Genomic DNA, 55834 nt, shown 5'->3' on the forward strand with positions numbered 1-55834 from the left:
CCGTGCCCCTGCCCACCCCGGACCGGGTCCCGTCTCTGCGAGCCCGCTGTGGGTGCGTCCCCGGGGCTCATCCGGAAAAGCTTCACAAGGGTGTCACGCTGGGATTAGATGAACACCTGATGGACAGGGCCTTTTCGTTGCTACGCGAAAGGGCGCGGCCGGTGGCGATGCCGGCCCGGCCCGGCCGCGTTCCGGATGCTACCGCATCGACCGGCGCCCCCGCGCGCCGGCCCGTCGCCCTGTTGTTCCCTCCGTCTCTCCCGTCAAGCCGTCGCTCCGCGCGCCGGCTCGTCCTGCATCGGCCCCGGGCCGGTTCGGACGGGCCGGCGGGGCGGCGGCATGGTCCCGCGCGTCTCACGCGCTAGAGCTAGTCCGAAGAGTCGCGCCGATGATGGATCTCCAAACCCTCGTCCTCAACGCGGATTATCGGCCGCTCTCGTACAATCCGCTCTCCCTCTGGTCGTGGAAGGACGCCTTCACGGCCCTGTTCCTCGACCGCGTCACCCTGGTGGCGAGCTACGACGTCGAGGCGCGCTCGCCCTCCCGCGCCCTGCGGGTGCCGAGCGTGGTGGCGCTGAAGAACTACGTGGCGCTGGCCCGCAGCCCGGCCTTCACCCGCTACAACATCTACCTGCGCGACGGTTTCAGCTGCCAGTATTGCGGCCTGCGGCTGCCCTCGGGCGGCCTGACCTTCGACCACGTGGTGCCGCGCTCCCGGGGCGGCCTGTCGAGCTGGGAGAACGTCGTGGCGGCCTGCTCGCCCTGCAACCTGCGCAAGGCCAACCGCACGCCGGACGAGGCGGACATGCCGCTGATGACCGAGCCCCGGCGGCCGACGCGCTACGAGCTGCACCACCGGCAGCCCGAGTTCGACCACCGCCAGTACCATCACACCTGGCTCGACTACTTCTACTGGGACAGCGAGCTGGAGAACTGAGGGCGGCGCGGAGGCGTCACCAGGCCGGCGCGCGGCGGGGCGGCTCGTTGTACATCGGGACGTTGAGATTGCGCGGCAGGTAATCCCGTACCAGGACGGGCGGGGGAACGGCGGGCAGCGGGCGCACCCGCACGGTCCGGCGCATCGGGTGATGCGCCTCGCGGCGCTCCGCGAAGGCCGGTCCGTGGACGAGCACGAGACCGGCGAGCAGCGCGGCGCGCGACGTCAGGGGCCACAGCCTCGAGAGACGGTCAATCATGGTCAGGATCCGGCCGGCGCGGGAGGAAGGGTCAGAACTTGACGGCCGCGCCACCCCGGACGGTGTTCAACTGGGCGTTGTGACCGTTGAAGTCCTGGAACCGCACGTACTGGTACTCGCCGCGCACAAGGATATTGGGCGTGATGGCGTATTCCAGGCCGAAGCCGAGGGCGACGCCGCCGATGGTCTTGGTCCGGGCATTCGCGGTCAGCGGCGTCGGCGCGTACGGGACGGTCTGGGCGCCCTGTCCGGCCGGCGTCGAGTTGTTGAGCGGGAAGTTCGGATTGAAGCTCGCGTAGCCGTGCTGGTAGACCGCCGCGGGCTGCCCGGTGGTCAGGGCCTGGTTCGCCGCGTAGGTGGTGGCGCTGTAGCCGTAATTCTGGACCGATACGGTATCGTTGATCGTGACGCGGCCGATCGCGGCACCGGCGGTGACGTAGGGGAGCAGGTTGCCGAACGCGTAGCCGGCGCGGCCCCGGATGGTGCCGTAATCCTCGATCCGCGTGTTCGACGTGCCGAACAGGTTCACCGACTCGGAGTTGCCGGCGGCGGTCGTCACGATCCGGTTGATGCCGTTGGTCGACCAGCTGTTCTGGTCCGTGTGCGTGTAGTCGGCCTCGATGCCGAGGACGATCCCGTCGAACTGCACATTGAAGCCCGCGAAGGCACCGAAGCTGGCCCCGCGCGTCCGCGTGCCGGGGAGCGACAGGAATTTTGAGACGCTGAACTCGTTCTCGATGTCGCGATAGCTGAAGTAATTCGCCAGCGTGGACTGCATCGCGTTGCGCTGCGACAGGCCGCCGGAGGTGAAGCCGCCGTGGCCGCCGACATACACGCCGCTCCAGTCGACCACCGGGGCCGGGACCGGGTCGTAATCGGCGCCGCGCAGGTAATCGTAGTCCAGATCGGCGGCGCGCGCGGTGTTCACGCCGCAGAGACCGAGAACCGCCAGCAGCGGAAAGGTGACGGTACGCATCGGGATCGTCCTGGGACGGAAAGAGACGGATGGCGGATCGAGCCTCGACACGGTGATATGCCGGTAACCTTAATTCTCCGTTGCTCGACTGCGACAGGTCAGTCCCGATCCGGGGATGCCAGTCCCGGCGCGTATTGGGCTGGCCAAAACCAGCCGAGGACCGGCCGAGAACAGACCCGGTCGCGACGGGGCGCCGAAACGCGAAACGGCGCGGAGACCCTCCGCGCCGTTTCGCCTGTCAGTGGGATCGCGGTCGAGGTGCGATCAGTACTTGCGCACCAGCGGGCCGGGGACCGGCTCCGGCATCAGCGGCGGCAGCGGGGCCGCCACGACGCCGCCGAGGTAGTAGCGCAGGCCGATCTTCACGTCGTGCGCCTCGATGTCCTTGATCTTGATCGCCTGGAGGCTGCCGGTGCAGCACGGGACGAAGCCCGGGCCGGTCTCGGCCTTGCCGAGGTTCAGGTAGCGGTAGGCCAGCTCGATCTTCAGCGCGTCGGTCACGTTGTAGGCGAGACCGGCGTGGAGCGCCCAGGCGAGGCTGCCGCTGGTCTTGTCCTTGTAGAACTTGCTGCCGCTGTTGGTGTTGTAGACCGCGTTGCCGTTCGCGTCGTAGACCGGCGCGTAGTTGTAGGAGGGTTGTCCGCAGCCGCAGCCGTAGATCGGGTTCGCGTAATCGTAGCCGTAGGTCGGGCTGGTGAACTGCTGGTTGGTCGAGTAGCTCGAGACGTGGTTGAACGCGTAGCCGACGCCGCCGCCGATGAACGGCGTGATCCCGTACCACGTGCCGAGGTCGAAATACGCGTTGGCCAGAACCACCGCGGAGTCGAAGTTGCCGCTCGACTTGTTCACGCCGTACGACCCGAGCCCGTTATCGAAATCCGGACCCTTGTAGTACTCGCTGCCGCGCAGGCCGGTGGAGTAGCGGTACTCACCGGTGATGTCGCCGCGCAGGAACGGGGTGAACTGGTAGCCGACGCCGACGCCCGCGAAACCGCCGCCGCCGACCGCGTTGCCGAAGGCGCGGTTGGACTCGGCGTAGCCGGTGTAGTCGTAGGCGTCGCTGTAGCGCGGACGGGTGTAGATGCTGGCGCCCACGTCGCCGCGCAGGTACCAGCCGCCGCCGACCTCGATCGGCGGGGGCGGCGGAGGCGGGGGCGGCGGGAGCATCAGATCCGCGGCCGCGGCGAGGCAGGGCGCGCCGACGCTCGCCGCGAGCGTCAGGCTACGCACCAAAGCGTTCAGCTTGGAGCGGGCCATGGAGATTCCTTCACTGGACTCGTGAGCCGGACGCGCGGCGCGCGGTCCCGGGGTACGAGGGCAGGATGGAAGGAACGTCTTAAATCCGGCTTAACGTTAAATGTTAGCCTTGCGCATCCGTTGCCGAGCTGTCGAAACGGGTAACCGGGCGAGACTTGCTTGTTTCCGCCGCGTCGCGCCGCCAGGTCGGCGCAGTTCATCTGTCGGGGAAGGGCCGCGTGGGCGACCCGATCGGCGTCGCCCGGCCGCCCGGGCCGCGCGGGAGTTGAGCGATCCGCATGGGGCCCGACGACGTGCGCATCCTGGCGCTGATGCTGCCCGAGGCGGTGGCGGGCGCCCACAGCGGCAACCCGGATTTCCGGGTCGGCGGCCGGGTCTTCGCGACCCTCTGGGTCGAGGAGGCGCGGGTGGTGCTGCGCCTCGCGCCCGCCGATCAGGCCGCCCTGTGCGAGGCCGAGCCGGACCTGTTCGCGCCGCTCGACGGCGCCTGGGGGCGGCGGGGCTGGACCAATCTCGACCTCGACCTCTGCCCGGAAGAGACCCTGCGGGCGGCGCTGCTGGGGGCGTGGCGGATGACCGCACCCGCGGAGCTGCGCGCCGCCTACGCCGACCTGGGCTGACCTGGACCGATCCCGCCCCGATGCGGCGCGCCCGGCCCCGGGGGCGGAGCCGGGATTGCGGGCCGCTCTGAGGCTCCGGCCTCAGGCCGCCGCGCGGGTGACGGCGTCGACCACCTCGTCGACCACCGCGTTGACGAGGCCGCGGTCGTCGCCCTCGGCCATGACGCGGATCACCGGCTCGGTGCCCGACGGGCGGATCACGAGGCGGCCGGCATTGCCGAGCCGCTCGCGGGCGTGCTCGATGGCGCTGACCACGCTGTCCTCGCGCAGGGGCTCGCCGCTCCGGTAGCGGACGTTCTTGAGGATCTGCGGCAGCGGGTCGAAGCAGTGGCAGACCTCGCTCACGGGCCGGTTCTGCCGCTGCACCACGCTCAGGAGCTGCAGGGCGGCCACGAGGCCGTCGCCGGTGGTCGTGTAGTCCGACATGATGATGTGGCCGGACTGCTCGCCGCCGAGATTGTAGCCGTGCGCCCGCATGTGCTCCAGGACGTAGCGGTCCCCCACCGCCGTGCGGGCCAGGCTCAGGCCGAGGCCGCCGAGGAAGCGCTCCAGGCCGAGATTCGACATGATCGTCGCCACCACGCCCGGCTGCGTCAGGCGCTCGTCCTCCTTCCAGGAGCGCGCCACGACGGCCATGAGCTGGTCGCCGTCGACCACCTGGCCCTTCTCGTCCACGATCAGCACCCGGTCGGCGTCGCCGTCCAGCGCGATGCCGATATCGGCCCGGCGCTCGCGCACCATGTCGATCAGGGCCGCGGGCGCGGTCGAGCCGACATCCCGGTTGATGTTGAACCCGTCCGGCTCGGTCCCGATGGCGATCACCTCGGCGCCGAGTTCCCACAGGGTCTCGGGGGCGACCCGGTAGGCCGCGCCGTTGGCGCAGTCGACCACGACCCGCAGCCCGTCCAGGGTCACCTGCCGCGGCAGCGTGCGCTTGGCGAACTCGATGTAGCGGGCGTGCACGCTCTCGATGCGCTTGGCCCGGCCGAGGTCGTTCGAGCCGGAGAGACGCTTGTGCATGTCGGCGTCGATCAGCCCCTCGATCTCGTGCTCGATCGCGTCGTTCAGCTTGAAGCCGTCGGGCCCGAACAGCTTGATGCCGTTGTCCTCGAACGGGTTGTGCGAGGCCGAGATCATCACGCCGAGATCGGCCCGCATGGAGCGGGTCAGCATCGCCACGGCCGGCGTCGGCACCGGCCCGAGCAGCAGCACGTCCATGCCGACCGAGGTGAAGCCGGCGACGAGCGCGGTCTCGATCATGTAGCCGGAGAGGCGGGTGTCCTTGCCGATCACCACCCGGTGGCGGTGGTCGCCGCGCTGGAACACGAGGCCGGCGGCCTGACCGACCTTGAGGGCGAGTTCCGGCGTGATCACGCCGTTGGCCCGGCCCCGGATGCCGTCGGTTCCGAAATACTTGCGCACCATCACGTCTCCGGCGCCCGGTCTCGCGGACCGGGCACAGCTTAGCAGGTTATCGCGCCCGCCGGCGGCTCAGCGGCCGGCAGAGTCAACGGGGTGCTCCCCGACAAAGGCGGTCGAAATGGGGCGCCCGGCACGCTGCAGGAGCCGCGGCGCCGAGGCCGAGACCAGCGCGAGGCCCGAGACGGTCAGCAGGCCGAGCACGAGCCGGCGGAAGGCGACCTCGCCGATGCCGAGATAGATCCGGGTGCCGAGCAGCGTCGGGACCAGCATCGCCGGCAGGATCACCGCCAGCATCGGCAGCGTCGCCCGGGTGACGAGCCCCGCGGCGAGGTAGGTCGCCAGGGTCACGCTGAGCATCGCGAGGTTGAAGTTCTGGATCACCGAGCGCTGCACGTCGCGCTCGTAGCGGCGCAGGGTGCACCAGAGGGTCGGCAGCACGCCCGTGAAGCCGCCGAGCCCGCCCATCATCCCGCCGCCGAGACCCACCGCGGCGTCGGCGAGCCGGCCGCCGGCCGTGATCCGCGGCAGGTTCCGGGCGAGGAGCATGGTCGGGCACCAGACCACCAGCAGGAGGCCGAGGAGCATCTTGAACCAGTCGGCGTCGAGCCGCGGCAGCAGGAGGACGCCGAGGGGGATGCCGGCGAGGCCGCCGAGGATGAAGGGCGCGAGGCGCCCGGGCTCGAACCCGCGCCGGACCGAGACCGCGGCGATGACCTGGCCCGTGAAGGCACCGGAGACGGCCAGCACGGCGGCGAGCTGCGGGTCGATCACCCAGGCCCAGATCGACAGGGCCGTGAGCCCGAAGGCGAAGCCCGACAGGCCCTGCACGAAGCCGGCGACGACGGCGCCGAGGGCGACGACGAGATAGGTCGAGACCGGCATCGGGATCTGGCTACGGCCTGTGGAACGGTCCTGTGTTTCCGATTCGGCAGACGCCGCCGAGCCTCCGGCCAAGCTGACGACGTCGATCTGCCGACAGGAGGGCCCGTTTGTCAGGGGCGATGCGAGGATGGTCACGCGTCGCGGTCGAACGCCGACGCGGAGGAGAGGCCCGACGCGCCCCCTGTCCCGTTCGGGCGAGGGTTGGGGTGAGGGATACGACGGCCCCGGATCGGGCGGACCGTTGCCGCGCGCCCGCGTCGAGCCACCCTCGGGCCGGCCTGATCCCTCACGCCGTCCCTCCCCCGCACGGGAGAGGAAACCGGCGCCCGATCCAGGTGAAATCCCGGTCCGGCACGAAAAAGGGCGCCTCGCGGCGCCCTCCTCGCTCATCCGACCGCGCGGTCTCAGGCCTGCGGCTGCGGCTCCAGGCCGCCGTCGCTCTCCTTCGGCCGGCCGCGGCCCGCCGAGGGGACCGAGGAGCCCCGGGCCGGGGTCGGCGGCACGTCGCCGCCGTCGCGGATCGGGGGCTGGCCCTTGAGCAGGTTGCGGATCTCCTCGCCCGAGAGGGTCTCGTACTCGAGGAGCCCCTGCGCGAGGGCCTCCAGGTCGTCCTTGTGCTCGGCCAGGATACGGCGCGCCTCTTCCAGGCCGGTCTCCACGAGGCGGCGGACCTCGGCGTCGATCTTCTGGGCGGTCGACTCGGAGACCGACTGCTGCCGGCCCATCGACATGCCGAGGAAGACCTCGTCGTTGTTGTCGCCGTACGCGACGGTGCCGAGCTCGGGGCTGAAGCCCCAGCGTGTCACCATCATCTTGGCGAGACGCGTCGCCTGCTCGATGTCCGACTGCGCGCCCGAGGTCACCTTCTCGCGCCCGAAGATCATCTCCTCGGCGATGCGGCCGCCCATCATGATCGCCAGCCGCGAGGTCATCTGCTCGAAGCTCATGGAGAGCTTGTCGCGCTCGGGCAGCTGCATGACCATGCCGAGCGCCCGGCCGCGGGGGATGATCGTCGCCTTGTGCACCGGGTCGGTGGCCGGGACGTTCAGCGCCACGATGGCGTGACCGCCCTCGTGGTAGGCGGTGAGCCGCTTCTCGTCCTCGGTCATCACCAGGGTGCGCCGCTCGGCGCCCATCATCACCTTGTCCTTGGCGTCCTCGAACTCGTGCATCGTCACGATGCGCTTGCCGCGGCGGGCGGCCAGCAGCGCGGACTCGTTCACGAGGTTCATCAGGTCGGCGCCCGAGAAGCCCGGGGTGCCGCGCGCGATGGTCTTCAGGTCGACGTCGGGGGCCAGCGGCACCTTGCGGACGTGGACCCGCAGGATGCGCTCGCGGCCGGTGACGTCCGGGTTCGGCACCATGATCTGGCGGTCGAAGCGGCCGGGACGCAGCAGGGCCGGGTCGAGCACGTCGGGGCGGTTGGTCGCCGCGATGATGATCACGCCCTCGTTGGCCTCGAAGCCGTCCATCTCCACGAGGAGCTGGTTGAGGGTCTGCTCGCGCTCGTCGTTGCCGCCGCCGAGGCCGGCGCCGCGGTGGCGGCCGACCGCGTCGATCTCGTCGATGAAGATGATGCAGGGCGCGTTCTTCTTGGCCTGCTCGAACATGTCGCGCACGCGGCTCGCGCCGACGCCCACGAACATCTCGACGAAGTCCGAGCCCGAGATCGTGAAGAACGGCACGTTGGCCTCGCCCGCGACCGCCCGGGCGATCAGGGTCTTACCGGTGCCGGGCGGGCCGACGAGCAGCACGCCGCGCGGGATCCGGCCGCCGAGCCGCTGGAACTTCTGCGGGTCGCGCAGGAACTCGACGATCTCCTGGAGATCTTCCTTCGCCTCTTCCACGCCGGCGACGTCGTCGAAGCTGACGCGGCCGTGGGCCTCGTTCAGGAGCTTCGCCTTCGACTTGCCGAAGCCCATGGCGCGGCCGGCGCCGGACTGCATCTGGCGCGAGAGGAAGATCCAGGCGCCGATGAAGACGAGGATCGGCAGCCAGCTCACGAGCAGCTGGATGAACCAGGGGGTGTTGTCGGACGGCGGGCGGGCCGTGATCTGCACGCCCTTGCCCTGGAGCTTGGAGACCAGGCTCGGGTCGTTGGGCGCGTAGCTCGTGAAGTTGCCGCCGCCGACGTAGGTGCCGGACACGTCCTGCCCGGAGATCACCACCGACTGGATCTTGCCGGCATCGGCGTCGTTCAGGAGCTGGCTGTAGGCGATCTCGCTGCCGCCGCCCCGGTGCCCCGGGTTCTGGAACAGGGTGACGAGAGCCAGCACCAGCAGGAAGATGACGACCCACAAGGCAAAGTTGCGAAAATTCGGGTTCATCGATCAATCCCTGGCGTGTGCGACCCCCAGGACGGACCTGCCACGCGGCTATTCCGGTCCATCCGTGCACACCTCGCCAATGTAGGCGGGGGGCTCCCCCTTGCCAAGTAAGTCGGGGGACCCTGCGGCGAGGGCAGCACCTGCGGGCCCGTGCCGGCGCGGCGGCGCCGGGGCGAGGCTCACGGTCCCGCCCGCGTCGGCGGAGACGAGGAACCCCGCCAGGGTGCGGCGGACCGGCTCCCCGCGGCGCAGGGCCGGCAGGAGCGATTCGAGGACGAGGGTCTCGAGGCGCTCGAGGCGGCGCGGCGCCGCGCCGGCCCGGGCCAGGGCGAGATCGAGGCAGCGCAGGGCCACGGCGTCCGGCAGGACCGCCAGGGCGCGCCCGTCGAGGCGCAGCTCCGCGCCCGTCTCCGGCCCGGATCGCCGCGCCCCGTCGAGGGCCTGCTCGGCCGCGCTCCGGAGCGCGGCCTCGTCGCGGGCGGCCCGCTCGGCGAGCCGGGCGAGGCGCGCCCGGGTCAGGCCCTCGCGCTCCAGGGCCGGCCAGGCCGCCCGCAGGCGGCCGCGGGCGAAGCGCGGATCGCCGTTGGCGGGGTCGCGCGCGTAGGCGATGCCGCGCGCCGCGCACCACGCCACCAGGCTCGCCTTCGGCAGGTGCAGGAACGGGCGCCCGAGGGCGAGGCCGGGGCCGAGGTCGCGCTCGGCGCGCATGCCGGCGAGCCCCGCGGGGCCGCTGCCGGCCGCGAGCCGGATCAGCACCGTCTCGGCCTGGTCGTCCCGCGTGTGGCCCGTCAGCACGAGACCGGCGCCGACCGCCTCGGCATGGGCGGCGAGCAGGGCGTAGCGGGCCCTGCGGGCCGCGTCCTGCAGGCCGGTGCCGGGCTTCGTGCCCGCCCAGGTCAGGATCGCGTGGGGCAGGCCCAGCGCCCGGGCGGCGCGGCCGACGGCCTCGGCCTCCGCGCCCGATTCCGGCCGCAGGCCGTGATCCACGGTGGCGACCCGCAGGGACGCGCCGGTCGCGTCGCGCAGGCGCGCGGCGGCGTGCATCAGGGCGCTCGAGTCGGGACCGCCCGAGACGGCGAGGAGCACGCCCCGCCCGCCGCGCGCGGCCGGGTCGAGCCAGGGGCGGAGGGCGCCGAGGACCGGGTCGCCCGCGTCGCTCAGATCGCCCGAGGCGTTCAGGCGCCGCAGCGGGCGCGCTTCTGCTCGCGGGCGACGCCCTGGCGGACGCCGCTGCCGGCATTCGGGAACTTCCGGTCCAGCTCGGCCAGGGTCGCGCAGGCCTGCTCGCGGGCGCCGAGCGCGTTGAGCGTGACGCCGAGCTTCAGCATGGCGTCGGGGGCCTGGGAGGAGCGGGCGTAGTCGGTCGAGACCTTCAGGAACTGCTCGGCGGCCTCGCGGTTGCGGCCGCGGGCGAGGTAGCTCTCGCCGAGCCAGTAGGTCGCGCCGGCGACGCGGTTGTCGCGGGGATGGGACTGGATGAACTGGCGCAGGCCCATCTCGGCCTGCTCGTACTGCTTGGCGCGGTACAGCTCGACCGCGGCGTCGTAATCGGCGGCCGGATCGCCCGTCCGGGTCGCCGCCACGCTCTCGGAGGGCCGCGCCGGGATCGCCCCGGTCCGGGCCGGCGGCCGCAGGTCCACCGGCTCGTCGTAGCCGGAGGTCCCGGCCTCCGCGTCCTCCTCGTTCGGCTCGCCGATCGCGCCCTGCGGCAGGCGCTGCGGCCGCGGCGCCGCCTCGGCGGCCTCCTCGGCCTCGCGGCGGGGCAGCGGCGCGGAGGGCTGCGTGCTGCCGAGCTGCATCGGGGCGCCGGGGGCGCCGGGGGCCTGCGACGGGTCGAAGGCGTCGCCGCGCTTGCCGGGGCGGCCGGCGCCCGGGTTGCCGCCGTTGACGGGGCCCGACGGCGCGGGGGCGGCCGAGGGCTTGCCGCCCTTGCCCTCGTTCAGGCGGTACTCGACGTCCTCCTGGAACTTGCGCAGCTGCTCCTTGAGCTGGCGGTTCTCGTACTGGAGGGTCTCGATCTGTCCCGCCATCATCCGGGACTGGTTCTCGATGCGGCCGAGGCGCACCACCAGTTCCGAAGCGTCCTGCGCGGCGGCCGGGTGGCCGAGGAGCGCGGCACCGAGGGCGGTGGCGAGGGCGAGGCGGGTGCGAAGGCGGGCGGGCATGGTTCGGCTGCGGTCCGGTGTCGGCGCGAGGCCCTAACAGATGCGCCGCACCGCGGCAAAACTGCGGCGCGGCCGAAGGTGTGATCGAGAGCATCGATCGGAGGCGGCGGCCCGAGAGCCGCCGCCGGAGCGCGGCCGCGCGGCGGCTTACGCGCCGGCGCCGCGGTCGAGGACGATCACCGCGCGGCGGTTCTGCGACCAGCAGGAGATGTCGTTGCACACCGCCACCGGCCGCTCCTTGCCGTACGACACGGTCCGCATCCGGCTCGCCGCGATGCCGCGGGTGGCGAGGTAGTCGTTCACCGCCTGGGCCCGGCGGGCGCCGAGGGAGAAGTTGTACTCGCGGGTGCCGCGCTCGTCGGCGTGGCCCTCGATGATGAAGGTGTAGCGCGGGTAGCGCTGCAGCCACGCGGCCTGCTTGTCGAGGGTCGCGGTCGCGGTGGGCGTCAGGTCGGTGGAATCCGACTCGAAGAAGACCCGGTCGCCGATATTGACGACGAAGTCCTGGGCGCTGCCGGGGGTCGCGGCACCCGCCCCGAAGGCGGAGGCGTCGGCGAGGTCCTTGTCGTTGCTGCAGGCGCCCAGGCCGAGGGCGGCGACGAGCGCGAGGCCGAGGGCGGCGGCGCGGAAACGCTGGGGCATGGTCTGAAAAACTCCTCGAGCGGTGCCGAAGGCCGGCTGCTGGTCTTCGAGGCGGGTCCGCGTATTCCTGGCGCCGTTGGTAGGCGGGGTTGGTTAAGCGACGGTTCCGCCGCGCGGCGCGGGGGCGTGGTGACGGTCCGCACCGGTCGACGGCGTGCGCTGACACACCCGGGACGCGCCCGGAATGCGGCGGCGGCGGGGCGGCGGGCCGCGACGCGGCATTTCGGCCGCCCCGGTTGCGGCGCTGCAACAGGCGCCGGGCCTCCGCCCGGTGACGGGTCCGCGCCGGGCTTTAAGAGATCCTCAACCCTATCGCTCCCTTATCGGCGGGCCGAACACCGGACCTCCCGCATGCGCCCCGCCCAGAGCGTCCTCATCGTCGAGGACAGCTACCTGCTCCTCGAGATCGTCGCGAGCCTGTGCGAGACGCACGGCATCCGGGTGATCGAGGCCTCCACGGGCGAGGCCGCGCTGACCGTCCTGCGCGAGCGGGGCGGCGCGATCGACTGGCTGTTCACCGACATCCACCTGCCCGGGCTGATCGACGGCTGGACGGTGGCCCACGCCTTCCGGGCGATCCATCCGGACCGGCCGGTGGTCTACACCTCGACGGACACGCACGGCCGCAGCGGCGTGCCGGGCAGCCTGTTCCTGCGCAAGCCCTTCCAGATGCAGGAGGTCAACCGCCTGGTCCGGATGATGGTCGAGGGCCTCGGCGAGGCCGGCGCCGACAGCCGGCTCTGCGCGGCGGGCTGAGTCACGGATCCTTCCGACCCGGACCGTCGTCGCGCGCGGCGAAGCCACCCCGGGCGGCGCGCGCTCGGCCGGCTGGACGCCCCGGCTGGACACCTCGGCTCCGGGGGGGCGGCCTCAGCCGCCCCGGAACAGCGCGACGATCTCCGGCGCGGCGAGCCACGCCTCGACCCGCGGGCAGGCGAGATCCCCGGGGGGCATCGCGTCGTAGAGGGCGAAGCTCGCCGCGATGAAGCCCGTGAGGTCGTAGAGCACCGGGAAGTCGTCGCCCCGCGGCTTGGTCTTGAACAGGTACGAGCCGGTCAGGCCGAAATGCTCGGCGATGGGCGGGTAGATCGGCCAGACCACGTCCTGGGCCAGCTCGTCGCCGAGGTAATCCTCGATCTCCACGGGCTCGGGCGTGAGCCCGTTCTCCCGCAGCAGCCGCCGGGCGATGTCGCCGAGGACGTGGACCTTGGGATGGTTCATCAGGTGCATGAAGGCGCCGCGGCGCGCCCAGCGGGTCACCTCGCGCTCCAGCCCGAAACCCAGGGCGTCGGCCGCGCCGACGAGCTCGCGCACGGCCGGGTCCCAGTGGTCGAGGTAGCCCAGGCGGGCGAACACGTCCTCGCGGAACAGGGTCGCGGTGCGGCCAGCGTCGAGGCCGAGCCGGTGGGCGGTGAGGACGATCGCCGAGTGGTACTGGCCGAGCGGCGACGGCGTCAGCTTGAGGGCGGCGAGGTCCGAGGCCTGCCCGACATAGACCATGTCCGGGTGGAAGGCCGAGAACACGATCGACGGGAACAGCTTGAGCCGCGGGTCGGCCGCCCGCACAGTGGCGGCGTCGCCGCCCGGGATCAGCCCGGCCGGGAAGGCCTGCGAGAAGACGTGGTCGTGGGCGCGCAGGGTCCGGATCAGGCCGTCGACGTGGCCGTGGTCGCGCTTCAGCGAGCCCATGGGCAGGTAGCGGACCGGGCTCTTCGGCGCGAGCAGGCGCATGGCCCGGGCGATGCCCCGCGCCTGGCAATTGCCCAGCACCGCGATGCTCGGCCCGTCGCGGGTCGTGGCGGCGCGGGCGCGGTTCCGCCATGGTGTCGCCCAGGTGGGGGCCCAACTGGGTGTCGAGCGGGTGAACGCGCTGCGGGCGCGCCGGGGCAGGTCGTTCAGGGCCACGTCGCGTGCCGGTGTCAGCGGACGGAACAGCGCCCCCGAGGGCCTGTCGCCGTCGTGAAGAAGAGGGTTCGAAGATGGCGTTGAATCCGTATACGGGTCTACCGGCCGAGCGATTCTGGCGCAAGGTCGTCACCAACGTGCCGCCCTTCGCGGTCAATCCGCACCCGAAGGACACGTTCGTGATCGGGCCGACCGACAAGGTCGCCACCGGCGGCTCCTGCTTCGCGCAGCGGGTGGCCGAGGCGGTGCGCGGCGCCGGGTTCAACTACTACCTGACCGAGCCGCCGACCCCCGGCATGAGCGCCGAGGAGGCCAATGCCCGCCAGTTCGGCACGTTCTCGGCGCGCTACGGCAACCTCTACTACACGCGCCAGTTCGTGCAGCTGTTCGACCGGGCCTACGGCAAGTTCGAGCCGGAGCTGAAGGCGTGGCTGCGCGACGACGGCCGCTACGTCGACCCGTTCCGCCCCACGGTCGAGCCGGCGGGCTTCGCCAGCGAGGCCGAGGTGGTCGCGGCGCGCGACGCGCACCTCGCCGAGGTGCGCCGCCTGTTCGAGACGCTGGACGTGTTCGTGCTGACCCTCGGCCTCACGGAAGGCTGGCGCTGGCGGGCCGACGGCGCGGCGCTGCCGCTCGCCCCCGGGGTCGCGGGCGGCACCTTCGATCCGGACCTCTACGAGTGCGTCAACGCCGGCGCGGCCGAGGTTCTGGGCGACCTCAACGGCTTCCTCGACCGGCTCTGGAGCGTGAACCCGAAGGCGCGGGTGATCTTCACGGTCTCGCCGGTGCCGATGATCGCCACCTACATGGACCGGCACGTGATGGAGTCGAACAGCTACTCCAAGTCGGTGCTGCGGGTGGCGGCCGGCGAGGTGGTCGGCCGGGGCGACCCGCGGGCGGTCTACTTTCCCGCCTACGACATCGTCACGAGCAACGTGAATGCCGGGCGCTACTACAACGAGGACCAGCGCACCATCAACGACGCGGGCGTGCGCCACGTGATGCGCCTGTTCCTGGCGACCTTCGCGCGCGACCGGGTGTCCCCCGCCCCGACCCACGCACCGGTGGACCTCGCCGCGGAGTTCGAGGGCAATGCCGGCGTGATCTGCGACGAGGAGGAGATCGAGCGCAGCGTGGCCTGACAGGGCCTAGCGTGGCGTGGGGTTTGCCTCCGGCCGGGCGTTTCGGGCAGTCTCGGCCGCCCGGGCGCCCGCGCCCTTCCGGAGACGAGTCCCTTGAGCCTGCCCCCGCCCCGCCGCGCCGACCACGACATCGATCCGGTCTTCGTGAAGCGGCACTCGCCCCGCGCCTTCACGGGCGAGGCCGTGCCCGAATCCGAGCTGATGCGGATGATCGAGGCGGCGCGCTGGTCGCCCTCCGCCTACAACTCGCAGCCCTGGCGCTTCCTCTACGCGCTCCGGGGCGACGCCCACTGGGACACGTTCTTCGACCTCCTGGTGCCGGGCAATCAGAAATGGGTGTCCGGCACCGGCGCGATCCTGTTCCTGGTCTCGAACGGGCTCATGAAGGTCGGCGACGAGCTCAAGCCCTCCTACAGCCACTCCTTCGACGCCGGCACCGCCTCGCTGGCCTTCCAGCTCCAGGCGATCCACCAGGGCTGGCACGCCCACGGCATGGTCGGGTTCGACCATGTCCGCGCCCCCGCGGTGCTGCGCCTGCCCGAGAACCACCGGATCGAGGCCGCCTTCGCGGTCGGCCGCAAGATCCCGGAGGCGGACCTCACCGAGGAGCAGCGGCCCCGCGAGACCCCGAACGGCCGCCGGCCGATCACCGACTTCACCATCGCGGGACCGTTCCCGCCGGCCGCCGGCTGAGACGGCCGGAACCCGCTTGCACGACCGGCGATTGGCTCCGCATCGCGACGCCGTCGCAGGCCCGGGGGCGCCCGCCCTCGGGCCCGGGCCGGGGGCCGGCGCCGCGCGCCTCCTGTCCACCCTCCGACGCTTCGGGAGCTGGCTCATGGATCCGTCCGACACCGCCGCGTCCGATCCCTTCCGGGACGACGGGCCGTTCGACTCCGTCTCCGGGCTGCAGGCCGTCGCCGACCGCCACGGGGTCGGCCTGGACGCGGTGCGCCACCTGATCCGGGCCCTGGAGCGCGGCCACGGCACGATGGCGCAGTTCGACCATCCCGATCTCGGCGGGATGGGGCAGTGGTTTTCCGGCGGGATGGTGATGGTCGGCCGGATGTTCGACGACGCGCTGAAGGCGCGGGTCGACGCGCTCTGCACCGAATTGGCCGGGGCGCTCCCGGCGGGCGGCTTCTCGGAGGCCGCGCCCGCGGCGCGCCGGGGCGGCGGCGAGTGGTGGCCGGCCGGCCTCGGGGATCCGGCGAGCACCGGCGCGCAGAACGGGCTGCGCTACGCCTATTTCCCCGACAGACGGCGGCTCGCCGTCGACGCGGGGTCCGGGATCGCGCTCTACGACACCGGCGAGCACCGCATCACCGGCGTCTCTCAGGCGAACGGCAGCCTCGGCTTCACGGGACCGGCCGGGGCCGTCGCCCTCGACCGCCTGCGCCGGATCGAGGCGGAGGTCGCCGCGCCGCGCCAAGCGGACCCGGCCGGGATCCCGGCGAGCGCCGCGTCGCCTATCTCTTCGCCTGCCCCGTCGCCCGCCCCTTCGGCCGCGCCGGACCGGTCATCCGCGGACGACGTTCTCGCGACCATCGAGCGGCTGGCCGACCTGCACGCGCGCGGCGTGCTCACCGAGGCGGAATTCGCGACCAAGAAGGCGGAGCTGCTGGCGCGGCTGTGACCGGCGCCCGCTCGTCCGACCCTCCGTCCCCGTCCCGGCGCGCCCGGGACCGCCAAGGGCGAGGGTCGGGCCTGCCGGTTCCGGACGGCCTCAGACGATGCCGACGCGGAGCAGGTCGTGGACGTGCACGATGCCCACGGGCCGTCCGTCCGTGACGGCGAAGACCGCCGTGATCAGCCGGCGGTTCATCAGCTCCAGCGCGGCCTGGGCGAGCTTGTGGGGCTCCACCGTCACCGGGTCCCGGGTCATGACCGTCGAGACCGGCGTGTCGAGGAGCGCCGGACCCATGTGGCGGCGCAGGTCGCCGTCCGTGACGATGCCGACGAGGCGGCCGGCCGCGTCCGTGACGCCGACGCAGCCGTAGCGCCGCGCCGCGATCTCGATCAGCACCTCGGACATGAGCGCGGTCTCGTGGACCAGCGGCATGTCCTGGGGGCCGTGCATCACCTGCTGCACGGTCCTGAGGCGGGCCGCGAGGGTGCCGCCCGGATGCAGGGTGTGGAAGCGCGCCGAGGTGAAGCCGCGCCGCTCCAGCAGCGCCACCGCCAGGGCGTCGCCCAGCGCCAGCTGGATCAGGCTGGAGGAGGTCGGCGCGAGGTCGTGGGGGCAGGATTCCCGCACGCGGGGCAGCTCCAGCAGCACGTCGGCGGCCTTGCCGAGGGTGCTCTCGCCGTTGCGGGTGATCGCCACCAGGGGGATCGAGAACCGGCGGCTGAAGCCGACGAGGTCGGACAGTTCCGCGGTCTCCCCCGACCACGACAGCGCGATGATGACGTCGTCCCGGGCGATCATCCCGAGGTCGCCGTGGCTCGCCTCGGTCGGGTGGACGAAGAAGGCGTGGGTGCCGGTGGAGGCCAGCGTCGCGGCGATCTTGCGGCCCACATGGCCGCTCTTGCCGATGCCGCTCACGATGACGCGGCCCTTGCTCTGCAGGATCGTCTGCACCGCCTCCTCGAAGGCCGCGCCGAGCCGGCCCTGGAAGGCCACGCTCGCCTCCTGCAAGGCCGCGATGCCGAGCTGGAGGCTGCGGATCCCGAGGTCGCGGGTGGTGGCGAGATGCGCCGACGGCGCGTCGTAGCGGTCGTCGCGCAGGGCGCTGGAGGCGGGAGCGTTCATCGGTTCCGTTCTTGACCCGTCGTCCGGATCCGGCAGCGGGGGCCGGTATCGGGGAGCGGCGCAGCGAGGCGTCTCCGGCGACGCTAGGCAGCCGTCGTGGTTGAAATGTGACGCGGGGACGACGCAGCGCCGCACTCTGGTTGAAGGCGCGGCCGCCGAGGTCCATGCTGCCCGCACACCGTCCCGCGCCGCGGGCCCCAGGAGGGCACGAGCCCTATGACCATCCGCTTCCCCGATCCCGATCCCGCGATCCTCGCCCGCCGCGAGGCGATCCTGGCCGGCCTCGCGCCCCTGGTGGCACCGGAGGCGCTGGTGGTGAGCGAGGACGAGCGCCGGGCCTTCGAGACCGACGGGCTGACCGCGTACCGGCAGATGCCGCTGGCCGTGGTCCTGCCCTCCACCACCGCGGAGGTCTCCGCCGTGATGGCCTATTGCCACGCCAACGGCGTGCGGGTCGTGCCCCGGGGCGCCGGCACGTCGCTCGCGGGCGGCGCCATCGCGCAGGCCGACGCGATCATCCTGGGCGTCGGCAAGATGACCAAGGTCCTCGACATGGACTTCGCCAACCGCACCGCCCGGGTGCAGAGCGGCATCACCAACCTCGCCATCTCCGGGGCGGTCAGCCACGAGGGCTTCTTCTACGCCCCCGACCCGTCGAGCCAGCTCGCCTGCACGATCGCCGGCAACATCGCGATGAATTCCGGCGGCGCGCACTGTCTGAAATACGGCGTGACCACCAACAACCTGCTCGGCGTCACCCTGGTGCTCAACGACGGCACCGTCGTGGAGATCGGCGGCCAGCACCTCGACAGCGGCGGCTACGACCTGCTCGGCCTCGTCTGCGGCTCGGAGGGTCAGCTCGGCATCGTCACCGAGGCGACCGTGCGGATCCTGCGCGCCGCCGAGGGCGCGCGCCCGGTGCTGGTCGGCTTCTCGAGGGTCGAGGACGCGGGCGACTGCGTCGCGGCGATCATCGCGGCCGGGATCATCCCGGTGGCGATCGAGTACATGGACCGCGAGGCGATCCTCATCACCGAGGACTTCGCCCAGGCCGGCTATCCCCGCGACGCCGAGGCGATGCTGATCATCGAGGTCGAGGGCTCGGACGCCGAGTGCGACGCCATGCTGGCGCGGATCGAGACGATCGCCCGGGATTTCCGCCCGACCAGCGTGCGCGTCTCGCGCTCGGAGGCGGAGTCGGCCGCGATCTGGAAGGGGCGCAAGTCGGCCTTCGGGGCCACCGGCCGGATCTCCGACTACATCTGCATGGACGGCACGATCCCCACCGGCCAGCTCGGGCCGGTGCTGGAGCGGATCGGGGCGATCTGCGCCGAGAAGGGCCTGCGGGTCGCCAACGTGTTCCACGCGGGCGACGGCAACCTGCACCCGCTGATCCTGTTCGACATCAACCGGCCCGGCGAGCTGCAGAAGGCCGAGGCCGCGGGCGACGAGATCCTGAAGCTCTGCGTCGAGGTCGGCGGCTGCCTGACCGGCGAGCACGGCGTCGGGATCGAGAAGCGCGAGCTGATGCGCTTCCAGTACGACCAGGTCGATCTCGAGCAGCAGATGCGGGTCAAGGCGGTGTTCGATCCGGACTGGATGCTGAACCCCGCCAAGGTGTTCCCGCTGGACGGGCGGCTCGCGGCCTGAACCGGGCCGCGCGGCGGGGTCCGGCCGAGGTGCAGGCCAGGACGCACGGCCAGGACGCACGGCCGAGGCGTCCGGAGCGGTGCGGGCGCGGCCGTCTCCGACCGCGCATCCGCCCCCGTCCGGCCCTCGCGGCCGCGCTCAGGCGGCTTCGACCTTGCGGCTCGCCCGGGCCTTGGTCGCGGCGGTCGCGGCCTTGCGGCGGCCGGACGCGGGGGCGGCGGGCGCCTCCTCGGCGGGGGCGGCGGGCTTGTCGCTGGACGGGGACCGGCCCGGCTGGCCGAGGCCGAGGCTCTTGGCGAGCGCCGAGCGCTGTGCCGAGTAGTTCGCCGAAGTGGTCGGGTAATCGGCCGGCAGGCCGTAGCGCTCGCGGTAGGTCTGCGGATCGAGACCGTGCTTGGTCAGGTGGCGCTTCAGCGTCTTGTACGACTTGCCGTCGATGAAGCTGACCAGTCCGTCGGGGCGGATCGACTTGCGGATCTGGGCGGGGGTTGGCCGCTCGACGCTCTCGGTCGCCGGAGCGGCGGGGCCGGCCCCGATCGTGTTCAGCGCCTCGTGGATGCTCGCGATCAGGGCCGGCAATTCGGCCGAGGGCAGCGAGTTGTTGGAAACGTAGGCCGCGACGACGTCCACGGTCCGCTCGATGAAGTCCAATTGCGATGTCGGCGCAGCTTCTGACATTCTCTCATTCCTCGGCACAAATGCCTGATGGGATCCCCACTGTTCGCGAGTTAAGTCAGCGTCCGAAAAATGCAAGCCGCGCCATACAATTATCTGTGATGAGACAGAAGTCTAACTCTGCATCGCGCGGCGAGGCTTACAGGGTATGGTTGCATTGGCGGCACTTAAGGGACACTTCTGAGAGGCTTTATCGGTGTCCGCCCGGCGAATTCTAGTCGCTTCCTCGAAGCGGGTTTTCGCAGCCGGCAGAGACCTTTACGCCCAAGTCGGGGCCCGTCTCTAGACGATCGTATACGGTTGCCGTCCGGCCGTGCCGGGACAATGCGCAATCTTCGTACAGTTGTGCGAAGGCCGGGTGGGGCCCTGCGTCATTTTCGCCACCCGGTCGCGGCCTCAGGCGAAAGTCTTGCGCGGGTCGAAGGCGTCCCGCACCGCCTCGCCGGCGAAGACGAGCAGGCTCAACATCACGGCGATGACCAGGAATCCGGTCAATCCGAGCCAGGGCGCGGTCAGATTGTCCTTGCCCTGCGCGAGAAGCTCTCCGAGGGACGGCGAGCCCGGCGGCAGTCCGAAGCCGAGGAAGTCGAGCGAGGTCAGGGTGGTGATCGAGCCGTTCAGGATGAACGGCAGGAAGGTCAGCGTCGCCACCATGGCATTCGGCAGCAGATGGACCGTCATGATGCGGATGTTCGACAGGCCCAGCGCCCGGGCGGCGCGGACATACTCGAAGTTCCGCGCCCGCAGGAACTCGGCCCGCACCACGCTCACCAGCGCGACCCAGGAGAACAGCAGCATGATCCCGAGCAGGACGAAGAAGCCCGGGGCGATGAAGGCCGAGATGATGATGATCAGGTAGAGGGTCGGGATGCCGCCCCAGACCTCGATGAAGCGCTGGAAGGCGAGATCGACCCAGCCGCCGAAATAGCCCTGCACGGCGCCCGCGACGACGCCGATCACCGACGAGACCGCCGCCAGGATCAGCCCGAACAGGACCGAGATGCGGAAGCCGTAGATCACCCGCGCGAGCACGTCCCGCGTGGTGTTGTCGGTGCCGAGCCAGTGCCAGGGAATGTCCGCGCAGGTGCTGCCGCCGAGCTTCTCGGCGACCGGCTTGCACTGCGCGTCCGTGAGCATCCAGGTGGGCGGCGACGGCGACGGCGTCGGCAGGTCCTCGTTGATCGTGTCGTACGAGAACGGGATCGGCGGCCACAGCGCCCAGCCGTTCGCCGCGATCTCCCGGCGAATCTCGGGGGAGCGGTAGTCGGTCGTGGCGAGGAAGCCGCCGAACTTCTCCTCCGGGTAGTCGACCAGGACCGGGACCAGCCACTCGCCCTTGTAGGACATCACGATCGGGCGGTCGTTGGCGATGAACTCCGCGAACAGGCTGAGCACGAACAGGATCGTGAAGATCACGAACGATCCGTAGCCGAGCCGGTTGCGGCGGAAATTGTCGAGGCGCCGCCGGTTGAGCGGCGAGAGCCGGGCGCGCCGGCCGGCGGCCTCGGGCGGGACCGGGGGCGGCGCCCCCTCGTCCGGCCGCAGGACCAGCGGCTGGGCGCCGGGCATCGGCGCGGGCACGACCTCGCTGTCGCCGGGACGCGTGACCTCGTTCATCCGTGCTGCCTCCCGCGCCGCGCCGCGCGCGCGCCCGCCGCCCCGTGATCCGGGCGGCCCCGCGACCGGCCGGCCGCGGGACGGGGACCGGGGACGCTCAGCCGTCGAGCCGGATCGCGGTGCCGTCGATCTCGGTGGGACGCAGGTTGCCGCTGCGCTCCAGCCAGCGGCGCAGCAGCCGGACGTTGCGGCGGTTGGCCTTGAAGGCGGCGTCGAACAGGTCGCCCGCCACCGGCACCGCGCCGATCAGCCCGTCGAAGGCCACGTTCAGCCCCATCCGGGCCAGCAGCCAGCGCGGCGCCCCGAGGCGCTTCGCCTCGTAGACGATGAAGGACGAGATCACCATGCCGGCCAGGTCGCCGATCACCGGCACGAGGCCGATCAGCGCGTCGAACCCGACCCGACGGTTGATGCCCGGGATGACGAAGGCCGTGTCCATCAGGTGGGCCAGCGTCTCCAGGCGGGCGAGGCTCGCCTCCCGGCCGAGATCCGCCGACAGGAAGGGGGGCCGGGTTCCGGCGCCGGTCCCGCCTCCGGGGAAGGTCTCGGCACGGGCGAAACGCCCGGACTGGGCAGCCTGGGTGAAGTCCATGGTCGGGATCCGTCGGGAAGCCATCGTCCCCAACGATGTGGCCCCCCGTCCGGATCCCCGCAAGGACGGCGCCCGCTCGGCGCGCGCCGCCCGTCGTGGCGTCTCCCATGGCGCCTCCCATGGCGCCTCTCACGCCGCCGCCCCGGGGAGCCCGCGCATGCGGTCGAGCGCCGCATCCAGGGTGGCGTCGTCCTTGGCGAAGCAGAGCCGGACGAGGCCGCGCACGGAGGCGTCCGGGTAGAAGGCGCTCACGGGGATCGCCGCGACGCCGTGACGGGTGACGAGGGCCTCGCAGAAGGCCACGTCGTCGGTGTGGCCCAGCGCGGCGACGTCGACGTTGAGGAACCACGTGGCCTGGGCCGGCAGCACGGTGAAGCCGAGCCCGCGCAGGCCGTCCGCGAGCCGGTCGCGGGACCGGGCGTAGCCGGCCCGCATCGCCTCGAACCACGGGGCCGGCTTGCCCAGCCCGTAGGCCACCGCCTCCTGGAGGTTCGGGGGCGTGGTGAAGGTCAGGAACTGGTGCGCCTTGGCGAGCCCGCGCATCAGCCGGGCCTCGGCCATCACGAAGCCGACCTTCCAGCCGGTGAGCGAGAAGATCTTGCCGGCCGAGCCGATCTTGACGGTCCGCTCCCGCATCCCGGGCAGCGCCATCAGCGGCCTGTGGCGCGCGCCGTCGAACACCACGTGCTCCCAGACCTCGTCGCAGAGGGCGGTCACGTCGAAGCGCTGGCAGTAGCGGGCGAGCAGGTCGAGGTCCTCCGGCGCGAACAGCGTGGCGCTCGGGTTGAGGGGATTGTTCAGCACCACGACCCGGGTCCGCGCCCCGAAGGCCTGCGCCAGCGCGGCCTCGTCGAGGCGGAAGGCCGGGGGCCGCAGCGGCACGATCCGCGGAACGCCGCCCGCCCGCCGGACCAGGGGCAGGTAGGCATCGTACATGGGCGCGAACAGCACGACCTCGTCGCCGGGCTCGATCAGCGCCAGGAGCGCGCCGGCCAGGGCCTCGGTCGCCCCGGAGGTGACCATCACCTCGGTCTCCGGGTCGAGGTCGAGCCCCTGGTGCCGCGCGTAGTGCGCGGCGACCGCCTCGCGCAGGGCCGGCAGGCCCATCATCGGCGGGTACTGGTTCCAGCCGTCCAGGAGCGCCCGCGCGCCCCGCTCTCGGACGTCCGCCGGCCCGGGATCGTCCGGGAAACCCTGGCCGAGATTGATCGCGCCGTGGACCCGCGCGAGCCGCGACATGGTCTCGAACACGGTCGTGGGCAGCGCGTCGAAGACGGGGTTGATGAAGGCGGGCGTCATGCGGCGCCGGGGATCGGGGAGGTCGGCATGGCGGGTCTCGGCATCGCCGGCCCTTAGCATGGCCGCGCAGGGCCGTCGCGCGTCGCGGAATGTGCGCCTTCGCACAGACCCGGTCGCCGAAGCGCGACCGACGGCTGACGAATATTGACATTCATCAGCCGTCTCGTAGGTTCGGGTCACGGCCGGAGCGGCGCACTCGCCGACGGGGCTTCGCCCCCTCGCCCCGTCAGCGGGGTGCCGCTCCGGTCCCCAGAAGGGCCATCGACTTGCGGGTCGGTGGCCCTTTCGGCATGTGCGGCGGCGGCCGCACCGCTCGCCGGCCCCCGGAGACGACGATGCCGCCCTCCTCACGCGCGCTCCTCGGCTGCCTGGTCCTGGCGCTGCTGATCGGCGGTCTCGGGCTCGGCCTGCGCCGCGCCGTGGCCGTCACCCCGGTCGATCCCGCGTTCCGGGCGGTGCTGCGCGCTTATGCTGCACCGGACGCGTCCGGCGGAACCCAGCAACACGAGTGAAACGTCGCCGCCCTAGTGACGGCGCATTGGCCGGGCACCGGTGGAGCGTACCGCGAGGTGCGCGCGCGGCCCGGCCGCGGGCGACCATGTCGCCGCGGTAAGGAGCCGTTCGGGACCCGGACAGCTTTATGGGCTTACGCTCCCGCACACGGGATCGGAGCCGCCGGGTCCCGCGGGATCGGGCGGCTTCAGGACGGGCTTCCGGGACGCGGCGTTCCGGAGGCGGCATGGGGGCTTGGACAGCGAGGGATAGGGTGCCGCCGGTCGCGCTGACGACCGTCCTGTGCTCTAGTCAGGCATGAACGAGAGTTCACCGATCCGGACCGACACGGCCCGCGCCTACCAGCCCGGCGAGGCGCCCGCGCGCGAGGTCCGGACGCGGCGCTTCCGGCCGATCCGCTGGCTCGTGATCCTGGTGCTGCTCGCCGGCGCCGGGGCGATCGGGCACCGCTGGTACGAGGCCCGCACCGACAGGGGTGCCGAGCCCGCGACGGCGCACCGGACCGGCGGCCGCGGCGGCCGGCACGGCGGCTCCGACATGCCGCAGGCGGTGGGTATCGCCAGCGTCACGACTGGCGACATGCCGGTGGTGCTGCAGGGCCTCGGCACCGTGACGCCGCTCGCCACCGTGACGGTGAAGTCGCAGATCAGCGGCTACCTCACGCAGGTGCAGTTCCGGGAGGGCCAGACCGTGAAGGCGGGCGACGAGCTCGCCCGGATCGATGCCCGCCCCTACGAGGCGCTGCTCGCCCAGTATCAGGGCCAGCTCGCCCGCGATCAGGCGCTGCTCCAGAACTCGAAGCTCGACCTGCAGCGCTATCAGACGCTGAACCGGCAGGACTCGATCTCGAAGCAGAACGTCGACACGCAGGCCGCGCTGGTGAAGCAGAACGAGGGCACGGTCGCGGCCGACCAGGCGCTCGTCGACCAGCAGAGGCTCAACATCGCCTACACGCACATCACGTCGCCCGTGGACGGCCGGGTCGGCCTGCGCCAGGTCGACCAGGGCAACTACATCTCGGCCGCCTCCACGGCGATCGTGGTGGTGACCCAGCTCCACCCGATCTCGGTGGTCTTCACCCTGCCGGAGGACGACGTGTCGCGGGTGATGCGGCAGGTGCGGGCGGGCGCGAAGCTCACCGTGCGGGCCTACGACCGCGGCGACGCCCACGAGATCGCCACCGGCCGCCTCGACACGGTCGACAACCAGATCGACACGACCACCGGCACAGTGAAGCTGCGCGCGCTGTTCGACAACGCCGACGAGGAGCTGTTCCCGAACCAGTTCGTCAACGCCAAGCTGACCGTCGACACGGTGCGGGGCGCGACGCTGGTGCCGAATTCCAGCCTGCTCCAGGGCACGCCCGGCACCTACGTCTACCTGATGGACGGGGACAGCAAGGTCACGGTCCGGCCGATCAAGACCGGCGAGACCGACGGCACCACCACCGTGGTGGTCTCCGGCCTCAAGCCGGGCGACCGGGTCGTCACGGACGGCACCGACCGGCTGAAGGACGGCGCGCCGGTGCGGATCACCGAGGGCGCACAGGCGGCTGCGGGCGACGGGAAGGCTGCCGAGAAGGCTGATGGCCGCCCCGGTGCACCGACCGAGGCTGCGGCGGCGGATTCGCAGGGGACAGCGGAGGGCGGTCGTCGGCACCGGCGCCGTCAGGCGCAGTGAGGGGATTGGCCGCGCGCGTGTGCGGCTTCCCCCCCTCTCCCCGCACGCGGGGAGAGGGCTCCGGCGACCTCGTCGTCGCCGGAGCGAGGCGGCAGCCGAAGGTGAGGGGGCTTGGCCGTAAGAGCCTCATCCTGCGGCACCCCCTCACCGCCGCTGCGGTTTCGCCTCCGCTTCCCGCAGGCACGACGAGGTGCCTGCGGGCCTCTCCCCGCCCGTGGGGAGAGGGGAAAAAGGCGGCGCGTCCATGAACCCGTCCCGCCTCTTCATCCTCCGCCCGGTCGCCACGACGCTCTTGATGCTGGCGATCCTGATCGTCGGCGGCGTGTCGTACCTGAACCTGCCGGTCTCGGCGCTGCCGGCGGTCGATTACCCGACGATCCAGGTCCAGACCTTCTATCCCGGCGCCAGCCCGGAGGTGATGACCTCCTCGGTGACGGCGCCGCTGGAGCGGCAGTTCGGCCAGCTCGCCAACCTCAACCAGATGACCTCGCAATCCTCCGCGGGGGCGTCGGTCATCACCCTGCAGTTCAGCCTGGACCTGCCGCTCGACATCGCCGAGCAGCAGGTCCAGGCGGCGATCAACGCCGCCGGCAACCTCCTGCCCTCCGACCTGCCGGCGCCGCCGATCTACGCCAAGGTCAACCCGGCCGACGCGCCGGTGCTGACGCTGGCGCTGACCTCGAAGACCCTGCCGCTCACCCAGGTGCGCGACCTCGCCGAGTCGCGGCTGGCCCAGAAGATCAGCCAGGTGGCGGGCGTCGGCCTCGTGAGCATCTCGGGCGGCCAGCGCCCGGCCGTGCGGGTGCGGTTCAACGCGCGGGCGCTCGCCGCCTACGGGCTCAACATCGACGACCTGCGCACCACCATCACCAACCTCAACGTCAACACGCCGAAGGGCACGATCGACGGGCCGAAGCAGTCCTACGCGATCAATGCCAACGACCAGATCCGCGACCCGAAGGCCTACGACGCGGCGATCATCGCCTACCGCAACGGCGCCCCGGTGATGCTCTCGGAGGTGGCCGACGTGGTCGAGGGGCCGGAGAACACCAAGCTCGGCGCCTGGGCCGACGCGACGCCGGCGGTGATCCTCAACATCCAGCGCCAGCCGGGCGCCAACGTCATCGCGACCGTCGACAAGATCAAGGCGCTGCTGCCCCAGCTCCAGGCGAGCCTGCCGGCCGCCGTGGCGGTGGCGCCGCTCACCGACCGGACCACCACGATCCGCGCCTCCGTGGAGGACGTGCAGTTCGAGCTCGGCCTCGCCATCGCCCTCGTGGTGCTGGTGATCTTCCTGTTCCTGCGCAGCCTGTCGGCGACCCTGATCCCGAGCCTGTCGGTGCCCCTGTCGCTGGTCGGCGCCCTGTCGGTGATGGACCTGTACGGCTTCTCCCTCGACAACCTGTCGCTGATGGCGCTCACCATCGCCACCGGCTTCGTGGTCGACGACGCCATCGTGGTGATCGAGAACATCGCCCGCCACGTGGAGGCCGGCGACTCGCCCCTGGAGGCAGCCCTCAAGGGCTCCCGCGAGATCGGCTTCACCATCATCTCGCTCACCGTCTCGCTGATCGCCGTGCTGATCCCGCTCCTGTTCATGGGCGACGTGGTCGGGCGGCTGTTCCACGAATTCGCCATCACGCTGGCGGCCACGATCGTCATCTCGGCGGTGGTCTCGCTGACGCTGGTGCCGATGCTGTGCGCGCGGCTCCTGAAGCACGTCCCGGAAGCCGGTCACCGCCGCCGCGAGGGCGTCCTCTCCCGCCTCGGCCGGCGCGCCGTCGACGGCACGATCGAGTCCTACGGCCGCTCCCTGCGGGTCGTCCTGAACCACCAGGGCCTGACGCTGCTGGTGGCGCTCGGCACGCTCGGGCTCACGATCTACCTGTTCGCGGTGATCCCGAAGGGCTTCTTCCCCGTGCAGGACACGGGCGTGATTCAGGGCATCACCCAGGCCGACCAGTCGGTCTCCTACGCCGCCATGGCCGAGCGCCAGCAGCGGATGGCCGAGATCGTCCTCAAGGACCCGGACGTGGCGAGCCTGTCCTCGTTCATCGGCGTCGACGGCCAGAACGTCACGCTCAATTCCGGCCGGATGCTGATCAACCTCAAGCCCCGGGAGGAGCGCAGCGCGACGGCCAGCGCGATCATCCGGCGGATCTCGGCGGCCGCCGCGAACCAGCCCGGCATGCGGCTCTACATGCAGCCGGTCCAGGACCTGACCATCGACACCGCGGTCTCGGCGACCCAGTACCAGGTGATCCTCGAGAGCCCGAACATCGACGATTTCGAGACCTGGGTGCCGCGCTTCACCGAGGCGCTGGCGAAGTCGCCCGTGGTCACCGACGTGGCGAGCGACCACCAGGGCCAGGGGCTCGCCGCCTACGTGACCATCGACCGGCCCACCGCCGGCCGCTACGGCATCACCCCGGCGACCATCGACAACGCCCTCTACGACGCCTTCGGGCAGCGGATCATCTCGACGATCTTCACCCAGTCCAACCAGTACCGGGTGATCCTGGAAGCCGACCCGAAGCTGCACACGACCCTGCGCAGCCTCGACGCGATCTACCTGCCCTCGTCCACGGCGACCAACGGGCAGGTGCCGCTCTCCGCCGTGGCGCGGATCAGCGAGCGGCGGGCGCCGCTGCTGATCTCGCATCTCGGCCAGTTCCCGGCCACCACCGTGTCGTTCAACCTCGCGCCCGGCGCGGCGCTCGGCCAGGCGGTCGAGGCGATCGACCGGGTCAAGGCCGAGATCGGCCTGCCGCCCTCGTTCCGGGTGGTGCCGCAGGGCTCGGTCTTCGCCTTCCAGTCGGCGCTCGGCAACGAGCTGTTCCTGGTGCTCGCCGCGATCGTCACGGTCTACATCGTGCTGGGCGTGCTCTACGAGAGCTTCATCCACCCGATCACGATCCTCTCGACCCTGCCGTCGGCGGGCATCGGGGCGCTGCTCGGCCTGATGCTGTTCGGGCTGTCGCTCGACATCATCGCGGTGATCGGCATCGTGCTGCTGATCGGCATCGTGAAGAAGAACGCCATCATGATGATCGACTTCGCGCTCCAGGCGGAGCGCGAGGACGGGCTGGAGCCCCGCGAGGCGATCTTCCAGGCCTGCCTCTTACGCTTCCGGCCGATCCTGATGACGACGCTGGCGGCTTTGTTCGCCGCGGTGCCGCTGATCCTGGGCACCGGCGTCGGCTCGGAGCTGCGCCAGCCGCTCGGCATCTGCATCGCGGGCGGCCTGATCGTCAGCCAGGTGCTGACGCTGTTCACGACGCCGGTGATCTACCTGGCGTTCGACCGGCTGGAGCGGCGGATCTCGGGGCGGCGGGATGCTGACCTGACGGGCGGCGAGGCGCTGCCGTGAACATCTCCGAGCCGTTCATCCGGCGGCCGGTGGCGACCACGCTGCTCACGATCGGCGTGCTGCTCGCCGGCCTGTTCGCCTTCCTGAAGCTGCCGGTGGCGCCGCTGCCGCAGATCGACTTCCCGGTCATCCTCGTCCAGGCGCAGATGGCCGGCGCCTCGCCCGACACCATGGCGACCACGGTGGCGGCGCCCTTGGAGCGGCGGCTCGGCGCCATCGCGGACGTCAACGAGATGACGTCCACGAACTCCCTCGGCTCGACCCGGATCGTGCTGCTGTTCGGCCTCAACCGCGACATCGACGGCGCGGCCCGCGACGTCCAGGCCGCCATCAACGCGGCCCGCGCCGACCTGCCCGCCTCGCTCCGGCAGAACCCGACCTACCGGAAATTCAACCCCGCCGACACGCCGATCATCATCCTCGGCATGACCTCGGAGACCCTGACCCGCGGCCAGGTCTACGATTCCGCCGCCACCGTGGTGCAGCAGAAGCTGTCGCAGCTGCCGGGCGTCGGCAACGTCGATATCGGCGGCTCGTCCCTGCCGGCGGTGCGGGTCGAGCTCGATCCCACGGCCCTGTTCAACTACGGCATCGGCCTCGAGGGCATCCGCGCCGCGCTCGCCTCGGCCAACGCCAACTCGCCCAAGGGCGAGATCGACGCGGGCGACCGCCGCTACCAGCTCTACGCCAACGACCAGGGCCGCAAGGCCGCCGATTACCGCGACATCATCGTGGCCTACCGCAACGGCGCCGCGGTGAAGCTCACCGATGTCGGGCAGGTGCTCGACGGGGTCGAGGACAAGCGCAACCTCGGCATCGTCAACGGCAAGCCCGGCGTGCTGCTGTTCGTCTACAAGCAGCCCGGCGCCAACGTGGTCGAGACCATCCGGGCCGTGAAGGAGGCCCTGCCGCAGATCACCGCGTCCCTGCCCGGCGGCATCGACATCAAGCTCACCGGCGACCGCAGCGCCACGATCCGCGCCTCGCTCTCGGCCACCGAGGAGACCCTGCTGGTGGCGGTCGGCCTCGTGATCCTGGTGGTGTACGGCTTCCTGCGCTCCTGGCGGGCCACGCTGATCCCGGCGGTCGCCGTGCCGATCTCGATCGTCGGCACCTTCTCGGCGATGTACCTGCTCGGCTACTCGCTCAACATCCTGTCACTCACCGCGCTGATCATCGGCACCGGCTTCGTGGTCGACGACGCCATCGTGGTGCTGGAGAACGTCCAGCGCCACATCGAGGAGGGCAAGCCCCGGCTCCAGGCGGCGCTGATCGGCGCCCGGGAGGTCGGCTTCACGGTGATCTCGATGAGCCTGTCGCTCATCGCGGTGTTCCTGCCGATCCTGCTGATGGGCGGCCTCGTCGGCCGCATCTTCCAGGAATTTTCGGTGACCCTGTCGCTGTCGATCCTGATTTCCTTGGTGCTCTCGCTCACGACCACGCCGATGATGTGTGCCCGGCTGCTCCGGGCCGAGGGGCATGGTCCCAATGGCGAACCGCCGGCCGGCCGCCGGCCGAACCTGCTGATCCGGATCCTGGAGGGCGGCTTCGCCCGGCTGCTCGGCGCCTACGCGCGGACGCTGGAGGTGGCGCTCGCCCATCCGCGCCTCGTCCTGCTGAGCCTGCTCGCCACGGTCGGGCTCAACGTCTACCTCTACATCATCGTCCCGAAGGGCTTCTTTCCCGAGCAGGATACCGGGCAGATGATGGGCGGCATCCAGGCCGACCAGCGCATCTCGTTCCAGTCGATGGAGAAGAAGCTCACGCAGGCGACCGCGATCGTCGGGGCGGATCCGGCGGTCGAGAGCGTCGTCGGCTTCACGGGCGGCCGCGGCACCAACTCGGCCAACGTCTTCGTCGGCCTGAAGCCGCTCAACGAGCGGGCGCCGATCTCGGCCGTGATGGCGCGGCTGCGGCCGAAGCTCGCGCAGGTCGCGGGCGCGCGCCTCTACGTCTTCCCGCGCCAGGACCTGCAGATGGGCGGCCGCCAGAGCTTCGCCCAGTACCAGTACACCCTCCAGGGGGACACCGCCGAGGAGCTGTTCGCCGCCGCCCCGAAGCTGGTCGCGGCCCTGCAGAAGGACCCGACCTTCGCGGACGTGACCTCGGACCAGCAGGAGGGCGGTCTGGAGAGCCGGGTCGTGATCGACCGGGCGACCGCGTTCCGCTACGGCATCACGCCGAACAAGATCGACAACACCCTCTACGACGCCTTCGGTCAGCGCCAGGTCTCGACGATCTACAACCCGCTGAACCAGTACCACGTCGTGATGGAGATCGCGCCGCGCTACCTGGAGACGCCGGAGACGCTCAAGCAGATCTACGTCTCGACCTCGGGCGGCAACGCGCCGGGCTCGGCCACCACCAACGCGGTCGCCGGCACGGTGGCGGCGGGCGGGACCGTCAACACGAACGCGGCGACCGGCACCAGCAGCCCGGGCAGCGGGTCGTCGGCGAGCGCCGCGACCGGTGTCGCCACGGGCTCCGGAGCGGTGGGCGGCTCCGGGAGTTCCGGCGCCGCCGCGGCGGCGGCCGCCTCCGCCAGCACGGCCGACACCGCCTCGAACGCCGCCGCAATCGCGTCCGACTCGGCCCGCAACGCCTCCGCGAACGCCATCGCGGCGAGCAAGGGCGGCGCCTCGTCGAGCGCGCCGGTCTCGGCCGCCAAGGAGACGATGGTGCCGCTCTCGGCCTTCGCGCGGATCGAGCCCGGCAGCGCCCCCGTGCAGGTGAGCCATCAGGGCCTGTTCGTGGCGACCACGATCTCGTTCAACCTCGCCCCGGGCAAGAGCCTGTCGGACGCGACCGCCGCCATCGACCGGGCCATGGCGTCCCTTCAGCTGCCCGCCACGATCCACGGCGAGTATGCCGGCGCGGCCAAGAACTACGTCGCCTCCGCGTCGCGCCAGCCGCTGCTGATCCTGGCGGCGATCCTGGCGGTCTACGCGGTGCTGGGGATCCTCTACGAGAGCTTCGTGCACCCTCTGACGATCCTCTCGACCCTGCCGTCGGCCGGCGTCGGCGCGGTGCTGGCCCTGCTGGTGACGGGCACCGACTTCACCATCATCGCGCTGATCGCGGTGTTCCTGCTCATCGGCATCGTGAAGAAGAACGCGATCATGATGATCGACGTGGCGATCGACGCCGAGCGGACCCGGGCGGCGAATCCCGTGGACGCGATCCGGGAGGCCTGTCTCCTGCGCTTCCGGCCGATCATGATGACGACGCTGGCCGCCATGCTGGGTGCCGTGCCGCTGATCCTCGCCAACGGCGAGGGCGCGGAGCTGCGCCGCCCGCTGGGCATCGCCATCGTCGGCGGGCTGATTGTGAGCCAGATCCTGACCCTCTACACCACCCCCGTCGTCTACCTCACCCTCGATCGCCTCCGGCACAGGGTGCTCAACCGGCGTCGGCGCGCCGGGCGGGGCGGAGAAGCGGCGCTGCCGGCCGGAGAGTGATGGTTAAGGTTTCACGTGAAACAGCCGCGGGCCCGGGCGTACCCGAGGGTCCGTCCGATCCGCGTCCTCGTCCCGAGGTGCTGCGTCGCGGCCTCGAAGGAGGCCTGCGGGGATCGCGCGGCCTGCCGGGAGGCTCTTTCGAGGCCTCCGCCACGCTTCGGCACCTCCGGACGAGGTTCGGGGCGGGCGGCGCGCTTGCGACCGATCGTCGGCTTCACGCCCTCGCCGCCCTGCTCCTCGCCGCCCCCCTCATGACCGGCTGCGTGGTCGGGCCCGACTACACCCGGCCCTCCGTGGAGACGCCGCTCGCCTACAAGCAGGGCGGCGTCCGGGAGGACAGCCCGGCCTACGTCGCGGCGCGCAGGAAGGGCTGGCGCGAGGCCCGGCCGAGCGACGCCGTCGAGCGCGGCGACTGGTGGCGGGTGTTCAAGGATCCGGCTCTCGACCGCCTGATCCGCCTCGTCGACGTCGACAACCAGTCCCTCCGGCAGGCGGTGGCGAATTACCGGCAGGCCCGGGCGCTCGTCGCCTCCGCGCAGGCCGCCCTGTACCCGACCGTGATCGGCGCGCCGAGCATCACCCGGACCGGCAGCGGCACCGCCACGCGCACCAACGTGTCGCTGCTGGGCCAGGCGAGCTGGGAGCTCGACCTGTTCGGCGGCACCCGCCGCACCATCGAGAGCGAGGCGGCCCTGGCGCAGTCCGACGCCGCCACGATCGCGCTGACCCGGCTGAGTATCCAGGCCGAGATCGCGGCCGATTACCTGACGGTGCGCTACGCCGACTCCCTCCAGAAGGTGCTCGACGAGAATGTCGAGAACTTCAAGAGAACCCTGGCGATCACCGAGAACCAGTACGCCGCCGGCGTGGCGGCGCGCTCCGACGTGATCACCGCGCAGACCCAGGTGCAGACCATCGAGGCCCAGGCCATCGCGGTGCGGCTGACCCGGGTGCAGTACGTCAACGCCATCGCCACGCTGATCGGGCGCCCGCCCTCGGAGGTGTCGATCCCGGTGGCCGGCATCCCGCGCAACCCGCCGGGCGTGCCGGTGGGCATCCCCGGCGACCTGCTGGAGCGGCGCCCCGACGTGGCCCAGGCCGAGCGCCTCGTCCAGGCGCAGAGCGAGCGCATCGGCGTCGCGGTGGCGGCCTTCTTCCCCACCGTGACGATCTCGGCCCAGGGCGGCATCTCGGGAGCGACCCGCAACGGCCTGCTCTCGGCGGCCAACCAAGTCTGGTCGGTGGCGGCCTCCGGCAGCGAGGTGCTGTTCGACGGCGGCGCCCGCACGGCGGCCCTGCGCTCGGCCGAGGCCGGCTACGACTCGGCGGTGGCCAATTACCGGCAGGTGGTGCTGGCCGCCTTCGCGGAGGTCGAGAACCAGATGGCGGCCGTGCGTATCCTCGGCCAGCAGCAGCGGGCCCAGGACACCGCGGTGGACCTGTCGCGCAAGGCCGTGGAGATCACGCTCAACGAGTACCGGGCCGGTACCCAGAACTTCACCACGGTGGTGACCGCCCAGAACCTGCTCGTGAACAACGAGGTCAACGCCCTCCAGGTGCGGCTGAGCCGCTTCACCGCGGCGGTCACGCTGATCCGGGCACTCGGCGGCGGCTGGGACGTGCGCGCCCTGCCGAGCGATTCCGAGCTGAAGGGTCCGAGCCTGCCGATCGACCGCGGCGGCCAGGCCGTCCGCCCCGACGAGTAGCGGCCGGCGGGCCGCGTGATGGTGCGGCCCGGAGCGTCCAACCCGCACCCTCGTCCTGAGCGGTGACCGTGGTCATCGTGCAGCGGCCGGACGCTCGCGAGGTTCGCGGCGAGCCCCGGGACCGCGATCGGGATCGCCTGATCGAAGCCGATCGTCACCGTGTGCCGCAGCCGGTCGAGGCTCTCGGCGCCGATCAGCAGGGCGCTGGCGAAGGCGCCAGGTCGCCGAACCTGCCGATGCCGAAGCGGCGATCGTCCGCGTGGCGCCGGGCGAGGTGGTAGGCGAGCGCCGCGATGCCCAGCACCGGCGCGCGGGTCGACAAGCGCCAGCCGTCGGCCCCAGGGCCATCGAGCCGAGGCACGCGCCGCCGACGATCCCCGCCAATCTCGCGACGGCCGCGCGCGGCGACCGCCCCGGTCCGGCGGCGTGGCAGATCGTGCCGGTCACCCGGGAAGGCGTGGCTGTGCGCCCGGGGCTCGACGGAGAGGGTATGCGTGCGGGGTTCCTTGATCCTAGACTCGGCGCGGCATAGCCCGAGGGGCACCGGAACGGGCCCCGCCGCGGCGGGTTGTCAGGCCGGTTTGCTGCACCGCAGTCACACGGGAGTCAGGGATGGCCGAGCCGACGACAGCCCTCAAGGACACGGCAGCCTGCGGCACGCAGCCGGCGCCGCCCTGCACGCTGGTGATCTTCGGGGCCGGCGGCGACCTGACCAAGCGCCTGCTGATGCCCTCGCTCTACAACCTCGCGGGGGCGGGCCTCCTGTCCGAGGGCTTCTCGATCCTCGGCATCGATCACAATGACGGTACCGACGAGTCGCTCCGCGAGAATCTCACCCAGACCCTGGAGGCGTTCAGCAAGGACCCGACCTCGGAGTTCCACGCCGACCACATCGACCCGAAGAGCTGGGGTTTCATCCGGGACCGGCTCCACTACCTGAAGGGCGATTTCGAGAAGCCCGAGACCTACGCGGCCGTGAAGCAGCGGGTCACCGGCAGCGCGGTGTTCTACTGCGCGGTGGCGGCGCGCTTCTTCGGGACGATCGTGGACGGGCTCGGGCAGGCCGGCCTGCTGAAGCAGGAGGGNAACGTTCCGCCGCGTCGTCATCGAGAAGCCGTTCGGCTCCGATCTGGCCTCGGCCCGGGAGCTGAACGCCCGCATCCTCCGCCAGGGCGACGAGAGCCAGTTCTACCGGATCGACCACTTCCTGGGTAAGGAGACCGTTCAGTCGATCATGGCGTTCCGCTTCGCCAACGGCCTGCTGGAGCCGGTCTGGCGGCGGGAATACATCGACAGCATCCAGATCACGGCGGCCGAGACCGTCGGCGTCGAGGAGCGGGGCGGCTTCTACGAGCCGACCGGGGCGCTGCGCGACATGGTGCCGAACCACATGTTCCAGCTGCTCTGCATGGTCGCCATGGAGCCGCCGAACTCCTTCGACGCGGAGGCCGTGCGTACCGAGAAGGCCAAGCTCGCCGAGGCCGTGAAGCCGATCCCGCCGGAGGACGCGGTGCGCGGCCAGTACACGGCCGGCACCTCGGAGGGGCGCGACGTGCCCGCCTACCGGGACGAGCCGCACGTCGCGAAGGATTCGGTCACCGAGACCTACATCGCGTTGAAGCTCAACATCGAGAACTGGCGCTGGGCCGGGGTGCCGTTCTACGTCCGCACCGGCAAGCGCATGACCGGGCGACGCACCGAGATCGCCGTGCTGTTCAAGCCGGCGCCGTTCAAGATGTTCGAGGACACGCCCACGGCCGACCTCGGGCCCACCGTGATGCGGATCCAGATCGATCCCGATCACGGGGTCAGCACCGAGTTCAACGTCAAGGTGCCGGGGCCGCAGATGAAGATCGGCCGGGTGCGCTCCGGCTTCCGCTACAAGGACTTCTTCGCCGACCGGCCGAATGTCGGCTACGAGACGCTGCTCTACGATTGCATGACCGGCGACGCGACGCTGTTCCAGCGCGCCGACAACATCGAGGCCGGCTGGGCGGCGGTCGATCCCCTGCTCAAGGGCTGGCCGCAGGCGGAGGTGAAATTCTACCCCGCGGGCAGCGCCGGCCCGGCGGAGGCCGACGCGCTGCTCGCCCGCGACGGCCGCCACTGGCTGGGGCTGGACGGCGAGACCGACTGAGCGGCCCGACGACTCGCTCGAACGCGAGGGTCGGCGGTCCCGCGCCTCCCCTTCCCGAAGCGGTGCGGCCGCCTCCTGCGGCCCAGCCGTCAGTGCGCGCGCAGCGAAGCGATGCAGGGCAGCGCCACGGCGACGGGCGTCGCGCGACCCTGCACGACGCTGCGCCCGCGGTGACGGGGTTTAGGCCCTGTCAAACTGGTCGTGGCAGACGGATCGACCCGGTTGTTCGGCGGGTCGCCGGCTCATCCGCGTCTCAGCCGGCCCGCCCGTAATCCCGCGCGTCCCGCGCCTGCCGGTGGAAGGTGAGCCGGCGATCGAATTCCCGCGGGTCCTTCGGCTTCACCAGGGCGCCCGGGGGCACGTTCAGCCAGTCGACCAGCCGGGTGAGCATGAAGCGGAGGGCGGCGCCCCGGCACAGGATCGGCAGGGCCGCGACCTCGGCGGCCTCCAGGGGCCGCACGGCCTCGTAGCCGGCGATCAGCGCGGCGGCCATGTCCCGGTGGAAGGTGCCGTCGGGGTCGAAGCACCACGCGTTCAGGCAGACCGCGAGGTCGTACGCGAAGGCGTCCGTGCAGGCGAAGTAGAAGTCGATCAGGCCCGACAGGGCGTCGCCGATGAAGAAGACGTTGTCGGTGAACAGGTCCGCGTGGATCACGCCGCCCGGCAGGTCCCGGGGCCAGTGCGCCTCCAGGACGGCGAGGTCCGACCGGGTGCGCGCCGCGAGGCCGGGCTCGACCGAATCGGCCTGGGCCTCCGCTTGCGCGAAGAGCGGGCGCCACGCGGACACCGAGAGGTTGTTGTCCCGCACCATCGGGAAGTCCCGGCCGGCGGCGTGCAGCTCCGCGAGCGCCCGGCCGAGTTCCCGGCAATGCTCGGCGCCCGGCGCCTTGACCGAGACGCCCTCCAGGAAGCTCACGATGGCGGCGGGCCGGCCGCAGAGCTGGCCGAGGGCCTGGCCGGCCCGGTCGCGCACGGGTTGCGGGCAGGCGAGGCCGCGGGCCGAGAGGTGCTCCATCAGCCCGATGAAGAACGGCAGGTCCTGTTCCCGGACGCGCTTCTCGTAGAGCGTCAGGATGTAGGCGCCCTCGGTGGTGTGCAGGAAGAAGTTCGAGTTCTCGACACCCTCCGCGATGCCCTTGAAGGAGAGCAGGCTGCCGATCGCGTAGGCGGACAGGAACTCGGCGAGCGCCGCGTCGGATACCTCGGTGTAGACGGCCACGTGTCTGCGCTCTGATGTCGGAAGTTCGATACGGCAAGGGGCGCCGAAGCGCCCCCGCACAAAGCCTGCCGCGCGCCCCGAGACCGAGGCGTCGGTCCCGCGCCGTCGACCGGACCGCCTTACTCGGCGGCCTCGCTGCGCAGCTCCCGCGGCAGCGGGAAGACCATGTCCTCGATCACCGTCGAGACCGTGTCGACCATCACGTCGTAGCGGGCCGCGAAGGCGTCGATGATCTCCTCGACCAGGACCTCGGGGGCCGAGGCGCCTGCCGTGAGGCCGAGCTTGCGGATCCCCTCGAAGGCCGGCCAGTCGATCTCCTCGGCGCGGAGCACGAGGCGGGTGATCGGGCAGCCCACCCGCTCGGCGACCTCGCGCAGGCGCTGCGAGTTCGACGAGTTCGACGAGCCGACCACGATCAGGGCGTCGACCAGCGGCGCCACCTGCTTCACCGCCTCCTGGCGGTTGGTGGTGGCGTAGCAGATGTCGTCCTTATGGGGCCCGGTGATGTTCGGGAACTTCTTCTTCAGGGCGTCGACGATGTGGCGGGTGTCGTCGACCGACAGGGTCGTCTGGGTGACCCAGGCGAGGTTGTCGGGATTGTCCGGGGTCAGGGCGGCGATCTGCTCGAGATCCTCCACCAGGGTGATCGAGCCCTTGGGCAGCTGGCCCATCGTGCCCACGACCTCCGGATGGCCGGAATGGCCGACCAGCAGCACGTGGCGGCCGCGCTTGTGGTGGATCTCGGCCTCGCGATGGACCTTGGTCACCAGCGGGCAGGTGGCGTCGATCGTGGTCAGCCCGCGCGAATCAGCGTTGGCCGGCACGGTCTTGGCCACGCCGTGGGCGGAGAAGATCACCGGGGCGCCGCCGTCCGGCACCTCGTCGAGCTCGCGGACGAACACGGCGCCCTTCCGCTTCAGGCTCTCCACGACGTACTTGTTGTGCACGATCTCGTGGCGGACGTAGACGGGCGGCCCGTAGATGGCGAGCGCCCGCTCCACGACGTCGATGGCCCGCACCACGCCGGCGCAGAAGCCGCGCGGGGCGCAGAGCAGGATCTCCAGCGGCGGCTTGCCGGCGGTGCCCGGGGCGGGCTCGGGGGTCGCGATATCGGCGGTCATGCGGGGGATGTGGCGAGGGCGGGGCTGTCCTGTCAACAGGACTGGCCCAGGAACCGGGCGGGAAGAGGGAAGCGGAGCCGCTCCGTGGCCCGTCTGTAGCACGATTGCCGCGGCAATGGGACCCGCGCCGGCCCCCTCAGAGCCGCCGGATCCCCGTCACAGCGCCGAAGCTGTGCGCCGCGATGCGGGCGACCGCCTCGGCGAGCGGCTCGGCGGCGACCGCCATGTGGTGGCCGTTGGCGTGGATCAGCGTCTCGGGATCGCCCATCAGCCCGACATGGCCGCGCCAGAAGATGAAGTCGCCCCGGCGCAGGCCCGCGAAGTCCGGGCGCGCGGGGTCGAAGGGCAGCGCCTGCCCGAGGGCCCGCTCCTGCATGTCGGCGTCGCGGGGACAGGGCAGCCCCGCCGCGTCGAGGCAGAGCTGCACGAGGCCGGAGCAGTCGAGCCCGAGGCTGGTGCGGCCGCCCCAGAGATAGGGGGTCCCGGCGAGCCGCGCGGCCGTCGCCGCGTAGTCCGGCGCGCGGGCGTCGACGGGCGCGCAGTGGCGGGCGAACACGTAGCCTCCCGGCGTCTCCAGGTAGGCGCCGGCCTCCCCCGTCGCCGCGAGGCGGGCGCCGAGGCTGAGATGGCCGAGGACCGGCCGCTTCAGGTCCGGCTCGGGATACAGGAAGGTGCGCAGGGCGGTGACGCGGTGCGTCGGCTCCGGATCGACCGGACCGAGGCTGTCGGCCGGCAGGTAGCCGACGTAGCCGTCGCGGGCGAGCTGCACGAAGGCGTAGCCGTCCGCCGCGTCGTAGAGATCGACCGCGTCGCCCAGCAGCGCCTCGGTGTCGAGCCCCGCGTCGGCGGCGGGCGCGCGGCGCAGCGGCGCCGACGGGGCGGTCACCCGCCGCGGCGTGCCGGCGACGTAGCGCGCCGCCGCGACGCGGTCCCGCAGGCGAAGATCGGCGACGTGCGGCCGGGCCGGGGTCAGCCGGGGATCGAGGCTCTCGGTCATGGGCGGATCCTACCATGCCGGGCTGAAGCGCGGGTAAGCGCGGGCCCCGCACGCCGCGCCACTATGACGCACACGGGCGCGCCCGGACCGGGACGGCCGGCATCTGCCCGCGGGATCGCCGCGAGGCCCGGTTGAACGGGCACCGAACGCCCGAGGCTGCACAAGGCCGCGGCAGCCGGCCTCGTATCCGCGTCGCCCGGACGCGAGACATGTGCGGGAGGCGCCCATCACACGTTTTTGATGCACTGCACAACCTGCCCGGAAGGCGCTATGTCTGGTGCATGAAGACTGCGAGTCGCCCCGTGAAGAAGACGCAGAAGAGCTTCGCCGACCTGCCGCCGATCCGCGTCCGCCGCGAGCCGCCCACCGTGAGCGAGGCGGTCGCCGCCGCGCAGGACCTCGCGGACGACGTCGAGCAGCAGGTCGAGATCGCCGCCGGCCTGATGGGCCTGCCGGCCGACGAGGTCCGCCCCCACGTCCTGGCGGCCAAGAAGGTCAAGCCGGAGCGCGCCCCCGAGCGGATCCTGACCCAGGCGAGCCCGAGCCGGGCGCCGCGCACCGTGGTGGTGGAGCGCCGCACGCGCCCGACCGTGGTGATCGAGCGCCGCAGCCGGCCCCTCGACCCGCGCCGCTGACGGCCCCGGGGCACCGCCCCGCCTCACCCGCCGGAGGGGGCACCCGGCGGACGGACGGCCCGCTGGCCCTCGACCGCGCTCAGTCGGCGGTCTGCACCGACCACGTGGCGTGGCGGATGCCCGGCATGCGGGCCAGCGCGTTGGTCACGGCGTCGAGCTCCTCGGCCTTCACGGCGCTGGCCGTGAGCGTCGCCACCACGTCGACCGCGCTCTCGCCGCGCTCCTCGATCTCGACGCTGCCGACCGGATAGTTCGCGGCCTCCAGGCGCTCCACCAGCATGTCCTGGGCCGGCCCGGCCTCGCCGGGCGCCGTGGTGACCTGGACCTCGTAGGTCGCCTCGGTGGCGGATTCCCGGATCGGCGCGCGGTTGATGGCGTTCACCAGCGGCCGGAGCGCCGTGTTGCAGGCGAGCACCGTCACCATCACGAACACCGCCTCCAGGGGCAGGTCGGCGCCGCAGAAGGCCCCGACCGCGGCCGAGCACCACAGGGTCGCGGCCGTGTTGAGGCCGCGGACATTCATGCCCTCCTTCATGATCACGCCGGCGCCGAGGAAGCCGATGCCCGAGATCACGTAGGCCACCGTGCGGACGCCCCCGTCCGGGCCGGTCAGGCGCATGCCGAGATCCACGAAGGCGCTGGCCCCGACCGCGACCAGCACCGCCGTGCGCAGGCCCGCGGTGCGCTGCCGGTACTGCCGCTCGGCCCCGATGATCGTGCCCAGCACGAAGGCCACGAGCAGGCCGATCGCGGATTTCAGTTCTTCGGGGAGGGCGGCGTAGCTGGTCATCCACCGTCTCATGAAAGCGGGGAGGTGACGGAACCGTGACACCATGGCCCGGCCGGGACCGGAAAGCGTGTCCGAAGCGGGATTGACGGCCGCACCGGGCAGCGGGCACACCGGCAAGAGCCTGAGGATCCCTTAAGAATCCGGGACCCGGCCGAGGAGACGTGCAGGATGCAGCACACGGCCCAGGATAAGGCCCGACGGGCGGATTCGGTCCGCACCGGAACGTTCTCCGCATGAGCGGCGCCACCAGCGGCGCCCTCGCCGAACGCCGGCCCGACAGCGCGCCAGACCATGCGCCCACCGGCGCTCCCGACGCCGCCCTGCACGGCCGCGTCATGGCGCTGCGCGAGGGGCTGGAGCGCGGCCTGATCGGCAGCGCCGGCCTCGTGGAGCGCCTGCTGATCGGGCTCCTGACCGGCGGCCACCTGCTGATCGAGGGCGCGCCGGGGCTCGCCAAGACCCGGGCGGTCAAGCGGCTCGCCGACGGCCTCGACGGCTCCTTCGCGCGCATCCAGTGCACGCCGGACCTGATGCCGGCCGACCTCACCGGCACCACGGTGTGGCGCCAGGACAGCGGCACCTTCGAGTTCCTGCCAGGCCCCCTGTTCCACGCCCTCGTGCTGGTGGACGAGGTCAACCGCGCGCCCCCGAAGGTGCAGTCGGCGCTGCTCGAATCCATGGCCGAGGGGCAGGTGACGGTCTCGGGCGCGACGCACCGCCTCTCCGACCCGTTCATGGTCGTGGCGACCCAGAACCCGATCGAGCATGCCGGCACCTTCCCGCTGCCGGAGGCGCAGCTCGACCGCTTCCTCCTCCACGTCGTGGTCGACATGCCCGACGAGACCACCGAGCGGGCGATCCTCGACTTGGTGGAGGGCGAGATCACCCACCACGTCGACGCGATGACCGTGCGGCTGTCGCTCGCGGACGTGCGCGCCGCCCGGGAGGCGGCGCTCGCCACCTACGTGTCGCCGGCCCTCAAGGACTACCTCGTCCGGCTGGTCGCGGCGACCCGCACCGACGCGGCCGCCCCGGACCTGCGCGCCATGATCGAGCACCCGGCCTCGCCGCGGGGCACCCTGGCGCTGATGATGGCCGGCAAGGCCCGGGCCTGGCTGCGGGGACGCGACCACGTCACGCCCGAGGACGTCGCGGAGCTGGCCCGCGACGCCCTCTCCCACCGCATCGGCCTGACCTGGCGGGCGGCCGCCGAGGGCCGGACGGCGCGCGGCCTCGTCGGCGAGCTGGTGCAGCGGGTGCGGGCGCTCTGACGGTGTTCGGGTTCGGGCAGGCGCGCCGCAGATCCCCTCCCGCCGCCGCGGGGGAGCTTGGCCCGACCGCCGGGGCCGCCCTCCCCGCCCAGGGGACCGGGCGGGATCGCGCCGGGCACGGCATCCACCTCTCGGGCGAGGCCCTGATGGGCCTGCGCCACCTCGCCCGGCGGGGCTCCGCGCCCGCCACCCGGACGCTGGCGGGCCTGCCCGGCGGCATCGTCACCCGGCGCCGCGGGCGCGGCTCGGAGCCGGAGGACGTCCGGCTCTGGTCCGAGGGCGACGACCGCCGGTTCATCGACCGCAACGCCACGGCCCGGACCGGGCAGCTGCACGTCCGCACCCACCACGACGAGCGCGACCGCGCCGTGGTGCTGCTCGCCGATTTCCGGCCCGCGATGCTGTTCGGCACCCGGAGGGCCCTGCGCTCGGTGGCGGCCGCCGAGGCCCTGGCGCTGCTCGGCTGGCGGGTCGCCGCCGACGGCGGCCGGGTCGGCCTCGCGGTCGCCTCGGCCGGCGCGCCGACCGTGCTGCGGCCGGCCGGCGGCGAGCGCGCCATGATCGCGGTGACCGGCGCCCTCGCCCAGGCCCACGCCGACGCGCTGGCGGCCGAGACCGGCGCGCCGACCCGCGCGGAGCCGCCCCTGGAGGCGACGCTCGCCCTCGCCCGCGGCCTGCTGCCGGCCGGCGGCCACCTCGTCATCGCCAGCGCCCTGGACGATCCCGGCCCGGGCTTCGACGAGCTCCTGACCCTGCTCGCCGAGCGGATCGCGATCCGGCTGATCCTGGTCAGCGACGCCTTCGAGCGCGCCCGGCCGCCGGGCTACTACCCCTTCGCCCTCTCGGATGGCCGCCGCGGGACCGCGCTGCCGACCGTGCCGCCGACCGGGGCCGGGACGGCGGGGGAATCCGCCGAGGCCCGGCTCGCCGCCTACGCCCGCCGCGGCATCGCGGGCGTGCGCCTCGACGTCGAGACCGGCCCGGAGGCCTACGCGCCGCTCATGGAGCGCCTCGATGCGGTGCTGTGAGGCCGGACCCGGCGACCCGATCGGCGGCGCAATCCGATGAATCCGGTCGTGCCCGCCGAGATCCCCCTGTCCCTCGACCAGCTCCGGGGCCTGCACCTGCCCGGCGGCGCCGCGGGCGCCGTGCAGGGCGAGGTCGTGGCGGCGGCCGCCCTGGGCTTCCTCGCCGCCCTGCTGGTGGGGCTCGTGCGCTACGGGCGCGGCCGGGCGCGCGACACCCTGCGCCGGGCGGCGCTCGCCGAGCTCGCCCGGAGCCGCGGCCTCGGCCCGGAGGCGCGCCTCCTCGCCCAGGCCCGGCTGCTGCGCCGCCTCGACCGGTCCCTCGACCGGTCCGGCGGGGCCGGGACCGGGGCGACCGGCGCGGCGTGGGCGACGCGGCTCGACGGGCTGTTCCGGACCGACTTCTTCACCCGGGGCGCCGGCCGGGTGCTCGCCGACGGGCTGTACCGGCGGCAGGATCCCGACCTCGACGCCCTCGACGCCGCGCTCGCCCGCCTGATCGGGCGGCTGCGGGCATGAGCGGCGTCCTGCCCGCGTGGCTCAGCGCGCTCCTGTCGGCCTTCGACTTCGCCGCGCCCTGGGCGCTGCTGGCGCTGCCCCTGCCGCTGCTGGCCGCGCGCCTGATCCCCGCGGAGCCGGAGGGCGGCAGCGGCGCCCTGCGCGTGCCCGCCACCCTGGTGGCCGGGGCGCGCTCGGGCGCCGACCGCGCGGCCCGGGGCCGGCGGCGGGCCCTGCTCACCTGGACGCTCTGGATCGCCCTGGTGGCGGCCCTGTCGGGCCCGCGCCTCGTCATGCCGGCGGCCGCGCTCCCGGCCTCGGGCCGCGAGATCATGATCGCCATGGACCTGTCGGGCTCGATGGAGCGGCGCGACTTCGCCCTCGACGGCGAGACCGTGAACCGGCTCACCGCGGTCAAGCGCGTCGGCACCGACTTCATCCGGCGCCGGGCCGGGGACCGGATCGGCCTCGTGATCTTCGCCGACCAGGCCTACGTGGCGGCGGCGCCGAGCTTCGACACCGCGGCGGTCGCCCGGGCGCTGGACGAGGCGACGATCGGCATCAGCGGCCGCTCCACCGGCATCGGCGACGGCCTCGGGCTCGCCCTGCGCCGGCTGGACCCGCGGGACGCGGGGGGCGAGGCCGCGTCCGGGAGCAAGCCCGGCGAGAAGCCCGCGAAGGCCGTGATCCTGCTCTCGGACGGCGCCAACAATGCCGGCCAGACCGCCCCCAAGGACGTGGCGGAGCTCGCCCGGGAGCTGGGCATCAAGGTCTACACCATCGCGCTGGGCCCCCGCGACATGGCCGACGCCGACGGCGAGCAGGACGTGGTCGACACCGAGACCCTGCGCGACATGGCCCGGGCCAGCGGCGGCGAGGCGTTCCGGGTGCGCACCACCGAGGACCTCGTCCGGGTCGCCGACGCCATCGACCGGCTGGAGGGCGGCCGCGCCCTGGCGCCGCCCCTGCCGCTCCGCCGGGACCTGTGGCCCTGGCCGGCCGCCCTGGCGCTGCTGGCCGCCGCGGCGCTGCTCGCCAGCCGGAGGGGGGCGTGATGGTTCGTTACCGCGCCTGTCCGACCGCCCCCTTGATCCCGAGGTGCGAGTGCGGCGAGCCTCGAAGGAGGGCTCCGGACGTCGCGCGTCTGGCTGGAGGGCTCCTTCGAGGCCTCCGCCGCGCTCCGGCATCTCAGGATGCGGTGGTCTGGTCGGGAGGATCCGCCCGATGAGCGCCTTCGACGCCGTCGCCCTCCTGCGCCCCTGGTGGTTCCTGGCGATCCCGGTCGTCGCCCTGCTGGCGCTCCGCGCCGCGTGGCGCTCGGCGCCGCTCGGCGACTGGGCCCGGGCGGTCGACCCGGCGCTGATGGCCCACCTCGCCCGGACCGGCGCGGTGCTCGGCGGACGGCGGCAGGCGAACCGCGCCGCGGCGCTCGCGGCCGGGCTGATCGCCCTCGCGCTCACCGGCCCGGCGGTGGAGCGCGCCGACGGGCGCACCTTCCGCAACCTCGACGAGACCGTGCTCGTCGTCGACCTGTCGCGCTCGGTCACCGAGGGCGGCAACCTCCAGGGCGTCCGGCAGGCCGCCGCCGCCGTGGCGGAGGCCGCCGGCACCCGTCCGGTCGCCCTCGTGGTCTACGCGGGCGACGCCTACCTCGCCGCCTCCCCGACCACGGACCGCGACAGCCTCGGCACCACGCTGTTCGCCCTCGACGCCGACACGGTGCCGGACCGCGGCTCTCACCCCGAGCGCGGGCTGGCGCTGGCCCGCCGCACCCTCGCGGAGGCCAACGTGGTGGCGGCCGACGTGGTGCTGATCAGCGACGGCGACGGCGTCGGCGAGGCCGCCACCCGCGAGGCCCGCGCCATCGCCGAGCACGGCTGGCGGCTCCAGGCCCTGTTCGTCCCGACCGACAAGCCGCTGCCGCCCGGCGCCCCGAAGCCCGACCGGACCGCCCTCGACGCCCTGGCCCGGGCCGGCGGCGGCACGACCGCCGACATCGCGACCCCGGGCCCGGTGCTCGACGCGGTCGGGGCCGGCCTCGCCCAGCACCTCGCGGCGGGCGGCTACGGCGTCCTGGCCTACGCGGATCTCGGGCGCTGGCTGCTGCTGCTGGCGGCCCTGCCGGCCCTGCTGCTGTTCCGCAGGAGCGCGTGATGCGGAGCGCCCGATGCGGCTGACCCTCCCCGAGACCGGCCTCGCCGCCCCGCTCCGGGCCGGCCTGCCGCCGCGCTGGCGGCGTCTCGCCCGCGTCGCCGGCCTCGCCCTCGCCGGGATCGGCCTCCTGGCGCTGCTCGCGGTCTCGCAGCCCCGCACCGGCTTCGGCCGGCTGCTGATGGGCCTCGGCCTGCCGGGCCTCGCCGCGGACGTGTTCGTCGATCCGGCCTGGCGCGCCGCCGCGCTCTACGAGGCCGGCCGCTACGGGGACGCGATCGCGCTGTTCCGCGCCGGCGGCCGTCGGGCGAGCTACAATCTCGGCAACGCGCTGGCCAAGGCCGGCGACCTCGACGGGGCGCTCGCGGCCTACGACGAGGCCCTGCGCTTCAACCCCCGCGACGCCGACGCCCAGGCCAACCGCTCGCTGATCGCGCGGATGCGCGCCGAGGTGATCGACCGCGGGCCCGGCGGCGGCATCGCCAACGGCACCGCCCAGTACGGCGCCCGCTACAACAACACCGCCAATCAGGACCAGAACAACGACATCAACGCCGCCTCCAGCGGCGAGGGCCTCGCCGGCAACAAGGAGTCTAACGCCAGCGCGTCGCTGCCCGGCAACAGCAAGGTCGCGCGCCGCGGCAAGGCCGAGCAGCAGTCGATCGACGCCGGCAAGGGCCAGGCCCGGGGCTCGGCCGGCGACGCGGCCGGACGCGGCCGGACCGGCGGCGGCGCCGCCATGGTGGCCGAGGCGCCCGAGCGCGAGGTCCGCCGGGTGACCAAGAGCTTCGAGGCGCACGAGATCCGCCCGGACCGGCTCTGGCTCCAGACCCTGCCGGACGATCCCGGCCGCTATCTCAAGCTGCGCCTGCGCGCCGAGCAGACCCGCCGGGTCGAGGCCGGCACCGCGATTCCCGCCGGGAGCAACCCGTGGTGAGTTTTCTCGGGGTTTCCGGGAGGCGCGTCCGCGCCCTCCTCCTCCTCGCCCCCCTCCTCGCCCCCCTCCCCGCCCCCCTGCCCGCCCGGGCCGAGATCGAGCCGGGCGACCTCACCCTGACGGTGACCGCGGAGCTCAACGGCAACAGCGCCCCCTTCCCCCGCGAGATGGTGCTGCTGAAGATCCACGGGGTCTACAAGCAGCCGATCCTGCTCGAGGAGGTGGTGCAGCCCTCCCTCGCCAACTTCTCCTGGACGCAGCTCGGCCGCGACCACTGGAGCCGGACCAAGCTCGCCGACGGCCAGAGCGCCATCGCGTTCGACCGCACCGTGGCGGTCTTCCCGCACCATGCCGGCCAGTTCACCATCGAGCCGTTCGTCCACAAACTCACCGTCAACGATGTCGGCGAGCGGCGGGTGGTCGAGGTCCGCTCGAAGCCGATCCCCTTCCCGGTCGCGTCGTGGACCGAGCCCACCGGCGGCCCCGACGCCAAGGAGCCCTGGTGGCTGCCCGCCAAGGACGTGGCGATCACCGACTCCTGGAGCCCGGACCCCGAGACCATCAAGGTCGGCGAGACCACCCGCCGGATCGTCACCCTGGAGGCGCAGGGCATGGTCGCCGAGGGCCTGCCGCCCCGGCCGGTCATGCGCACCCGCGGCATCATCACCTTCGCGGGGCCCGTCACCCGCGAGACCCTGCTGACGCCCTCGGGCCCCGTGGCCCGGGCCACCTACCAGTGGGACGTGAAGCCCGGCGTGCCGGAGATCATCCCCCTCGACGCGATCGCGATCCCGTGGTTCGACACCAACACCCGCACGATGCGCGAGACCGAGATCCCGGCCCGGCAGATCGGCGGCGGCCTGCCCGACCGCGACACCGAGCGGGCGCCCCCCGCGATCCCCTCGCCCCTCGTGGTCGCCGCCGCGGCGCTCGCCGCCTTCGGGCTGGGCCTCGCGCTGATCGGCTTCGGCCTCGGACGGCCGCGCCTGCGCCTCTCCGGTGCGGCGCGGCGCTCCTTACGCGCGGCGGCCCGCGCCGGCGACCCCGCCCGGTTCCGCGCGGCCCTCGACGCGGCCCTGCGGGAATCCCCCGACCTCGCCCGGACCTGGCGGGCACGGCCCGACCTCGCGGCCGCCTTCGCGGCCCTCGACCGGGCGGTCTTCGGCGCGGCGGGCGCTCCGGTCCCCGATCTCCGGGCCCTCTCCCGGACCCTGTCGCGCGCCGAGCCGGGCGAAGCCGCCGCTCCGGCGCCGGAGCGGCTCGCACCGCTCGACGGCCCGGTCCGCTGAGCGCGGCGCGGCTCCGCAGCTCGTGAAGGCGCGGGCGGGAACGCCCGCCGGGATCGTGATTTGGGCTGCCGGCACCGACCGCCACCGGAGATCCCCATGCCCGCGACCCCGCACAGATCCGCCCGCGCCGCGACCGTCGCCCTCGGAACCGTCCTCGTCACCGCCCTCGTCCTGCCGGCCGCGCTGCCGTCGGCGGCCCTCGCCCGGTCCTCCGGCACCGAGCGCGCGCTGAAGATGGTCGACACCGACCACGACGGCACGATCGACCTCGCCGAGGCCCAGGCCGCCGCCGGCAAGGTCTTCGACGCCGCCGAGACCGACAAGGACGGCACCGTCGACGCCCACGAATTGAAGGGCCGGCTCAGCAAGAAGGACCTGAAGGCCGCCGACACCGATTCCGACGGCACGCTCGACCGCAAGGAGTACCTCGCCCTGGTCGATCAGCGCTTCAAGGCGGCCGATCCCGACAACGACGGCACCCTCGACGCCAGGGAGCTCAAGTCCCCGGCGGGGCGCAGCCTGCTGCAGCTCCTGAAGTAAGCCCGCTTCCCGGACCCGTCGCCGTTGCACAGTTCATGAGCAAGTATTATTCCTGTGCAACGGCTCACGTTCTGAGCAGGCATCAATATTTTGCACTATCTTGCGTCATCTGAATTGGCCTCGTAGGTTTCGGTTATCCGAGCGGCAAAGCATCGGGTGAACCACCAGGGAGGAGCGCGATGGCACGCGCCAACGAGGTCAAGGACAGGTTCCGCGCGCGGCTGCAGGCGGCCGACGAGCGCAGCAACGACTTCCGGCGGAAGCTGCTCGAGGACGGGTCCCGGGCGCTTCAGCCCGTCATGGGCGTGCTGAACCTGATGGCCGAGGTCCTCAACGAGGAGGACAACGTGCACGGCAGCATCACCGGCCTCGAGGCGAAGATCGATCAGGACAACTTCATCAGCCTGTGCGCGCAGCTGCGCGGCACCGAGTCCGAGCAGAAGATCAAGATCAAGTACGGTCCGGAACTCGGCGGCAGCAACTACATCTCGGTCTCGGGCCTGAACCAGCGCTACAACGAGCGCCTCGTGCCGGGAGCGGCGAGCTGCTCCATCGGCCGGACGGTCGGCAGCGACATCCAGCTCGACGAGCACCGGGGCGACGAGCTGGCCGAGGTGGTGCGCGAGGTCGTCGAGGACTTCTACGCCGCCCAGATCGAGCAGCGCAGCCACTTCGCCTTCGCGCGCTGAGGCCCGCGGCTCCGCGAACCGACCCGCGGACCGCCCCGGACCCCGCCGAAGGGCTGAGCCCTTCGGAGACCCCGTCTCAGTCCGCGATGAACTTCAGCCGGTGGTCGCGGTAGAGGTCGACGATCGCGGCCGCGGTCTCCTCGATGGAGCGGCGGGTCACGTCGATCGTCGGCCAGCGGTTCTTGGTGAACAGCCGGCGGGACATCGTGATCTCGTCCGCCACCGCCGACCGGTCGACGTAGAGGGACGACTCGTCGGCGTTCAGGCTCGACAGCCGGTTCTGCCGGATCTGCACGATGCGCTCCGGCGAGGCGAACAGGCCGACCACGAGGGGCTTGCGGGCCCGCTCGATCGCCGGCGGCAGCGGCATGCCCGGCACCAGCGGCAGGTTGGTGGTCTTGAGGCCGCGATTGGCGAGGTAGATCGAGGTCGGCGTCTTCGACGTCCGGCTGACGCCGAGCAGGATCACGTCGGCCTCCTCCAGATCGTCCGGCAGGTTGCCGTCGTCGTGGGCCAGCGTGAAGTTCATCGCGTCGATGCGCTTGAAGTACTCGGCGTTCAGCATGTGCTGGGCGCCGGGCCGCGCCGTGGTCTCGGCGCCCAGATAGGCGCGCAGCAGGTCGTGGACCGGCCGCAGGACCGACAGGCAGGGCGAGCCGGTCTCGCGGGCCACCTCCTCCAGCCGCTCGCCGAGATCGCCCCCCACCAGCGTGTAGAGGACGAGGCCCGGCGCGGCCCGGATCTCCGAGATCACCCGGTCGAGCTGCGCGGCCGAGCGCACCAGCGGGTAGACGTGCTCGATCGCCGACACGCCCTCGTACTGGGCGGCGGCCGCGCGCCCGACATTGATCAGCGTCTCGCCGGTGGAGTCGGAGACGAGGTGGAGGTGGAAGTAGCTGCGGCCCATTCCGATCGCCTCTGCGGTCGACCTCTCGGCCGACTGTGCGGCCGCCTCGCGCGGCGCCCACGTTGTCCACCGCCGGCCGCCAGGGGAGTCGATGAGTGTGGATAGGATGCCCCGCCGGGCCGGTCCAGGGCGATCCCGGTGCGCGCTGTCGACTCCGCCGTTCACAGGCAGACGATCGGGACGCGCCGAATCCGGCTCTCTGGACGAATCGGTCGCGAATCCGGCGCCCGTACACGACTCGGCGTTGCCAAGGCGCTGTCGGACCATCCGGTTCTCGCAAGTTGGCGGAAATCCTTTAAAGCCCCGTTAACGGCGCGGCGGCGGGGACCGCCTGTGGACGCTTTTGTGCCCCCGAGATTCGGCCCCCCAAGAGAAAAAACAGACTCCAAGATTCTCTCTTATCTTTTCGAAGGGGCCTGTGTGGGGATCGGCGCGCCTCGACTCGACAGGACGCCCGCCGACGGGCATGCGGGGTGAGGGATACGGGATGGGAGCGACCATGACGGGGACGGAGCGCGAGCCCGAGCGGGAGACGTCCGGGACGACGTCCGAGCGCAAGGTGCTGCGCGTCCTCGAGGGCGAGGCGATCGGGCCGCCCCCCGCCTGGATGATGCGCCAGGCCGGGCGCTACCTGCCGGAATACCGGGCGACGCGCGCCGAGGCCGGCTCGTTCCTCGACCTCTGCTACAGCCCGGACTTCGCCGTCGAGGTGACGCTCCAGCCGATCCGCCGCTTCGGCTTCGACGCGGCGATCCTGTTCTCCGACATCCTGGTCGTCCCCCACGCGCTCGGCCAGGACGTGCGCTTCGTGGAGGGCGAGGGCCCCCGGCTCGATCCCCTCGACGGACGGGCGGCGTTCGCGCGCCTGCGCGAGGCCGGCGACCCGGCGGTGATGAGCCACCTCGCGCCGGTCTTCGAGACCGTGACGCGGCTGCGCGCCGAGCTGCCGGGCGAGACCACGCTGCTCGGCTTCTGCGGCGCCCCCTGGACGGTGGCGAGCTACATGATCGGCGGCCGCGGCACGCCGGACCTCGCCCCCGCGCGGGCGCTGGCCGAGGGCGACACCGCCCTGGTCGACACCCTGATCGACCGCCTCGTCGCCGTGCAGACCGAGTACCTCGTGCGCCAGCTCGAGGCCGGCGCCGACGCGGTGCAGATCTTCGAGTCCCACGCCGGCACCCTGCCGCTTGCCGTTCCGGCTCCCGGCGGCACGGTCGAGCCCGTCGGCGACGTCGCCGAGAGCGCCCTGCCGGGTGCGGCCGCGGCGGACGCCCTCACCCGCTGGTCGCTGCGGCCGATCGCCCGGATGGTGGCGGGCGTCCGCGCCCGGGTGCCGGGGGCCAAGATCATCGTGTTCGCCCGCGGCTCGGGCCTCGACGGCCACGCCCGGGTGGTGCCGGAGACCGCCGCCGACGCCGTCGGCGTCGACTGGGGCGTGGATCTGAAGGCCCTGCGGCAGACGGTGCCGGCCGCGACGGTGACGCAGGGCAACCTGCATCCCGAAACGCTGATCGCGGGCGGCGCGGCCCTCGACGCGGCGGTGGACGCGGTGCTCGAGGCGACCGCCGGCCTGCCGCACATCTTCAACCTCGGCCACGGCATCACGCCGCAGACGCCGGTGGCCCATGTCGAGCGGATGCTCGCGCGGCTGCGCGGCCAGGGCTGAGGTCGGGCGCGTGCTGTACGACTGGATCAAGGCCCTCCACGTCATCAGCCTGATCGCCTGGATGGCCGGGATGCTCTACCTGCCCCGGCTGTTCGTCTACCACGCGAGCCTGCCGCCCGGCGCGGAGGCGCAGTCGGCGACCTTCAAGGTCATGGAGCGCCGCCTGCTCAAGGCGATCATGAACCCCGCGATGATCGCCACCTGGGCGTTCGGGCTGGCGCTCGCCTGGATGAGCGGCTTCTACGCGAGCGTCTGGCTGCAGGCGAAGTTCGTGCTGGTGCTGGCGATGTCGGGCATCCACGGCTGGCTCGCCCGGATGGTCAAGGATTTCGCCGCCGACCGGAACACCCGCGGCCACAAGTTCTACCGGGTGCTCAACGAGGTGCCGACGCTGCTGATGATCGGCATCGTCATCCTGGCGATCGTCAAGCCGGGCTTCTGATCCCGGGATCCCGTGATCCCAGGCGTCTGCCCCGGCGGCCGGAGCCTTTTCGCCGCCGGTCCGTTGGGAGGCCATGTCGAAGCCCCTCGTCCTCGCCCTCGCCGCCCTCGCGGGTCCGGTCGCCGCCGCGATCACCGCGCCGCCCGCCCGGGCGGCGAGCTTCCCGTGCGACAGGGCCGAGGCCCCCGACGAGAGGGCGATCTGCGCGCATCTCCCCCTCAACGACCGGGACGTCGAGATGGCGACCCGGTTCGAGATCCTGAAGAGCGTGCTGCCGATGGGCGGCCAAGCCAAGCTGCGCGACGACCAGGAGGCGTGGCTCAAGGAGCGGCAGGCCTGCGGCGGCGACGTCGGCTGCCTGACGGCCGCCTACGACGCCCGGCTCAAGGTGCTGCGCGGGGTCCTGGCGGAGTTCGCCAAGCAGGGCCCGTGAGGGCGCCCGATCGGGACCGCGCGTGAGCGCGCTCAGGCCGCGCGCGGCAGCGCCGCGGTCTGCGCGCCGCACGCCGGCCGCTGATCCGGCCGGCACGCCGCCACGCAGGCGCGCGCCAGCGCCTCGGTGGCGTCCACCAGCCGGCCCGACGGGTCGCTCCCGGCGAGCGCGATCGGGATCTCCGTGCAGGCCATCACCACCCGGTCGCAGCCTGCCTCCGCCAGCGCCCGGACCTGCGCTTCCAGGAGCGGCCGCGCCTCGGCCACCCGGTGCGCCTTCACCAGGCGGATCGCCGCCGCCACGGCGGCCTGACCCTCCGGATCGGGCCCGAGGCAGGTGAGGCCGTGCCGCGCCAGCCGGTCCGGATAGAGCCCGGCCCGCAGGGTGCCGTCGGTCGCGAGCAGGCCGATCCGGCCGCCGGTTCCGGCTCCCGCCAGGGTCTCGGCCACGGCGTCGACGATGTGGAGGATCGGCAGGGCCGTCCCCGCCTGCAGCGCCGCGTGCCAGTGATGGGCCGTGTTGCAGGGGATCGCGATCCGGGTGGCGCCGCCGGCCTCGAGCCGCGCCAGGGCGGCGCGCATCGCCGGCAGCGGGTCCGGGCCGGCGCCCAGGATCGCGTCGGCGCGGTCGGGGATGTCGACGGCCGAGCAGACCAGGGTCGGGATGTGGTCCTGGTCGCGCCCCGCGGGCGTCGCCCGCACGAGCTTGGCCAGGAAGTCCACCGTGGCCATCGGGCCCATCCCGCCGAGTACACCGAGCATCGCCGCCTCCGACCGTCGCGACGCCCTGATGGGCCGCGGCGGGGCGGGAATCCAATGCCGTGTCGGCACCGGCCATGCCGATCCGGCACCGGGGCGTGCGGCGGTTCCTAGGGTTCGGCCGCGAGGGCGGCCGCCGCGGCCCAGACCGCCTCGACCGCGCCGCCGCGGCCGGCCCGGCGGTAGAGCCGGATCTCCAGCGCCGTGCCCGGCCCGGCCGCCACGAGGCTGCCGTCGGCGAGCTCGCGGGCGACGAGGCTCTCGGGCAGCCAGGCGCGGCCGTGGCCTTCAAGAACCATGAATTTCAGGGCCTCCGCCATGGCGTTCTCGTTGACGTGGGCGGCCGCCACCCCGTCGCCGGCCAGCGCCGCGACCCGGCCCAGGAACGAGTCCCGGGGATAGCCGAGCCCGGGCCGGTCCGCGGCCGGCCCCGGCCGGTGCACGGGCACGAGGCTGTCCCGGCCGATGGCGAGGTGCGGGAAGGCGGCCGGGTCGAGGGGGATCGGCACCAGCGGATGGTGGTAGGTCAGCAGCAGGTCGTAGCCGCCCTCGGCCAGGGCCTGCACGCAGGCGTGGAAATCATCGGGCAGCAGCCGGCTGCCGAGCGGCCCGGTGCGGGCCTCGACGTCCCGGAACCAGCGCGGGAAGACGGTCAGCGCCAGGGTGTGGAGCGCCGCCACCGACACGGTCCGGGGCGGCGGCCGGATCCGGGCCCGGAGCGCGTCGCGGCTGGCGTGGAGCCGCCGCACGGTCTCCTCGGCGGTCTCCAGGAACAGCCGGCCCTCCGGCGTCAGCGCGGTCGGGTAGGTGCTGCGGTCGACCAGCGCGACGCCGAGCCAGCCCTCCAGCGCCCGGATGCGGCGGCCGAAGGCCGGCTGGGTGACGTGGCGCTCGACCGCCGAGCGCGAGAAGCTGCCGGTGCGCGCGAGGCTCAGGAAGTCCTCGAGCCATTTCAGCTCCATCGCGCGACGGTCTCAGAGCCGCGCCAGCAGCCGCTCCGCCAGCGGGTTCTCGGCCGCGAAGGCGTAGTCGACCCGCCGCACCGTCACGGCCCGCGCGCCGGCCTCGACCAGGGCGCCGGCCAGCTCGAACACCGCGGCCTCGGGACAGCGCAGGACGATCTCGCCGTCCGGGGCGCGCGGAGCGCCGTAGGGCAGCTCGGCCTCGTGCAGGCCGGCCAGGGTGGCGAGGTCGATCGTGCCGCTCTCCGGCAGGGCGGCGCGCACCTCCCGGGTGGTCCGGGCGCGCTCCTCGGCGGCGATGCGGCCGAGCACGGTGCGGAGCGCGGCTCGCTGGCCCTCGCCCCAGGGCGCCTTGAGCGAGGCGACGAGGTTCGCCTCCGAGCGCAGGATGATGCCGTCGTCCAGCACCTTGAGGGCGTTCGCCGAGAGCGTCGCCCCCGTGGTGGTGATGTCGACCACGATCTCGGCCGAGCCCGCGGCCGGCGCCCCCTCGGTGGCGCCCAGGCTCTCGACGATCCGGTAATCGGCGACGCCCTTCTCGGCGAAGAACCGGCGGGTCAGGTTGACGTACTTGGTGGCGACGCGCAGGCGCCGGCCGTGACGGGTCCGCATGCCGGCCGCGACCTCGTCGAGGTCGGACATGTCGCGCACGTCGATCCAGGCCTGGGGCACCGCCACCACCACGGTGGCGTTGCCGAAGCCGAGCGGCGTCAGCAGCTCGACCTGGCCGCGCACGTCCGGCAGGGTCTCGCGGATCAGGTCCTCGCCGGTGACGCCGAGATGGGCGGCGCCGGAGGCGAGCTGCGCGGCGATCTCGGAGGCCGAGAGGTAGCGCACCTCGACGTCGGGGACGCCGATGAGCTTGCCCCGGTAGTCGCGGGCGCCGGCGCCCTGCGCGAGCTTGAGGCCCGCGCGGCCGAAGAACGCGCTGGCATTCTCCTGCAGGCGACCCTTGGACGGGACGGCGAGGATCAGCGGCATGGCGGCCGCGTCCGAGGCACTCATCGGCCGGCTCCCGCCACGCGCTCGATCCAGAAGGTGCAGCCGACCGCGGGCAGCGGCGCCGGGCTGCCGAGATGGCCGAGCAGGCCGTCGTAGCGGCCGCCGCCGACCAGGGTCGGGCCGTCCCGCTCGGTCACCTCGAAGATGAAGCCGGTGTAGTAGTCGAGGTTGCGGGCGAAGCCGCCCTGGAAGCGGAAGCGCTCGATCGGCAGGCCGCGGGCCGCGATGAAGCCGGTGCGCTCCTCGAACAGGTCGAGGGCGGCCGCGAGGGCGTCGTGCCGGATGCCCGCGTCGGCGACGAGCGCCCGCAGGTCGCGGGCGGCGGCGTCCGGGTGGCCGGCGATCGCCCGGTAGCGGTCTAGGAGCGCGCGGTTCTCGGCGTTGAGCCCGGCCCCGCCATGGGCCTGCGCGGCGGCCTTGGCGAGGAAGCGCTCGGCGATCTCGCCGGCGCTGCGCCCGCCCACCGCCGAGATCCCGGCGATGGCCAGCACGTCCTCCACGAAGGCGCGCACCCCGCGC

50 protein-coding genes and 1 pseudogene (1 of these 51 cut by a window edge) are annotated in these 55834 nt (G+C 72.7%); 26 read left to right on the plus strand and 25 right to left on the minus strand.

Going from position 1 to position 55834, the window contains the following annotated elements; translation table 11 throughout:
- Positions 1-388: 388 nt before the first annotated feature.
- Complete coding sequence (locus ACTJK8_RS11300) at positions 389-937, plus strand: HNH endonuclease (protein WP_440761941.1); 549 nt, start codon at positions 389-391, stop codon at positions 935-937.
- A gap of 16 nt (positions 938-953) precedes the next feature.
- On the opposite strand, the gene ACTJK8_RS11305 is transcribed toward ACTJK8_RS11300, so the two are convergent.
- The 3 genes from ACTJK8_RS11305 to ACTJK8_RS11315 form a co-directional block, all read right to left on the minus strand.
- Positions 954-1196, minus strand: a complete 243-nt coding sequence (locus ACTJK8_RS11305; protein ID WP_029358663.1) for a hypothetical protein — start codon at positions 1194-1196, stop codon at positions 954-956.
- A gap of 31 nt (positions 1197-1227) precedes the next feature.
- Positions 1228-2172 (minus strand): outer membrane protein, encoded by a 945-nt coding sequence (locus ACTJK8_RS11310; protein ID WP_043074557.1) that lies wholly within the window; start codon positions 2170-2172, stop codon positions 1228-1230.
- Positions 2173-2436: 264 nt separating this feature from the next.
- Complete coding sequence (locus tag ACTJK8_RS11315; RefSeq protein ID WP_012321259.1) at positions 2437-3429, minus strand: outer membrane protein; 993 nt, start codon at positions 3427-3429, stop codon at positions 2437-2439.
- A gap of 278 nt (positions 3430-3707) precedes the next feature.
- Between ACTJK8_RS11315 and ACTJK8_RS11320 the strand changes: the two genes are divergently transcribed.
- Entirely contained in the window at positions 3708-4049 is a 342-nt protein-coding gene (locus ACTJK8_RS11320; RefSeq protein WP_029358665.1) for an MmcQ/YjbR family DNA-binding protein, read from the plus strand.
- 81 nt (positions 4050-4130) lie between these two features.
- Here ACTJK8_RS11320 and glmM read toward each other — a convergent pair whose 3' ends face one another.
- The 6 genes from glmM to pal all read right to left on the minus strand — a co-directional run bounded on the left by glmM (position 4131) and on the right by pal (position 11487).
- Entirely contained in the window at positions 4131-5471 is a 1341-nt protein-coding gene (gene glmM / locus ACTJK8_RS11325; protein WP_024828841.1) for a phosphoglucosamine mutase, read from the minus strand.
- A 69-nt stretch (positions 5472-5540) separates the two neighbouring features.
- On the minus strand, positions 5541-6353 hold the full coding sequence (locus ACTJK8_RS11330) for a sulfite exporter TauE/SafE family protein (protein ID WP_012321256.1): 813 nt from the start codon (positions 6351-6353) through the stop codon (positions 5541-5543).
- A gap of 404 nt (positions 6354-6757) precedes the next feature.
- The gene (gene ftsH / locus ACTJK8_RS11335) at positions 6758-8680 is read right to left on the minus strand and encodes an ATP-dependent zinc metalloprotease FtsH (protein WP_012321255.1); all 1923 of its coding nucleotides are present in this window, start codon (positions 8678-8680) and stop codon (positions 6758-6760) included.
- Positions 8681-8728: 48 nt separating this feature from the next.
- Positions 8729-9766, minus strand: coding sequence for a tRNA lysidine(34) synthetase TilS (gene tilS, locus ACTJK8_RS11340; protein ID WP_440761942.1), 1038 nt, complete (start codon positions 9764-9766; stop codon positions 8729-8731).
- Positions 9767-9855: 89 nt separating this feature from the next.
- Entirely contained in the window at positions 9856-10845 is a 990-nt protein-coding gene (gene ybgF, locus ACTJK8_RS11345) for a tol-pal system protein YbgF (protein WP_012321253.1), read from the minus strand.
- Positions 10846-10992: 147 nt separating this feature from the next.
- Positions 10993-11487 (minus strand): peptidoglycan-associated lipoprotein Pal, encoded by a 495-nt coding sequence (gene pal / locus ACTJK8_RS11350; protein ID WP_012321252.1) that lies wholly within the window; start codon positions 11485-11487, stop codon positions 10993-10995.
- Between the two features lie 351 nt (positions 11488-11838).
- Here pal and ACTJK8_RS11355 point away from each other — a divergent pair, with 351 nt between their 5' ends.
- Complete coding sequence (locus ACTJK8_RS11355) at positions 11839-12243, plus strand: response regulator (protein ID WP_012321251.1); 405 nt, start codon at positions 11839-11841, stop codon at positions 12241-12243.
- 114 nt (positions 12244-12357) lie between these two features.
- Here ACTJK8_RS11355 and ACTJK8_RS11360 read toward each other — a convergent pair whose 3' ends face one another.
- Positions 12358-13392: a WcbI family polysaccharide biosynthesis putative acetyltransferase gene (locus tag ACTJK8_RS11360; RefSeq protein ID WP_012321250.1), complete on the minus strand. Its 1035-nt coding sequence runs from the start codon at positions 13390-13392 to the stop codon at positions 12358-12360.
- 74 nt (positions 13393-13466) lie between these two features.
- Between ACTJK8_RS11360 and ACTJK8_RS11365 the strand changes: the two genes are divergently transcribed.
- The 3 genes from ACTJK8_RS11365 to ACTJK8_RS11375 all read left to right on the plus strand — a co-directional run bounded on the left by ACTJK8_RS11365 (position 13467) and on the right by ACTJK8_RS11375 (position 16170).
- Positions 13467-14534, plus strand: a complete 1068-nt coding sequence (locus tag ACTJK8_RS11365) for a GSCFA domain-containing protein (protein ID WP_059409034.1) — start codon at positions 13467-13469, stop codon at positions 14532-14534.
- 93 nt (positions 14535-14627) lie between these two features.
- Positions 14628-15227 carry a nitroreductase family protein gene (locus tag ACTJK8_RS11370; RefSeq protein ID WP_012321248.1) on the plus strand — a complete coding sequence of 200 codons (600 nt, stop codon included), beginning with the start codon at positions 14628-14630 and terminating at the stop codon, positions 15225-15227.
- Between the two features lie 145 nt (positions 15228-15372).
- Positions 15373-16170, plus strand: coding sequence for an SHOCT domain-containing protein (locus tag ACTJK8_RS11375; protein WP_012321247.1), 798 nt, complete (start codon positions 15373-15375; stop codon positions 16168-16170).
- Between the two features lie 90 nt (positions 16171-16260).
- Here ACTJK8_RS11375 and ACTJK8_RS11380 read toward each other — a convergent pair whose 3' ends face one another.
- Positions 16261-17286 carry a KpsF/GutQ family sugar-phosphate isomerase gene (locus tag ACTJK8_RS11380; RefSeq protein ID WP_012321246.1) on the minus strand — a complete coding sequence of 342 codons (1026 nt, stop codon included), beginning with the start codon at positions 17284-17286 and terminating at the stop codon, positions 16261-16263.
- A gap of 216 nt (positions 17287-17502) precedes the next feature.
- Here ACTJK8_RS11380 and ACTJK8_RS11385 point away from each other — a divergent pair, with 216 nt between their 5' ends.
- Positions 17503-18936 (plus strand): FAD-linked oxidase C-terminal domain-containing protein, encoded by a 1434-nt coding sequence (locus ACTJK8_RS11385; protein ID WP_012321245.1) that lies wholly within the window; start codon positions 17503-17505, stop codon positions 18934-18936.
- A gap of 138 nt (positions 18937-19074) precedes the next feature.
- Here ACTJK8_RS11385 and ACTJK8_RS11390 read toward each other — a convergent pair whose 3' ends face one another.
- From ACTJK8_RS11390 to ACTJK8_RS11405, 4 genes are all read right to left on the minus strand, one after another.
- Positions 19075-19614, minus strand: coding sequence for a MucR family transcriptional regulator (locus ACTJK8_RS11390; protein WP_012321244.1), 540 nt, complete (start codon positions 19612-19614; stop codon positions 19075-19077).
- 393 nt (positions 19615-20007) lie between these two features.
- Positions 20008-21228: an ABC transporter permease gene (locus ACTJK8_RS11395; protein ID WP_024828846.1), complete on the minus strand. Its 1221-nt coding sequence runs from the start codon at positions 21226-21228 to the stop codon at positions 20008-20010.
- Between the two features lie 97 nt (positions 21229-21325).
- Entirely contained in the window at positions 21326-21820 is a 495-nt protein-coding gene (locus ACTJK8_RS11400; protein ID WP_012321242.1) for a DUF4112 domain-containing protein, read from the minus strand.
- Between the two features lie 129 nt (positions 21821-21949).
- Positions 21950-23119: an aminotransferase gene (locus ACTJK8_RS11405; protein WP_174805098.1), complete on the minus strand. Its 1170-nt coding sequence runs from the start codon at positions 23117-23119 to the stop codon at positions 21950-21952.
- A gap of 335 nt (positions 23120-23454) precedes the next feature.
- On the opposite strand from ACTJK8_RS11405, the gene ACTJK8_RS11410 reads away from it, so the two are divergent.
- The 5 genes from ACTJK8_RS11410 to ACTJK8_RS11430 all read left to right on the plus strand — a co-directional run bounded on the left by ACTJK8_RS11410 (position 23455) and on the right by ACTJK8_RS11430 (position 33846).
- On the plus strand, positions 23455-23631 hold the full coding sequence (locus ACTJK8_RS11410) for a hypothetical protein (RefSeq protein ID WP_164891353.1): 177 nt from the start codon (positions 23455-23457) through the stop codon (positions 23629-23631).
- A 298-nt stretch (positions 23632-23929) separates the two neighbouring features.
- Entirely contained in the window at positions 23930-25312 is a 1383-nt protein-coding gene (locus ACTJK8_RS11415; protein WP_012321239.1) for an MdtA/MuxA family multidrug efflux RND transporter periplasmic adaptor subunit, read from the plus strand.
- Between the two features lie 244 nt (positions 25313-25556).
- On the plus strand, positions 25557-28682 hold the full coding sequence (locus ACTJK8_RS11420) for an MdtB/MuxB family multidrug efflux RND transporter permease subunit (RefSeq protein ID WP_024828849.1): 3126 nt from the start codon (positions 25557-25559) through the stop codon (positions 28680-28682).
- Positions 28679-32140, plus strand: a complete 3462-nt coding sequence (locus ACTJK8_RS11425; protein WP_234740897.1) for an efflux RND transporter permease subunit — start codon at positions 28679-28681, stop codon at positions 32138-32140. The genes ACTJK8_RS11420 and ACTJK8_RS11425 overlap by 4 nt, the downstream gene beginning before the upstream one ends.
- A 230-nt stretch (positions 32141-32370) precedes the next feature.
- Positions 32371-33846, plus strand: coding sequence for an efflux transporter outer membrane subunit (locus tag ACTJK8_RS11430; protein WP_280517578.1), 1476 nt, complete (start codon positions 32371-32373; stop codon positions 33844-33846).
- Between the two features lie 193 nt (positions 33847-34039).
- Here ACTJK8_RS11430 and ACTJK8_RS11435 read toward each other — a convergent pair whose 3' ends face one another.
- On the minus strand, positions 34040-34168 hold the full coding sequence (locus tag ACTJK8_RS11435; protein ID WP_268821211.1) for a hypothetical protein: 129 nt from the start codon (positions 34166-34168) through the stop codon (positions 34040-34042).
- Positions 34169-34458: 290 nt separating this feature from the next.
- Between ACTJK8_RS11435 and zwf the strand changes: the two are divergent.
- Positions 34459-35983, plus strand: a pseudogene (zwf, locus tag ACTJK8_RS11440) (glucose-6-phosphate dehydrogenase).
- Between the two features lie 253 nt (positions 35984-36236).
- On the opposite strand, the gene ACTJK8_RS11445 reads toward zwf, so the two are convergent.
- The 3 genes from ACTJK8_RS11445 to ACTJK8_RS11455 form a co-directional block, all read right to left on the minus strand.
- Entirely contained in the window at positions 36237-37202 is a 966-nt protein-coding gene (locus tag ACTJK8_RS11445) for a homoserine kinase (RefSeq protein WP_029361204.1), read from the minus strand.
- 119 nt (positions 37203-37321) lie between these two features.
- The gene (ispH, locus tag ACTJK8_RS11450) at positions 37322-38323 is read right to left on the minus strand and encodes a 4-hydroxy-3-methylbut-2-enyl diphosphate reductase (protein WP_012321233.1); all 1002 of its coding nucleotides are present in this window, start codon (positions 38321-38323) and stop codon (positions 37322-37324) included.
- A gap of 136 nt (positions 38324-38459) precedes the next feature.
- The gene (locus tag ACTJK8_RS11455) at positions 38460-39320 is read right to left on the minus strand and encodes a C40 family peptidase (protein ID WP_024828855.1); all 861 of its coding nucleotides are present in this window, start codon (positions 39318-39320) and stop codon (positions 38460-38462) included.
- 302 nt (positions 39321-39622) lie between these two features.
- On the opposite strand from ACTJK8_RS11455, the gene ACTJK8_RS11460 reads away from it, so the two are divergent.
- Complete coding sequence (locus tag ACTJK8_RS11460; protein WP_024828856.1) at positions 39623-39955, plus strand: hypothetical protein; 333 nt, start codon at positions 39623-39625, stop codon at positions 39953-39955.
- 79 nt (positions 39956-40034) lie between these two features.
- On the opposite strand, the gene ACTJK8_RS11465 is transcribed toward ACTJK8_RS11460, so the two are convergent.
- Positions 40035-40745 (minus strand): MgtC/SapB family protein, encoded by a 711-nt coding sequence (locus ACTJK8_RS11465; RefSeq protein ID WP_053622597.1) that lies wholly within the window; start codon positions 40743-40745, stop codon positions 40035-40037.
- 233 nt (positions 40746-40978) lie between these two features.
- On the opposite strand from ACTJK8_RS11465, the gene ACTJK8_RS11470 reads away from it, so the two are divergent.
- The 9 genes from ACTJK8_RS11470 (at position 40979) to ACTJK8_RS11510 (ending at position 49145) form a co-directional block, all read left to right on the plus strand.
- Positions 40979-42016 (plus strand): AAA family ATPase, encoded by a 1038-nt coding sequence (locus tag ACTJK8_RS11470; protein ID WP_024828857.1) that lies wholly within the window; start codon positions 40979-40981, stop codon positions 42014-42016.
- A 146-nt stretch (positions 42017-42162) separates the two neighbouring features.
- Positions 42163-43044, plus strand: a complete 882-nt coding sequence (locus tag ACTJK8_RS11475) for a DUF58 domain-containing protein (RefSeq protein ID WP_440761943.1) — start codon at positions 42163-42165, stop codon at positions 43042-43044.
- Positions 43045-43080: 36 nt separating this feature from the next.
- Positions 43081-43560: a DUF4381 family protein gene (locus ACTJK8_RS11480; RefSeq protein ID WP_012321227.1), complete on the plus strand. Its 480-nt coding sequence runs from the start codon at positions 43081-43083 to the stop codon at positions 43558-43560.
- The gene (locus ACTJK8_RS11485) at positions 43557-44594 is read left to right on the plus strand and encodes a VWA domain-containing protein (protein ID WP_012321226.1); all 1038 of its coding nucleotides are present in this window, start codon (positions 43557-43559) and stop codon (positions 44592-44594) included. The genes ACTJK8_RS11480 and ACTJK8_RS11485 overlap by 4 nt, the downstream gene beginning before the upstream one ends.
- A 169-nt stretch (positions 44595-44763) precedes the next feature.
- The gene (locus ACTJK8_RS11490) at positions 44764-45693 is read left to right on the plus strand and encodes a VWA domain-containing protein (RefSeq protein WP_024828860.1); all 930 of its coding nucleotides are present in this window, start codon (positions 44764-44766) and stop codon (positions 45691-45693) included.
- 13 nt (positions 45694-45706) lie between these two features.
- A complete protein-coding gene (locus ACTJK8_RS11495) occupies positions 45707-46627 on the plus strand; it encodes a tetratricopeptide repeat protein (protein ID WP_012321224.1) in 921 nt (306 codons plus the stop codon).
- Positions 46621-47916, plus strand: a complete 1296-nt coding sequence (locus ACTJK8_RS11500; RefSeq protein ID WP_041372392.1) for a BatD family protein — start codon at positions 46621-46623, stop codon at positions 47914-47916. Before ACTJK8_RS11495 ends, ACTJK8_RS11500 begins: the two co-directional genes overlap by 7 nt.
- Positions 47917-48012: 96 nt before the next feature.
- Positions 48013-48456, plus strand: coding sequence for an EF-hand domain-containing protein (locus ACTJK8_RS11505; protein ID WP_063110123.1), 444 nt, complete (start codon positions 48013-48015; stop codon positions 48454-48456).
- A 179-nt stretch (positions 48457-48635) separates the two neighbouring features.
- Entirely contained in the window at positions 48636-49145 is a 510-nt protein-coding gene (locus ACTJK8_RS11510) for a hypothetical protein (protein WP_012321221.1), read from the plus strand.
- Positions 49146-49221: 76 nt separating this feature from the next.
- On the opposite strand, the gene ACTJK8_RS11515 is transcribed toward ACTJK8_RS11510, so the two are convergent.
- Positions 49222-50052, minus strand: coding sequence for a pyruvate, water dikinase regulatory protein (locus ACTJK8_RS11515; protein ID WP_012321220.1), 831 nt, complete (start codon positions 50050-50052; stop codon positions 49222-49224).
- 499 nt (positions 50053-50551) lie between these two features.
- Here ACTJK8_RS11515 and ACTJK8_RS11520 point away from each other — a divergent pair, with 499 nt between their 5' ends.
- The 3 genes from ACTJK8_RS11520 to ACTJK8_RS11530 all read left to right on the plus strand — a co-directional run bounded on the left by ACTJK8_RS11520 (position 50552) and on the right by ACTJK8_RS11530 (position 52593).
- Positions 50552-51718, plus strand: coding sequence for a uroporphyrinogen decarboxylase (locus ACTJK8_RS11520; RefSeq protein WP_043374596.1), 1167 nt, complete (start codon positions 50552-50554; stop codon positions 51716-51718).
- Between the two features lie 10 nt (positions 51719-51728).
- On the plus strand, positions 51729-52160 hold the full coding sequence (gene hemJ, locus ACTJK8_RS11525) for a protoporphyrinogen oxidase HemJ (protein ID WP_029361245.1): 432 nt from the start codon (positions 51729-51731) through the stop codon (positions 52158-52160).
- A 73-nt stretch (positions 52161-52233) separates the two neighbouring features.
- Positions 52234-52593: a lysozyme inhibitor LprI family protein gene (locus tag ACTJK8_RS11530; RefSeq protein ID WP_116656152.1), complete on the plus strand. Its 360-nt coding sequence runs from the start codon at positions 52234-52236 to the stop codon at positions 52591-52593.
- A gap of 32 nt (positions 52594-52625) precedes the next feature.
- On the opposite strand, the gene ACTJK8_RS11535 is transcribed toward ACTJK8_RS11530, so the two are convergent.
- From ACTJK8_RS11535 to ACTJK8_RS11550, 4 genes are all read right to left on the minus strand, one after another.
- Positions 52626-53354, minus strand: a complete 729-nt coding sequence (locus ACTJK8_RS11535; protein WP_182178192.1) for an aspartate/glutamate racemase family protein — start codon at positions 53352-53354, stop codon at positions 52626-52628.
- Between the two features lie 107 nt (positions 53355-53461).
- Entirely contained in the window at positions 53462-54313 is an 852-nt protein-coding gene (locus ACTJK8_RS11540) for a LysR family transcriptional regulator (protein ID WP_053622601.1), read from the minus strand.
- A 12-nt stretch (positions 54314-54325) separates the two neighbouring features.
- Positions 54326-55318, minus strand: a complete 993-nt coding sequence (hisG, locus tag ACTJK8_RS11545) for an ATP phosphoribosyltransferase (RefSeq protein WP_012321214.1) — start codon at positions 55316-55318, stop codon at positions 54326-54328.
- Positions 55315-55834 carry the final stretch of an ATP phosphoribosyltransferase regulatory subunit gene (locus ACTJK8_RS11550; protein WP_012321213.1) on the minus strand. Its footprint extends 623 nt past the window's final position, so the window shows 520 of its 1143 coding nt (coding positions 624-1143); the start codon falls outside the window, past its right edge; it ends in the stop codon at positions 55315-55317. Before ACTJK8_RS11550 ends, hisG begins: the two co-directional genes overlap by 4 nt.

Source organism: Methylobacterium sp. 22177, from assembly GCF_052045615.1.
Lineage (GTDB): Bacteria > Pseudomonadota > Alphaproteobacteria > Rhizobiales > Beijerinckiaceae > Methylobacterium > Methylobacterium radiotolerans.

Excerpts from the sequence above, each read along its gene's own strand:
- ACTJK8_RS11300 (WP_440761941.1), top strand. The coding sequence starts at position 389 with ATGATGGATCTCCAAACCCTCGTCCTCAACGCGGATTATCGGCCGCTC.
- ACTJK8_RS11315 (WP_012321259.1), bottom strand. The coding sequence starts at position 3,429 with ATGGCCCGCTCCAAGCTGAACGCTTTGGTGCGTAGCCTGACGCTCGCG.
- ACTJK8_RS11395 (WP_024828846.1), bottom strand. The coding sequence starts at position 21,228 with ATGAACGAGGTCACGCGTCCCGGCGACAGCGAGGTCGTGCCCGCGCCG.
- ACTJK8_RS11465 (WP_053622597.1), bottom strand. The coding sequence starts at position 40,745 with ATGACCAGCTACGCCGCCCTCCCCGAAGAACTGAAATCCGCGATCGGC.
- ACTJK8_RS11540 (WP_053622601.1), bottom strand. The coding sequence starts at position 54,313 with ATGGAGCTGAAATGGCTCGAGGACTTCCTGAGCCTCGCGCGCACCGGC.
- ACTJK8_RS11520 (WP_043374596.1), top strand. The coding sequence starts at position 50,552 with ATGACGGGGACGGAGCGCGAGCCCGAGCGGGAGACGTCCGGGACGACG.
- ACTJK8_RS11355 (WP_012321251.1), top strand. The coding sequence starts at position 11,839 with ATGCGCCCCGCCCAGAGCGTCCTCATCGTCGAGGACAGCTACCTGCTC.
- ACTJK8_RS11510 (WP_012321221.1), top strand. The coding sequence starts at position 48,636 with ATGGCACGCGCCAACGAGGTCAAGGACAGGTTCCGCGCGCGGCTGCAG.
- ybgF (WP_012321253.1), bottom strand. The coding sequence starts at position 10,845 with ATGCCCGCCCGCCTTCGCACCCGCCTCGCCCTCGCCACCGCCCTCGGT.
- ACTJK8_RS11505 (WP_063110123.1), top strand. The coding sequence starts at position 48,013 with ATGCCCGCGACCCCGCACAGATCCGCCCGCGCCGCGACCGTCGCCCTC.
- ACTJK8_RS11415 (WP_012321239.1), top strand. The coding sequence starts at position 23,930 with ATGAACGAGAGTTCACCGATCCGGACCGACACGGCCCGCGCCTACCAG.
- ACTJK8_RS11530 (WP_116656152.1), top strand. The coding sequence starts at position 52,234 with ATGTCGAAGCCCCTCGTCCTCGCCCTCGCCGCCCTCGCGGGTCCGGTC.
- ACTJK8_RS11330 (WP_012321256.1), bottom strand. The coding sequence starts at position 6,353 with ATGCCGGTCTCGACCTATCTCGTCGTCGCCCTCGGCGCCGTCGTCGCC.
- ACTJK8_RS11455 (WP_024828855.1), bottom strand. The coding sequence starts at position 39,320 with ATGACCGAGAGCCTCGATCCCCGGCTGACCCCGGCCCGGCCGCACGTC.
- ispH (WP_012321233.1), bottom strand. The coding sequence starts at position 38,323 with ATGACCGCCGATATCGCGACCCCCGAGCCCGCCCCGGGCACCGCCGGC.
- ACTJK8_RS11385 (WP_012321245.1), top strand. The coding sequence starts at position 17,503 with ATGACCATCCGCTTCCCCGATCCCGATCCCGCGATCCTCGCCCGCCGC.
- ACTJK8_RS11490 (WP_024828860.1), top strand. The coding sequence starts at position 44,764 with ATGAGCGCCTTCGACGCCGTCGCCCTCCTGCGCCCCTGGTGGTTCCTG.
- ACTJK8_RS11515 (WP_012321220.1), bottom strand. The coding sequence starts at position 50,052 with ATGGGCCGCAGCTACTTCCACCTCCACCTCGTCTCCGACTCCACCGGC.
- ftsH (WP_012321255.1), bottom strand. The coding sequence starts at position 8,680 with ATGAACCCGAATTTTCGCAACTTTGCCTTGTGGGTCGTCATCTTCCTG.
- hisG (WP_012321214.1), bottom strand. The coding sequence starts at position 55,318 with ATGAGTGCCTCGGACGCGGCCGCCATGCCGCTGATCCTCGCCGTCCCG.
- ACTJK8_RS11400 (WP_012321242.1), bottom strand. The coding sequence starts at position 21,820 with ATGGACTTCACCCAGGCTGCCCAGTCCGGGCGTTTCGCCCGTGCCGAG.
- ACTJK8_RS11305 (WP_029358663.1), bottom strand. The coding sequence starts at position 1,196 with ATGATTGACCGTCTCTCGAGGCTGTGGCCCCTGACGTCGCGCGCCGCG.
- ACTJK8_RS11390 (WP_012321244.1), bottom strand. The coding sequence starts at position 19,614 with ATGTCAGAAGCTGCGCCGACATCGCAATTGGACTTCATCGAGCGGACC.
- ACTJK8_RS11420 (WP_024828849.1), top strand. The coding sequence starts at position 25,557 with ATGAACCCGTCCCGCCTCTTCATCCTCCGCCCGGTCGCCACGACGCTC.
- ACTJK8_RS11310 (WP_043074557.1), bottom strand. The coding sequence starts at position 2,172 with ATGCGTACCGTCACCTTTCCGCTGCTGGCGGTTCTCGGTCTCTGCGGC.
- ACTJK8_RS11375 (WP_012321247.1), top strand. The coding sequence starts at position 15,373 with ATGGATCCGTCCGACACCGCCGCGTCCGATCCCTTCCGGGACGACGGG.
- ACTJK8_RS11365 (WP_059409034.1), top strand. The coding sequence starts at position 13,467 with ATGGCGTTGAATCCGTATACGGGTCTACCGGCCGAGCGATTCTGGCGC.
- ACTJK8_RS11380 (WP_012321246.1), bottom strand. The coding sequence starts at position 17,286 with ATGAACGCTCCCGCCTCCAGCGCCCTGCGCGACGACCGCTACGACGCG.
- pal (WP_012321252.1), bottom strand. The coding sequence starts at position 11,487 with ATGCCCCAGCGTTTCCGCGCCGCCGCCCTCGGCCTCGCGCTCGTCGCC.
- ACTJK8_RS11495 (WP_012321224.1), top strand. The coding sequence starts at position 45,707 with ATGCGGCTGACCCTCCCCGAGACCGGCCTCGCCGCCCCGCTCCGGGCC.
- ACTJK8_RS11475 (WP_440761943.1), top strand. The coding sequence starts at position 42,163 with ATGGGCCTGCGCCACCTCGCCCGGCGGGGCTCCGCGCCCGCCACCCGG.
- ACTJK8_RS11470 (WP_024828857.1), top strand. The coding sequence starts at position 40,979 with ATGAGCGGCGCCACCAGCGGCGCCCTCGCCGAACGCCGGCCCGACAGC.
- ACTJK8_RS11405 (WP_174805098.1), bottom strand. The coding sequence starts at position 23,119 with ATGACGCCCGCCTTCATCAACCCCGTCTTCGACGCGCTGCCCACGACC.
- ACTJK8_RS11485 (WP_012321226.1), top strand. The coding sequence starts at position 43,557 with ATGAGCGGCGTCCTGCCCGCGTGGCTCAGCGCGCTCCTGTCGGCCTTC.
- ACTJK8_RS11410 (WP_164891353.1), top strand. The coding sequence starts at position 23,455 with ATGCCGCCCTCCTCACGCGCGCTCCTCGGCTGCCTGGTCCTGGCGCTG.
- ACTJK8_RS11535 (WP_182178192.1), bottom strand. The coding sequence starts at position 53,354 with ATGCTCGGTGTACTCGGCGGGATGGGCCCGATGGCCACGGTGGACTTC.
- ACTJK8_RS11480 (WP_012321227.1), top strand. The coding sequence starts at position 43,081 with ATGAATCCGGTCGTGCCCGCCGAGATCCCCCTGTCCCTCGACCAGCTC.
- ACTJK8_RS11320 (WP_029358665.1), top strand. The coding sequence starts at position 3,708 with ATGGGGCCCGACGACGTGCGCATCCTGGCGCTGATGCTGCCCGAGGCG.